The sequence below is a fragment of the Mangrovibacter yixingensis genome (genome assembly GCF_020523985.1).
Classification (GTDB): domain Bacteria; phylum Pseudomonadota; class Gammaproteobacteria; order Enterobacterales; family Enterobacteriaceae; genus Mangrovibacter; species Mangrovibacter yixingensis.
In genome coordinates, this window is the sequence record NZ_JAIVKM010000007.1 from 173,015 (window position 1) to 230,685 (window position 57,671).

At 50.9% G+C, this 57,671-nt stretch carries 55 protein-coding genes and 1 riboswitch (2 of these 56 running past the window's edge); of the genes, 19 read left to right on the forward strand and 36 right to left on the reverse strand.

The window, feature by feature from the left end:
* Together fucI and fucP are read right to left on the reverse strand one after the other, a co-directional pair.
* Positions 1–478: the 5' end (the start) of an L-fucose isomerase gene (gene fucI / locus LC084_RS19125; protein ID WP_226572926.1), read on the reverse strand. 1,298 nt of this gene lie to the left of the window's left edge; 478 of the gene's 1,776 nt are visible here — the first part of the coding sequence; its start codon is at positions 476–478; its stop codon lies off the left edge, out of view.
* Between the two features lie 35 nt (positions 479–513).
* Positions 514–1,830 (reverse strand): L-fucose:H+ symporter permease, encoded by a 1,317-nt coding sequence (gene fucP, locus LC084_RS19130; protein WP_226572928.1) that lies wholly within the window; start codon positions 1,828–1,830, stop codon positions 514–516.
* 541 nt (positions 1,831–2,371) lie between these two features.
* Here fucP and fucA point away from each other — a divergent pair.
* Both fucA and fucO read left to right on the forward strand, forming a co-directional pair.
* Entirely contained in the window at positions 2,372–3,019 is a 648-nt protein-coding gene (gene fucA, locus LC084_RS19135; RefSeq protein ID WP_226572929.1) for an L-fuculose-phosphate aldolase, read from the forward strand.
* Between the two features lie 27 nt (positions 3,020–3,046).
* Positions 3,047–4,195, forward strand: coding sequence for a lactaldehyde reductase (gene fucO / locus LC084_RS19140; protein WP_226572931.1), 1,149 nt, complete (start codon positions 3,047–3,049; stop codon positions 4,193–4,195).
* 129 nt (positions 4,196–4,324) lie between these two features.
* Here fucO and araD read toward each other — a convergent pair whose 3' ends face one another.
* The 8 genes from araD to yiaK all read right to left on the reverse strand — a co-directional run bounded on the left by araD (position 4,325) and on the right by yiaK (position 11,968).
* Positions 4,325–5,020: an L-ribulose-5-phosphate 4-epimerase gene (araD, locus tag LC084_RS19145; RefSeq protein WP_226572934.1), complete on the reverse strand. Its 696-nt coding sequence runs from the start codon at positions 5,018–5,020 to the stop codon at positions 4,325–4,327.
* A complete protein-coding gene (locus tag LC084_RS19150) occupies positions 5,014–5,874 on the reverse strand; it encodes an L-ribulose-5-phosphate 3-epimerase (RefSeq protein WP_226572936.1) in 861 nt (286 codons plus the stop codon). The genes araD and LC084_RS19150 overlap by 7 nt, the downstream gene beginning before the upstream one ends.
* Positions 5,874–6,527, reverse strand: coding sequence for a 3-keto-L-gulonate-6-phosphate decarboxylase UlaD (gene ulaD, locus LC084_RS19155; protein WP_036116643.1), 654 nt, complete (start codon positions 6,525–6,527; stop codon positions 5,874–5,876). The genes LC084_RS19150 and ulaD overlap by 1 nt, the downstream gene beginning before the upstream one ends.
* Positions 6,524–8,050, reverse strand: a complete 1,527-nt coding sequence (locus LC084_RS19160) for an FGGY-family carbohydrate kinase (protein ID WP_226573043.1) — start codon at positions 8,048–8,050, stop codon at positions 6,524–6,526. Before LC084_RS19160 ends, ulaD begins: the two co-directional genes overlap by 4 nt.
* Before the next feature lie 40 nt (positions 8,051–8,090).
* The gene (locus LC084_RS19165; protein ID WP_226572938.1) at positions 8,091–9,413 is read right to left on the reverse strand and encodes an MFS transporter; all 1,323 of its coding nucleotides are present in this window, start codon (positions 9,411–9,413) and stop codon (positions 8,091–8,093) included.
* Positions 9,414–9,491: 78 nt separating this feature from the next.
* Positions 9,492–10,442 (reverse strand): DUF4862 family protein, encoded by a 951-nt coding sequence (locus LC084_RS19170; protein ID WP_226572940.1) that lies wholly within the window; start codon positions 10,440–10,442, stop codon positions 9,492–9,494.
* A 49-nt stretch (positions 10,443–10,491) separates the two neighbouring features.
* Positions 10,492–10,959, reverse strand: a complete 468-nt coding sequence (locus LC084_RS19175) for a YhcH/YjgK/YiaL family protein (RefSeq protein WP_036116649.1) — start codon at positions 10,957–10,959, stop codon at positions 10,492–10,494.
* Positions 10,960–10,969: 10 nt separating this feature from the next.
* Positions 10,970–11,968 carry a 3-dehydro-L-gulonate 2-dehydrogenase gene (gene yiaK, locus LC084_RS19180; protein WP_036116652.1) on the reverse strand — a complete coding sequence of 333 codons (999 nt, stop codon included), beginning with the start codon at positions 11,966–11,968 and terminating at the stop codon, positions 10,970–10,972.
* 226 nt (positions 11,969–12,194) lie between these two features.
* Here yiaK and LC084_RS19185 point away from each other — a divergent pair, with 226 nt between their 5' ends.
* The 6 genes from LC084_RS19185 to LC084_RS19210 all read left to right on the forward strand — a co-directional run bounded on the left by LC084_RS19185 (position 12,195) and on the right by LC084_RS19210 (position 18,807).
* Complete coding sequence (locus LC084_RS19185; RefSeq protein ID WP_226572941.1) at positions 12,195–13,010, forward strand: IclR family transcriptional regulator; 816 nt, start codon at positions 12,195–12,197, stop codon at positions 13,008–13,010.
* A 345-nt stretch (positions 13,011–13,355) separates the two neighbouring features.
* Positions 13,356–14,897, forward strand: a complete 1,542-nt coding sequence (locus LC084_RS19190; protein WP_226572943.1) for a sugar ABC transporter ATP-binding protein — start codon at positions 13,356–13,358, stop codon at positions 14,895–14,897.
* Positions 14,887–15,996: an ABC transporter permease gene (locus tag LC084_RS19195; RefSeq protein ID WP_226572945.1), complete on the forward strand. Its 1,110-nt coding sequence runs from the start codon at positions 14,887–14,889 to the stop codon at positions 15,994–15,996. The genes LC084_RS19190 and LC084_RS19195 overlap by 11 nt, the downstream gene beginning before the upstream one ends.
* Before the next feature lie 14 nt (positions 15,997–16,010).
* Positions 16,011–17,111, forward strand: coding sequence for an ABC transporter substrate-binding protein (locus LC084_RS19200; RefSeq protein WP_226572947.1), 1,101 nt, complete (start codon positions 16,011–16,013; stop codon positions 17,109–17,111).
* A gap of 11 nt (positions 17,112–17,122) precedes the next feature.
* Complete coding sequence (locus tag LC084_RS19205) at positions 17,123–17,977, forward strand: SMP-30/gluconolactonase/LRE family protein (RefSeq protein ID WP_226572950.1); 855 nt, start codon at positions 17,123–17,125, stop codon at positions 17,975–17,977.
* 425 nt (positions 17,978–18,402) lie between these two features.
* Complete coding sequence (locus LC084_RS19210; RefSeq protein WP_226572952.1) at positions 18,403–18,807, forward strand: hypothetical protein; 405 nt, start codon at positions 18,403–18,405, stop codon at positions 18,805–18,807.
* A gap of 15 nt (positions 18,808–18,822) precedes the next feature.
* Here LC084_RS19210 and oxyR read toward each other — a convergent pair whose 3' ends face one another.
* The 9 genes from oxyR to LC084_RS19255 form a co-directional block, all read right to left on the reverse strand.
* Complete coding sequence (oxyR, locus tag LC084_RS19215; protein WP_226572954.1) at positions 18,823–19,734, reverse strand: DNA-binding transcriptional regulator OxyR; 912 nt, start codon at positions 19,732–19,734, stop codon at positions 18,823–18,825.
* A 741-nt stretch (positions 19,735–20,475) separates the two neighbouring features.
* The gene (locus LC084_RS19220) at positions 20,476–21,486 is read right to left on the reverse strand and encodes a glycosyl hydrolase family 8 (protein WP_226572955.1); all 1,011 of its coding nucleotides are present in this window, start codon (positions 21,484–21,486) and stop codon (positions 20,476–20,478) included.
* Between the two features lie 109 nt (positions 21,487–21,595).
* Entirely contained in the window at positions 21,596–22,525 is a 930-nt protein-coding gene (galU, locus tag LC084_RS19225; RefSeq protein ID WP_226572956.1) for a UTP--glucose-1-phosphate uridylyltransferase GalU, read from the reverse strand.
* 124 nt (positions 22,526–22,649) lie between these two features.
* Positions 22,650–23,603, reverse strand: a complete 954-nt coding sequence (locus LC084_RS19230) for a sensor domain-containing diguanylate cyclase (protein ID WP_226572957.1) — start codon at positions 23,601–23,603, stop codon at positions 22,650–22,652.
* A 100-nt stretch (positions 23,604–23,703) separates the two neighbouring features.
* Positions 23,704–24,162 (reverse strand): cellulose biosynthesis protein BcsD, encoded by a 459-nt coding sequence (gene bcsD, locus LC084_RS19235; protein ID WP_036116673.1) that lies wholly within the window; start codon positions 24,160–24,162, stop codon positions 23,704–23,706.
* Between the two features lie 16 nt (positions 24,163–24,178).
* Complete coding sequence (locus tag LC084_RS19240; RefSeq protein ID WP_226572958.1) at positions 24,179–27,943, reverse strand: cellulose biosynthesis protein BcsC; 3,765 nt, start codon at positions 27,941–27,943, stop codon at positions 24,179–24,181.
* The gene (locus tag LC084_RS19245) at positions 27,936–30,269 is read right to left on the reverse strand and encodes a cellulose biosynthesis cyclic di-GMP-binding regulatory protein BcsB (RefSeq protein ID WP_226572959.1); all 2,334 of its coding nucleotides are present in this window, start codon (positions 30,267–30,269) and stop codon (positions 27,936–27,938) included. The genes LC084_RS19240 and LC084_RS19245 overlap by 8 nt, the downstream gene beginning before the upstream one ends.
* Positions 30,259–32,376, reverse strand: a complete 2,118-nt coding sequence (gene bcsA, locus LC084_RS19250) for a UDP-forming cellulose synthase catalytic subunit (RefSeq protein ID WP_226572960.1) — start codon at positions 32,374–32,376, stop codon at positions 30,259–30,261. Before bcsA ends, LC084_RS19245 begins: the two co-directional genes overlap by 11 nt.
* Positions 32,377–32,574: 198 nt before the next feature.
* The gene (locus tag LC084_RS19255; RefSeq protein WP_226572961.1) at positions 32,575–32,928 is read right to left on the reverse strand and encodes a hypothetical protein; all 354 of its coding nucleotides are present in this window, start codon (positions 32,926–32,928) and stop codon (positions 32,575–32,577) included.
* A 595-nt stretch (positions 32,929–33,523) separates the two neighbouring features.
* Here LC084_RS19255 and LC084_RS19260 point away from each other — a divergent pair.
* Positions 33,524–35,176, forward strand: a complete 1,653-nt coding sequence (locus LC084_RS19260) for a putative bifunctional diguanylate cyclase/phosphodiesterase (RefSeq protein ID WP_226572962.1) — start codon at positions 33,524–33,526, stop codon at positions 35,174–35,176.
* Positions 35,177–35,453: 277 nt separating this feature from the next.
* Here LC084_RS19260 and LC084_RS19265 read toward each other — a convergent pair whose 3' ends face one another.
* Entirely contained in the window at positions 35,454–35,762 is a 309-nt protein-coding gene (locus tag LC084_RS19265) for a fimbrial protein (RefSeq protein ID WP_152552567.1), read from the reverse strand.
* Positions 35,763–36,606: 844 nt separating this feature from the next.
* Here LC084_RS19265 and LC084_RS19270 point away from each other — a divergent pair.
* Positions 36,607–37,059, forward strand: coding sequence for a YaiI/YqxD family protein (locus LC084_RS19270; RefSeq protein WP_226572963.1), 453 nt, complete (start codon positions 36,607–36,609; stop codon positions 37,057–37,059).
* Between the two features lie 95 nt (positions 37,060–37,154).
* Here the strand turns inward: LC084_RS19270 and LC084_RS19275 are convergent, their stop codons facing one another.
* A complete protein-coding gene (locus LC084_RS19275) occupies positions 37,155–37,364 on the reverse strand; it encodes a YdgH/BhsA/McbA-like domain containing protein (protein ID WP_226572965.1) in 210 nt (69 codons plus the stop codon).
* A 211-nt stretch (positions 37,365–37,575) separates the two neighbouring features.
* Between LC084_RS19275 and dsbG the strand changes: the two genes are divergently transcribed.
* Positions 37,576–38,337 (forward strand): thiol:disulfide interchange protein DsbG, encoded by a 762-nt coding sequence (gene dsbG, locus LC084_RS19280; RefSeq protein WP_226572967.1) that lies wholly within the window; start codon positions 37,576–37,578, stop codon positions 38,335–38,337.
* A gap of 51 nt (positions 38,338–38,388) precedes the next feature.
* Here the strand turns inward: dsbG and eno are convergent, their stop codons facing one another.
* The 3 genes from eno to LC084_RS19295 are packed head-to-tail and all read right to left on the reverse strand — an operon-like array spanning position 38,389 to position 41,040.
* A complete protein-coding gene (gene eno / locus LC084_RS19285) occupies positions 38,389–39,681 on the reverse strand; it encodes a phosphopyruvate hydratase (protein ID WP_226572968.1) in 1,293 nt (430 codons plus the stop codon).
* Between the two features lie 25 nt (positions 39,682–39,706).
* On the reverse strand, positions 39,707–40,135 hold the full coding sequence (locus LC084_RS19290; RefSeq protein ID WP_226572969.1) for a universal stress protein: 429 nt from the start codon (positions 40,133–40,135) through the stop codon (positions 39,707–39,709).
* The gene (locus tag LC084_RS19295) at positions 40,132–41,040 is read right to left on the reverse strand and encodes a manganese-dependent inorganic pyrophosphatase (RefSeq protein WP_226572970.1); all 909 of its coding nucleotides are present in this window, start codon (positions 41,038–41,040) and stop codon (positions 40,132–40,134) included. The genes LC084_RS19290 and LC084_RS19295 overlap by 4 nt, the downstream gene beginning before the upstream one ends.
* Positions 41,041–41,125: 85 nt before the next feature.
* Positions 41,126–41,196: riboswitch (Fluoride riboswitch) on the reverse strand.
* Between the two features lie 349 nt (positions 41,197–41,545).
* On the opposite strand from LC084_RS19295, the gene LC084_RS19300 reads away from it, so the two are divergent.
* The 7 genes from LC084_RS19300 to LC084_RS19330 all read left to right on the forward strand — a co-directional run bounded on the left by LC084_RS19300 (position 41,546) and on the right by LC084_RS19330 (position 47,180).
* Positions 41,546–42,292, forward strand: coding sequence for a GntR family transcriptional regulator (locus tag LC084_RS19300; protein ID WP_226572971.1), 747 nt, complete (start codon positions 41,546–41,548; stop codon positions 42,290–42,292).
* Positions 42,293–42,307: 15 nt separating this feature from the next.
* Positions 42,308–42,781: a PTS sugar transporter subunit IIA gene (locus tag LC084_RS19305; protein WP_226572973.1), complete on the forward strand. Its 474-nt coding sequence runs from the start codon at positions 42,308–42,310 to the stop codon at positions 42,779–42,781.
* Positions 42,778–43,065 carry a PTS sugar transporter subunit IIB gene (locus LC084_RS19310; protein ID WP_226572974.1) on the forward strand — a complete coding sequence of 96 codons (288 nt, stop codon included), beginning with the start codon at positions 42,778–42,780 and terminating at the stop codon, positions 43,063–43,065. The genes LC084_RS19305 and LC084_RS19310 overlap by 4 nt, the downstream gene beginning before the upstream one ends.
* 78 nt (positions 43,066–43,143) lie before the next feature.
* A complete protein-coding gene (locus tag LC084_RS19315; protein ID WP_226572978.1) occupies positions 43,144–44,502 on the forward strand; it encodes a PTS galactitol transporter subunit IIC in 1,359 nt (452 codons plus the stop codon).
* Positions 44,495–45,976: an FGGY-family carbohydrate kinase gene (locus LC084_RS19320; protein WP_226572979.1), complete on the forward strand. Its 1,482-nt coding sequence runs from the start codon at positions 44,495–44,497 to the stop codon at positions 45,974–45,976. Before LC084_RS19315 ends, LC084_RS19320 begins: the two co-directional genes overlap by 8 nt.
* A gap of 65 nt (positions 45,977–46,041) precedes the next feature.
* The gene (locus tag LC084_RS19325; RefSeq protein WP_226572980.1) at positions 46,042–46,902 is read left to right on the forward strand and encodes a class II aldolase; all 861 of its coding nucleotides are present in this window, start codon (positions 46,042–46,044) and stop codon (positions 46,900–46,902) included.
* An 11-nt stretch (positions 46,903–46,913) separates the two neighbouring features.
* The gene (locus tag LC084_RS19330) at positions 46,914–47,180 is read left to right on the forward strand and encodes an HPr family phosphocarrier protein (protein ID WP_226572981.1); all 267 of its coding nucleotides are present in this window, start codon (positions 46,914–46,916) and stop codon (positions 47,178–47,180) included.
* Positions 47,181–47,284: 104 nt separating this feature from the next.
* Here the strand turns inward: LC084_RS19330 and LC084_RS19335 are convergent, their stop codons facing one another.
* The 11 genes from LC084_RS19335 to LC084_RS19385 all read right to left on the reverse strand — a co-directional run bounded on the left by LC084_RS19335 (position 47,285) and on the right by LC084_RS19385 (position 55,967).
* Complete coding sequence (locus LC084_RS19335) at positions 47,285–48,244, reverse strand: YbgA family protein (protein WP_226572982.1); 960 nt, start codon at positions 48,242–48,244, stop codon at positions 47,285–47,287.
* Positions 48,245–48,259: 15 nt separating this feature from the next.
* Complete coding sequence (locus LC084_RS19340) at positions 48,260–48,790, reverse strand: DUF3833 domain-containing protein (protein WP_226572984.1); 531 nt, start codon at positions 48,788–48,790, stop codon at positions 48,260–48,262.
* Positions 48,787–49,308, reverse strand: coding sequence for a hypothetical protein (locus tag LC084_RS19345; protein ID WP_404808765.1), 522 nt, complete (start codon positions 49,306–49,308; stop codon positions 48,787–48,789). The genes LC084_RS19340 and LC084_RS19345 overlap by 4 nt, the downstream gene beginning before the upstream one ends.
* Positions 49,309–49,343: 35 nt before the next feature.
* Positions 49,344–49,832 carry a DUF2878 domain-containing protein gene (locus tag LC084_RS19350; RefSeq protein ID WP_226572985.1) on the reverse strand — a complete coding sequence of 163 codons (489 nt, stop codon included), beginning with the start codon at positions 49,830–49,832 and terminating at the stop codon, positions 49,344–49,346.
* Positions 49,829–51,049, reverse strand: coding sequence for an SAM-dependent methyltransferase (locus tag LC084_RS19355; RefSeq protein WP_226572987.1), 1,221 nt, complete (start codon positions 51,047–51,049; stop codon positions 49,829–49,831). The genes LC084_RS19350 and LC084_RS19355 overlap by 4 nt, the downstream gene beginning before the upstream one ends.
* Positions 51,046–51,768, reverse strand: coding sequence for a DUF1365 domain-containing protein (locus tag LC084_RS19360; protein WP_226572989.1), 723 nt, complete (start codon positions 51,766–51,768; stop codon positions 51,046–51,048). The genes LC084_RS19355 and LC084_RS19360 overlap by 4 nt, the downstream gene beginning before the upstream one ends.
* Positions 51,761–53,032, reverse strand: a complete 1,272-nt coding sequence (locus tag LC084_RS19365; RefSeq protein WP_226572992.1) for an NAD(P)/FAD-dependent oxidoreductase — start codon at positions 53,030–53,032, stop codon at positions 51,761–51,763. The genes LC084_RS19360 and LC084_RS19365 overlap by 8 nt, the downstream gene beginning before the upstream one ends.
* A complete protein-coding gene (locus LC084_RS19370) occupies positions 53,029–53,748 on the reverse strand; it encodes an SDR family NAD(P)-dependent oxidoreductase (RefSeq protein WP_226572995.1) in 720 nt (239 codons plus the stop codon). The genes LC084_RS19365 and LC084_RS19370 overlap by 4 nt, the downstream gene beginning before the upstream one ends.
* Positions 53,745–54,179 (reverse strand): nuclear transport factor 2 family protein, encoded by a 435-nt coding sequence (locus LC084_RS19375; RefSeq protein WP_226572998.1) that lies wholly within the window; start codon positions 54,177–54,179, stop codon positions 53,745–53,747. Before LC084_RS19375 ends, LC084_RS19370 begins: the two co-directional genes overlap by 4 nt.
* Positions 54,180–54,448: 269 nt before the next feature.
* Entirely contained in the window at positions 54,449–55,177 is a 729-nt protein-coding gene (locus tag LC084_RS19380) for a MerR family transcriptional regulator (RefSeq protein ID WP_226573001.1), read from the reverse strand.
* An 85-nt stretch (positions 55,178–55,262) separates the two neighbouring features.
* The gene (locus tag LC084_RS19385) at positions 55,263–55,967 is read right to left on the reverse strand and encodes an SDR family NAD(P)-dependent oxidoreductase (protein WP_226573004.1); all 705 of its coding nucleotides are present in this window, start codon (positions 55,965–55,967) and stop codon (positions 55,263–55,265) included.
* Positions 55,968–56,096: 129 nt separating this feature from the next.
* Between LC084_RS19385 and LC084_RS19390 the strand changes: the two genes are divergently transcribed.
* Positions 56,097–57,062, forward strand: coding sequence for a LysR family transcriptional regulator (locus LC084_RS19390; RefSeq protein WP_226573007.1), 966 nt, complete (start codon positions 56,097–56,099; stop codon positions 57,060–57,062).
* On the opposite strand, the gene LC084_RS19395 is transcribed toward LC084_RS19390, so the two are convergent.
* Positions 57,046–57,671 carry the 3' portion of a S66 family peptidase gene (locus tag LC084_RS19395; protein ID WP_226573009.1) on the reverse strand. It continues 412 nt past the right edge of the window, so the window shows 626 of its 1,038 coding nt (coding positions 413–1,038); its start codon lies beyond the right edge, outside the window — the gene reads right to left on this strand; it ends in the stop codon at positions 57,046–57,048. The genes LC084_RS19390 and LC084_RS19395 overlap by 17 nt on opposite strands.

Sequence of the window (57,671 nt, forward strand, 5' to 3'; positions counted from 1 at the left end):
GGAGTTTAGCCTCTACATCTGCAGGGATTGTGGTGTCATCCGCATCCTGTACGTCATGGCCGTAAATAGAAAACGCCGGGATCCCTTTTTGGCTGTGTGCGGCGAGTGCGGCAGCTAAATAAACGGCACCAGGGCGTTCGGTTCCGTTAAATCCCCAAATTGCTTTCGGCCGGGTGGGGTCCATGTCGATAGTTTCACTGCCATAGCACCAGCAAGGCGTAACGGTAATGGTCAGCCCAACATTGAGTTGGCTGAATTTTTCTTCGCAGGCGGCGGATTCTGCCATACCGGCGATGCAGGTATCGGCAATAACACACTCCACATTCGCACCGCAGGCGTGGCGTAAATGCTCACTTAACAGCGCCGCGGTGGATTTCGCCATATTCATGGTTTGTTCTTCCAGTGATTCACGCACACCCATGCGGCGTCCATCAATCACCGGGCGGATACCAATTTTAGGTAAGTTATTCTTTTTCATTACAAACTCCTTTAGGTAATCGGGAATGTAGCGTATTAGTTTGTTTGTTCCCCGGAACGGAAACGGGCGAAAATAAAGATCACAGCGAAGCAAAGCGCAGGCACTAATTCAGCACTGGGGATATTCCCGGCAGCATCGCTTACGAAGCCCATAATGGGTGTCACAATGCCGCCACCAATGATGGTCATCACAATGAAAGAGGAACCGTATTTGGTGTCGGAACCCAACTGGCGGATACCCAGTGAGAAAATGGTGGGGTACTGAATGGACATAAAGGCGCTGCACAGTGTGAGTGCCAGTAACCCAACATGCCCACCAGTAAAGGCGGAAACCAGGCACAGTGCCATGGCAATGAAGGCATAGGTTGCCAGCACTTTTCCGGGCGCGAAGCGGCGAATTAACCAGGTGCCAGAGAAACGCCCAATGAAGAAACACACCATAGTGCCGGTCAGGTAATTGGCGGCGAAGCCTGGTGTCATGCCAGGGATTTCTTCAATGGCGTAGCGAATCAGGTAACTCCAACAGGCTGTTTGAGCACCGACATAACAGAACTGTGCCAGCACCGCCCACCGCCAGTGGCGAATATGCACCAAACGCCGTAATGATGAGAGGAATGAGCTTTGGGTGGCGTTATCGCAGTCTTGCTGTTCGCTTTGAATTGCCGGAAAACGGGTCAGCATAATGAACAAGGCGACCAGTAACACAATGGCGACAATAATCATGTACGGTGTCTGTACCGCTAAAACCAGACTGTGCTTATAAGTCGCCAGTTGCTCAGTGGACATTCCATCCAGTACCGATTGTGGCTGGTGAGGTACATGCGAAAGAATTAGGCTCTGCCCAAAAACAACCGCAATAATGGCACCAAAAGAATTAAAGGTTTGTGCAAGATTGAGCCTGAAATGCCCGCCTTCTTCTGGCCCTAATACGGTTACAAACGGATTAGCGGCAGTTTCAAGGCACCCCAACCCTGCAGCAATAATAAATAACCCAAGCAAGAACAATGTGTAATTCATCGCTTCAGCAGCAGGCCAGAATAAAGCAGCACCAATAGCATACAGAAATAAACCTGTAATAATGCCTGCTTTATAACTGAGTTTTTTCATCAAAATCCCAGCCGGAATGGGAATCACAAAGTAGCCAAAATAAAATGAAGACTGAATCAGGCCTGCCTGAAAATTATTGAGGGTAAATGCCTGCTGAAATTGTGGTAAAAGAATATCATTAAGATTATTTGCTACTGCCCAGAGAAAAAATAATGAACATAACAGTGCAAACGGAATGATATAGCTTTTACTCTTTTCTCCGGCGGCTACCCGGTAGCTTTGAGATTGCAGAGAAATATTGCCCATAGCGTCCTCGTTAGTTCTGGTCGTTTAACAACTAAGACGAGCGCTGCCTGGTGGCCTGCCAGGTAGCACAAGAGTAAGTCCGGCTCGCCCTTTAAAGGGAATGTCTGACTTCATGTGGCGGCTGAACTCTGGAGACCATTCTCGAATAAAAAAACATGCTGAATATGAAGCTGGTCACAAATAAGGTCTTTTCCATTATATTGTGTGAGATGCATCACTATTAATGATGGTTTTTCTTCTGCGATTAAATTAATCCAGAAAATTTCTGGTGACCGATTTTTAGATATTTTTATTCAAACGGTCATTTATGAATGAAAGTGACCGTTTGAATAAAAAATAATTTAAACCAACATTTTTTCTGTGCTTTTTTTTATGTGGCTTTTTTTAATTGGTGATAAGGCTTGATGAAGGTCACAAAATAAAACCGAAGCATTTTATAAAAAAATAATGAATCTGAATATAGATGAAGGTTTTTCAAAAAATCACGAGCAAACGAGGGATTCATTATTTCTCAGCATCAGAAAATTAAGAGAGGTTGATAATGGAAAGAACAGTGTTGTCCAGGCAAATTATTGATACCTGCCTGGAAATGACCCGTCTCGGTCTCAACCAGGGAACTGCAGGCAACGTCAGTGTCCGCTTTCAGAACGGTATGTTGATAACCCCAACCGGCATTCCTTATGAGAAGCTAACCACAGACCAGATTGTCTACATTGATGAGCAAGGGCACCACGAGGAAGGGAAATTACCTTCCAGTGAGTGGCGCTTCCACCTGTCTGCCTACCATACGCGGCCAGATGTTAACGCTGTCGTGCATAACCATGCGGTACATTGCACGGCGGTCTCTATTCTGAACCGGCCTATTCCTGCGATTCATTACATGATTGCCGCCGCTGGCGGGAATACTATTCCTTGTGCGCCCTACGCGACTTTTGGCACCAAAGCATTATCAGAGTTTGTTTGTGTCGCACTGAAAAACCGCAAAGCTTGTTTGCTTCAGCACCACGGTTTAATTGCCTGCGAGGTGAACCTGGAAAAGGCGCTGTGGCTGGCCCATGAAGTGGAAGTGCTGGCCCAGTTATACCTGGCCACGCTGGCGATTCAGGATCCTGTCCCGGTACTCAGTGACGAGGAAATCGCCATTGTGCTGGAAAAATTCAAAACCTACGGCCTGAGAATAGAAGAGTAGTGCCCCGTTTATGTGGAGGTATATATCATGGCAAACCGAATGATACTGAATGAAACCGCCTGGTTTGGGCGTGGGGCTGTCGCTTCGCTGGCGGGGGAAGTAAAACGCCGGGGCTTCACCCGGGCGTTGATAGTGACAGATAACCCGCTTATCCAGTGTGGCGTTGTGGGTAAAATTACAAATCAGCTGGACCAGGCTCATTTGCCCTGGGCACTCTACGCCGACGTTGTGCCAAACCCGACGATTGAGGTAGTTCAGGCGGGTGTTGAAGCATTTATTCAGAGTGGCGCTGATTACCTGATAGCCATCGGCGGTGGTTCGCCGCAAGACACAGCGAAAGCAATTGGCATTATTATCAATAACCCTGAACACCAGGATGTGCGCAGCCTGGAAGGGTTATCCCCCACTCAGCGCCCCAGCGTACCCGTAATTGCCATACCCACCACGGCAGGAACGGCGGCGGAAGTAACCATTAACTATGTGATAACAGACCGTGAACGCCAGCGGAAATTTGTTTGTGTAGACCCCCATGATATTCCCGCTGTTGCGCTGGTGGATGCCGATTTAATGGACGGCATGCCTGCGGCATTAAAAGCCTCAACCGGTGTGGATGCGCTGACCCATGCCATTGAAGGCTATATCACCAAAGGCGCCTGGGCATTAACGGATGCCCTGCATATTAAAGCCATTGAAATGATTGCTGGCGCTTTACGTGGTTCGGTTGCGGGTGAACCAGCAGCCGGTGAAGAAATGGCGTTAGGCCAGTATGTGGCAGGGATGGGTTTTTCCAATGTCGGTCTGGGGCTGGTGCATGGTATGGCACACCCATTAGGCGCGTTTTATAACACACCACATGGTGTCGCTAATGCCATTCTGCTGCCCCATATCATGCAATACAACGCCGATTACACCGGTGAAAAATACCGCGATATCGCCAGAGCTATGGGCGAAACGGTTGAAGGGTGCACACTGGCAGAGGTGCGTCAGAAGGCGATACAGGCTGTTTTATCGCTGAACCATGATGTGGGTATTCCTGAACACCTACGCGATGTTGGCGTGAAAAAAGAAGACATTGACCACCTGGCTCAGGCAGCACTGGATGATGTGTGCACCGGGGGAAATCCACGGGAAGCCACTCTGAATGAGATTCGCGAGTTGTATCACCAGGCCTGGTGATGGTTTTTGCGCGGTGTTTACCGCGTTTATGAGCACCAGAAGTAGCGAAAAAGGGAAAATTTTTTTCCCTTTTTGCTTTAAGCTTCAGAAACCTGGTTGGTGCCGGCAATGTTATTTACCCGGCGGCGATTATTGCCCGTAGTAGGCATTTTTCCCGTGTTTGCGTAAATAGTGTTTATCCAGCAGGGTTTGCTGCATATCTGGTAATTGTGGGGCGAGCTGGCGCGAGAACAACCCCATATATGCGCACTCTTCCAGTACCACTGCGTTATGAACAGCATCTGCGGCATCTTTTCCCCAAGCGAATGGGCCATGGGAATGCACCAGCACAGCCGGAACCTGCAGGGGATCAAGGTCGCGCTGTTCAAACGTTTCGATAATCACATTTCCGGTTTGCAGTTCGTAATCTTTTGCGATTTCAGCATCATGCATCAGCCGGGTACAGGGTACTGCGCCGTAGAAATAGTCTGCCTGTGTGGTGCCCCAGGCGGGTAAATCCAGGCCTGCCTGTGACCAGATTGTCGCATGGCGGGAATGGGTATGCACAATGCCGCCAATGCCTGGGAAACGGCGGTACAACGCCAGGTGGGTGGCAGTATCAGAAGACGGTTTCTTTTTCCCTTCCACCACTGCGCCAGTTTCCAGGTCAACCACCACCATGTCATCGGCTGTCATCACGTCATACTCTACGCCTGAAGGTTTGATAATCACCACTCCCTGCTCGCGGCAGACAGCGCTGACATTTCCCCAGGTAAATGTGACAAGCTGGTGCTCAGGAAGTGCCAGGTTGGCGGCCAGCACTTCATTTTTTAACTGTTCTAACATGGAAATCCTCCTTCCTGCATACGTTGTTCAATCCACTGGCGAGCCTGAATAATTTCCAGCACTGGCTCCGGGGCTTTCTCTGTCCACATCTCAATTAAAAAGGCACCGCGATAATTCAGCTCTGCAAGGGTTTTGAAGATGCCGACAAAATCGACACAGCCCCGGCCAAATGGCACATCACGAAATTGCCCTGGACTTTCAGCGGTGACAGCCAGCGTGTCTTTCAGGTGAATGGCGGCAATGCGGTTAATCCCCAGGCGGAGTTCACTGGCAACGTCATTCCCCCATGCACTGAGGTTGCCGACATCCGGGTAAACACTGAACCAGGGGGATGCAAGTAAGTCGTCCCACTTTTTCCATTTGGTAATAGAGTTCATGAACTCGGTGTCCATGATTTCCACAGCCAGCATCACCTGTGCCGCCGCTGCCTGCTCAACAGCCCAGGCCATCCCTTCAGTGAAATAACGCAGCGTGGTTTCATCGTGAGTTTCGTAATAAACGTCATACCCGGCTAACTGGATGGTGCGGATCCCCAGGTCGCGTGCCAGCCTGATAGCCTGGGTCATAATGGTTCTGGCGCGCTGGCGAATGGCTTCATCTTTGCTGCCAAAAGGGAAACGGCGGTGTGCGGACAGGCACATCGACGGTATAGATACACCGGTTTCCAGCATGGACTCCACCAGAGAGGCTCGCTGGCTGGCAGACCACTCCAGGCGGGATAAGCGCTCATCGGTTTCATCGACTGACATCTCGACAAAATCAAAGCCACAGCTTTTTGCCAGCACTAATCTTTCCGGCCAGGTGAGGTTTTTGGGTAAGGCTTTTTCATAAATACCGAGTGGATGCTGGCGCATTATTTGCTCCCCCAGATGGCCTGAATTTGTTGGTGGAAGGCACTGGCAACGGCGGGTGGGTTAGGGTTATCAACCAGCGCACGCCCGGCAATAAATGCGCGCACCGCGATATCACGGAACAGGTGCAGGTCGTCAGGTGTGATGCCGCCGGTAATCGACAGCTCCAGGCCAATATCCGAGAGTGCTTTCATGCGGTTAAGGTCGGCCTCACTCCAGGTTTGCCCGCTGGCCTGAGCATCCCGGCCCCGGTGGTAAATCGCCTGGCGAATACCGGCTTTATACCAAGCGCGGGCATCATCGAAAGTCCAGTTGCCAAATAGCTCAATCTGGATATCGCCCTGATGCTGTTTGGCAACGGATAATGCTTTTTCCACCGTTGCCAGGGGGGCGGCACAAATCACGGTCATCCAGTTGGCACCCGCCGTCATTGCCTGTTGTGCCAGCGTTTCTCCGGCATCGGCCACTTTCCAGTCGGCTACTACGATTTTTTCCGGGCAACGAGCACGTAATTCACGTACTGCATGCAACCCTTCTGACAGGCATAAAATAGTGCCAGCCTCAATAATGTCCACATGGTGATGCAGCTTTTCCACATCCTGGAGTGCAGATGCCAGGCTGGTATGGTCCAGGGCCAGTTGTAACAAGGGTTTCATGCGATAGATTCCTTAACACGTTGAGATGCGGCGCAGCGAGCGTGAAACTGCTGTATGGCATCAATCAGATATTGGTAATGCTGGTATTTATGTTGATAGCGCGCGTGAGCTTCCTGGTCGGGGGTCAGGCGGTGAATAGGGTGATTCAAGTGCTGGCAGGCAACCTGAAATGAGGGGTACACGCCACTACCCACCAGGGCGGCGAGTGCGGCGCCAAGGCAGCCGGTTTCTTCCACCTGAGGTAACTCCACGGTTAATCCACTGATGTCGGCAAACATCTGCATCCAGACGGCAGAATGTGCCGGTCCACCGGTTATGCGTAAGGTGCGGGCCTCGGTAAAACGGGTTTGCATACGGTTCAGGTGAGTCATATGGCTGAAAACTACACCTTCATAGACGGCCTGCAGCAGGTGGGCCCGCTGGTGAATTGCCTGTAACCCATAGAACCCAGCGGTCATTTCCAGCCCGGCATTGCTGCCATACAGAAATGGCAGAAAGTAGACATCTGAACCGGCCTTCGGCAGGCTGGTGACTGCGTTATTAATCTCGTCAAAAGAGAGTGAGCCCCACTGGCTTGTGAGCCATTCGAGATTGCCGGATGATGTGGGGCTGGCTTCATGGACAATATAGAGTCCCGGGTCAGCGTAACGGCCATAGACATAACGGTGAGCTTCGTGGGGATGAATCCCGGATGTCACACCGCTGGTGACGGCCCAGGTACCCATAACAGCATTGAGCGTGTGTTCATCCTGTAATCCGGCACAGAGTGCGGTGGAAACCACATCAAACAGCCCCCCCACTACAGGCGTACCTGCAGCGAGACCGGTCAGGGAGGCGGCATGAGCGGTGATTTCCCCGCATATTTCTGCTGGGCCAACAATTGGCGGTAGAGCGGGCATGATTTCCTCAATACCCAGCATTTGCGCCAGTTTGGGGTCATATTCACCCCGCGCCATGTGGTACAGGTTCGATTCGGAGATATTGGTTTCTTCTGCGCTTTTTACGCCTGTCAGGCACCAGCGCAGATAATCGTGGCCCATCATCACGCAGCCAATGTTCTGGTAGCGTTGCGGCTCATGGTCCTTAATCCAGCGCAGTAATGATGCCGGGTGGCCGGTCCATAACGTCTGGCGAGTTTCAGGATAGAGCCGTTCCGGCATACCTTCCTGTTGCCACTGGCGTACTTGCGCCATAGCCCGACGGTCTGAGGAGAGAATGGCATTGCCGAGAGGCTTATTCTGTTTATCGAGCAGAAATAGCCCTTTACCCTGAGCAGAAATACCAATCGCCTGAATTCGGGAGCCATTTACCTCTGCCCGGGTCAGTAACTGACGAATGGTACTGGCGCACTGCTCCCATAACGCGTGCATATCGCGCTCAGCGTATCCCGGTTGTGGGTTGAGGGTGGTCAGTACGCCACGCTGGATATAGTGCTCTTTGCCAGCACGGTCGTATAACCCGGCCTTCAGATAGGTGCCACCGCAATCAATACCCAGCCATAAAGGCTCGCTGTGTTCTCTCATCATCGGTACTCGTTTATGCGCGCCGAAGCGCGCAGGTGTCTCAAATAGTGGATTTATTAGCCACACCCTGGTGTGTCGGGTGAACTTCATCGTTGTCGCATCTGGCTGGCAGGATCAGCGCCAGAATGGCAGACAGCAGTAGTGATGCGGCCAGGCAATACACCCCGGCATCTTTGCTGTAGAGGGTTATCAACACGCCAACTGCATAAGGGCCACAGAAGCCGCCGAGGTTCCCCAGGGCATTAATTACGCCACGCGCCCCGCCGGCCATTTCGGCGTTGAACAGGCGGGCCGGAATGGTCCAGAACACACCCGCGGCGGATTGCAGGAAGAAGCCGCAACCAATCAATGCCAGGTACGACAGCCAGACATGCTGTTGCAACGTGACGGACAGAAACATGCACAGGGCAAAACCGAGCAGTGGCAGGAAGACGAATAACTTGCGTTTGCCTGTGCGGTCAGACAAAGAGGAGAACAGGAACATACCCGCCATGGCGGCAACAAAAGGCAGAACTGCCAGTAAACCTACTTCACCCATGCTACTGTGAGTCAGGCCTTTGAGAATGCTGGGTAACCACAGTGTGTAACCGTAGATCCCGGTCTGGTAGAAGAAGTTAAGGGCAATTAACTGCCAGATAGTTTTGTCTGCCAGTACCAGTTTCAGTGAGGCATTGCGCACCTGTTTGCCAGCAATTGCTGCCTGTTCCTCTTTCAGTGTCCGGATTAACCACTGCTTTTCGGCCTCGGATATCCAGCGGGCTTCTTCAGGCCGGTCACTTACGGTGAGGGACCACAGAGTAAGCACGGCAACAGAGAACAAACCTTCAATAATGAACAGCCAGCGCCAGTCCAGGACAGTAATGAGCCAGCCTGAAAGCGGGGCGGTGATGATGCCAGCAATAGGAACGAACATGATGACGATAGCGTTAGCACGCCCGCGCTCTGCGTCCGGGAACCAGTTACTGACCATTGTCAGCACTACCGGCAGCATCCCGCCTTCAGCAACCCCCAGCAGGAATCGCAAGGCAAGTAACTGGTACTGATTGGTAATCAACCCGGTAAGAATGGATAAAATAGCCCAGGCAACCAGAGACCAGCTAATAAAACGCTTGCCGCTACCATGCACCGCTATTTTTCCACCAGGCACTTGCAGAAATAAATAACCGATAAAGAAAATACCACCGGCAAGGCCTGCCATACTGGCCGAAATACCTAATTCGCTGTCCATTCCGCCGGGCATGGCAAAGGCAATATTTACCCGGTCCATATAAGAAATAATACAGGCAATTAATATGGGGGGAATAATCCTCAGCCAACGTTGGCGGGGAATATGTTGAGATTGTAGGGTACGGGCTGAAGTCATAATATTATTCTCTTAGTCGTCGTGAGATAACACGCTACGGCCTGATCTTATTCAGGCCGATGAGGAATTCTGTTGTTATTATGTTTTTGCCAGATTTAAGGCACGGATCCCGTCGTGTAATATTGCGACACGGTGTGAAACATCCGCGCTGGCATTTATTTCTAAGAGTTTGATACCTAAAAAAGACAGGCTGTTGTCTGGCACGGCGTGTAACCATTTGCGCGCCTGATCTACGGTCATCAGGCTTTCACGACAACCGGCTTCACTACCAGGGAAAGGAGCGAAAGGCGCATGCAGGTCTCCCCATTCGCCATATGGGCCGGATTCAGAGGTGCCCGAAAACATCAGCCCGGCCAGTTTGTGCTGGCTCAGTACTTGCTGCAGGTGGCGTAACGGCTCTTCAGTATCACGGCGCTCAATCACAGAACGCGCCCAGTTCAGCGCAACACGGATATTGCGCCCGCGTACTGTATCCAGCACATTTTCCAGTGGTAAAAATCCCTTACCGGGGTGGACACCATTCATGGCATCACAATGTTCCAGCACCAGGTCACAGGACCAGTCCCAGCGAGTCAGTTCATCCAGTGAGGCGTTAAAGGCGGCGGTGGAGTGCTCAACAGAAGCTGTAGCCAGAGGTGCAGCGTGGATTTCCAGGGCAATAACCCGTTTTTTTGCTGCGCTGTCGTTAATACGGTTAATCTTCTGATACAGGTGGTGATACCAGCTCAGGCAAGCCTGGCGCTGGGTTTCATCGGCAGATGCCAGCCCAAACCCCGGCTGGCTGGCGCGCTGTTGCATGGTACCCATAATAGCGGTAACGACAATTTCCCAGTCGCCAGGAATATGGTTCAGCAGCCAGTTATCGCCAAAGGGATGTAATTCCTCAAGGCATGGCTGTTCCAGACCACGAATATCCGTGCTGTCTGCCAGTTTGCGCCAAAAGCTGGCTTCGTCATTTTCATTTTTATAGTGAAACGAAGGTGCGCAAGGGTACGCACCGATAATATAACCCGTGTGTTGGTTATTCATTGTAGTGGTTCCTTATTATTTGCTGTTTTTCAGCAAATAAATAACAAGGCTAGTTTATTGTGGAAATATCCACCTTCACGACAACTTTTCTGATATTGCAAACGTCCTGGTTAATACAGGCCGGGCGATGCACATCCTGAGGGAAAAAGATGGCGTAATTACCCGGAGTCATATGAATAAAAGATTCATTCTCTGCCGACTGGTAAAAAATAATATCCCGCTCGGCAAGTAAAGACTGGCTTACCGGATTGTTACCCGTTTCGGGCGCGATACCGATTTGTTCATCGCCACTGACCAAAAACTGAATATCAATATACCGGCGATGTACCTCTGGCAGGTTCTCCATGACAGGTTTCGTCGTGAGATCCAGAATCTGCATGTACAGTTTTTTGCCGTCCACTTCCACTACACCGGTATCCATACGGGAAAAGTCAGTTTCCCGCAGCAGTGCCAGTGCCTGTTCCAGTGGCGGCGGCAGCGGGCAAGGGTTCGGGTTGTTGATATGGCCGAAAATCATAGTATTTCCCCTACAGAGCCTGAATTTTTTCCCATACGCTGTCGTCAACAGTGATACCGTTGCGGCGATTTTCTTCGAGCAGGCGAGTAAATTCATGGCCTGGCAAACGAATGGCTACATTCGGGTCCGCACGTTCAGCCGTGGTGACGTAATCCATAATACGTTGCAGTTTTTCATCACGGGTTTTGCCGTCGATAAGCCTGTCTACTTCAATGGCGATAAAAATCTGCGACACGCCATATTCATCACTGTTTTCTTCCGTGACCTGAGCGACAGAACCACCGTTAGAAAGCAGAGTGGCAATCATATCCAGCACAATAGACAAGCCTGAACCTTTCCAGTAACCCATTGGCAGAATGCGGCGATTTTTTTCCACGGTACCCGGGTCTTTCGTGAGATTACCGTCGTCATCAAACCCGCCATCTACCGGTAACTGGCGGCCAGCCAGGCGGTTCACTTCCAGCATGCCGTAAGAGAACATCGACATGGACATATCCACCATCGTAATTGGGTTGCCCGGTATGGCCACAATCAATGGGTTGGTGCCAATCCGGCACTCTTTAGCACCCCAGGGCGGCATGACGGCGATGGAGTTCGTCCAGCAAATACCAATGTAGCCTTTTTCTGCTGCCTGCCAGCCATAGCTGCCACCACGCATCCAGTGGTTGGCATTACGCAATGCAACCAGCCCAATACCGTGGTCTGAAGCCAGTTCAGTGGCGCGGTCCATCATTTTTTGTGCCGTCAGGTTGCCAATGGCGCGGTGTGCGTCCCACTGCTCTATGGCACCCAGTGAAAGTACGCGCTCAGGTACTGCATCCGGAATGATGTCGCCAGCATCGAGTTGCTGAATAAAACGAGGAAAGCGGTTTACGCCGTGGGAGTACACCCCTGATTCAGTTGTGCGGGCGAACATTTCTGCACAGGCATCCGCTGTTTGTGGATTGATCCCCCGGTTCACCAGCACCCGGTTAAATGCAGCTTTTAACTGCTCAAACGTCACTTTCATTCCTGATCTCCTTCGATTTGTGGGAATGGCGTGAATGAATTTTTAGCTATAAATTTCATATTGTGGAATCTGATTTCAAATATAACGATCAAAAAATGAGATGTCAAAGCATGAATGAAAACTAAAAATGAAGTAAATTCAGTGCGTTAATAATTTATTGTCCAGATCGTGAACTGAAACACACTTTGCGCTACGATCAAGAAACGATAAAAGCAGGATGAGAGACATGAGTGAAAAAAGAGCGAATGCGGCCCTGGATAAAGAGCGGCCCGCAGGCAGCCAGAGTTTGTTTCGTGGCTTGCAATTAATTGAAATTTTGAGCAATTACCCAAATGGTTGCCCACTGGCCCACCTCTCGGAATTGGCACAACTGAACAAGAGCACAGTGCACCGCCTGCTACAGGGGTTACAGTCTTGCGGCTATGTGACGGCTGCGCCCGCTGCCGGGAGCTACCGGCTGACCACTAAATTTATTTCTGTGGGGCAAAAAGCGCTGTCATCACTGAACATTATTCATGTTGCCGCCCCCCACCTGGAAACGCTTAACCTGGAAACCGGTGAGACCGTGAACTTCTCAACACGGGAAGATGACCACTCGATTTTGATTTATAAGCTGGAACCCACTACCGGTATGTTGCGTACCAGGGCGTATATTGGTCAGCAGCAACCGCTGTATTGCTCGGCAATGGGGAAAATTTACCTCGCCTTTGGGCAGGAAGATTACGTGCAAAAATATTGGGAAATACACCAGCCACAAATTCAGTCGCTGACTCGCAATACGATTACCCGCCTGGGGGATATGTACCAGGAGCTGGCGTCCATTCGCGATAAAAACATGGCAATGGATCGCGAAGAAAACGAACTGGGTGTGTCTTGTATTGCTGTCCCTGTTTTTGATATTCACCAGCGGGTGCCATACGCGATTTCTATTTCGTTATCCACCTCAAGGTTAAAACAAATTGGTGAGAAGAACTTGTTGAAACCACTGCAAAAAACAGCACTGGCTATTTCCCAGGAACTGGGGTTTAACGTCCAGATATAGTGGCTTTGCAAGGCGGTCTCTTTTCCTGCACTAACACACTGGCGCAGTATGTCTTTTTGCATACTGCGCTTGCCCGGCTATTGCTGATATTTTGGTACTGATTACTACCTGAATAACCTTCTTTTTCGCACTATTTAATAAGTGCGCCCCTCGTCACATTTTAGATAAATAAAAATAAACAATTGATAATATTGATTATTTATTTATTCACCTTACGTGATATTTCATGTTTACTTTTTATCGTGAATTTGAAATTAGATTTCGCATATTGAAACACTGGTGCATTTTTTTCGATGCAGACGTGAAAAAACTTTGTTAGCGGGTCACCCACGAAGAGGCATCGCTATGAATCAAATACGGGCCCAGCAACCTACGCTGGAAATGCAGCATATTGTGAAACGCTTTGGCGGCAACCCTGCAGTCAATGATGTCAGCCTTCATGTTATGCCTGGTGAGGTCCTTGCTCTGCTTGGTGAAAATGGGGCAGGGAAATCAACGTTAATTAAAGTGCTGGCGGGGGTGTATTCCCGTGACAGCGGCGACATTTTGTTTAAAGGCCAGCCTATCTCTTCGGCAGCAGCAATTAAGAGTGCCACACAGCAACCTATTGCATTTATCCACCAGGATCTCGGGCTGGTGGAATGGATGACGGTTGCTGAAAATATGGCGCTGGTCATGGGGTTCCCGCGCAAACTGGGGCTAATTCGCTGGCGTGAAATTGAACGCCGCGCTCGCCAGGCACTCCAGGATGTGGGGATTGATATTGACCCACAGGCGAGGGTCTTTGAGTTATCGCGTACTGAAAAATCCTTGCTGGCGATTGCGCGTGCTGTCGCTGTTAACGCGGAATTACTGGTGCTGGATGAGCCCACTGCGTCATTACCTGCCAATGATGTTCGCCACCTGTTTAGTGTTATTGCCCGTTTACGGGAAAAGAATGTTGGGATGATTTATGTCACACACCGCCTTGATGAAGTCATTGAGATTGCCGACCGGGTGTGTGTGATGCGCGATGGGTGCTATGTCGCCGGGGGGATGACGGCAGATTATACCGTGCGTGGCCTGGTGGAATTAATTGTGGGCGAGCAAACGGCACAAGAACAGCGTGAGCCCTTACCGGAAGGGCGTTCCCCGGTGCTGGCACTGAAAAATGTGCAGGTTGGGGATACCGGCCCGGTGAGTTTCTCATTACAGCCAGGAGAGATGCTGGCCCTGGCCGGGCTGCGCGGGGCAGGCCAGGAAGAAATTGGCCGGCTGTTGTTTGGGCTGCGCCAGCGAGAAGGCGGGGAAATCCATTTCTGTGAACAGCCTTATGCTGCCAGAAATCCGCGGGAGGCGATGGCGCGCGGTGTCTCTTTAGTGGCCGGAGACCGGACAGGCGAAAGCCTGGTGATGTCGATGTCAGTGCGAGAAAACCTGTTTATGAACCCCTGCGCCAGTGGGCATCGGGTGCTGTCCCGGTACGGCGGGCGTGAAGAAATCGGCGAAAGCTGGTGGAAAGTGCAGTTGTTCGATGTCCGCCCGAAGGACGTCAACATTGATATCAGTGCGTTATCTGGCGGTAACCAGCAGAAAGTGGTGATGGCGCGCTGGATGCATCTGGCGACGCCGTTGCTGATTCTGGAAGACCCAACGGCGGGCGTGGATGTAGGTGCCCGGGCGGAGATTTATCACCTGTTGAATAAATCGTTGGGTGAGGGCGTGGCGGTACTGGTTATCTCAAATGATTTCGAGGAAATAGCTCATATCTGCAACCGGGCGTTGGTGTTTAACCGCGGGCGTGTCGTGGGTGAACTGCGCAATCAGGATGTGACGTTTGCGAATTTATTGGCACTGGCTTCTGCCAGTTCTGAAGTCACTAAAGGGCAAGAAGATTATGTCGAATAAAACATCGGTAAAATCCACCGCGTTGGAGCAGCGCGTCAGTTTATCCCGTGACGGCGTCAGCCCCTGGATGATGCAGGTTGTTACGCGCTATGGCTTGTTATTATTGTGCGTGCTGCTGACTCTGGTGTTCTCTCTGACGACACCTTCTTTTGCGTCCATGCTGACGCTGCAGGCTATTCTTGCCAGCAAATCCAAAATTGCCTTACTGGCACTGGCTGCCACCATTCCGATGATTGTAGGCAAAATCGACTTGAATGTTGGGTTTGGCATTGTGTTGTGGCACATCCTCGCAATTACGTTGCAGGTGCAGTACGGGTTGTCCTGGGAAATGGCCATTGTGATCGTGCTGATTATCTCAGCATTGTATGGCCTGCTGAACGGCATCCTGGTGGCGCTGGCCGATATCGACAGCTTTGTCGCCACACTGGGTTCAGGCACGGTGCTGTATGCGGTCGCCCTGTGGCACTCCGGTGGGCGGCAAATAGTGGGCGATCTGCCGGATGCTTTTATTGCTATTGACCACGCTGAAATTTTTGGGATCCCGGTTGCGGCGTTTTATGTCCTGGTTGTGGCGGTGTGCCTGTGGTTGTTAACCGAACACACGCCAATGGGCCGTTGCATGTATGCGGTGGGCGGAAATCCGGCGGCGGCGAGGCTTAATGGCATCCCGGTGAATCTGTATGTGATGGGCTCGTTTATTGCTTCCAGTGTCCTGACCGGGTTTTGCGGAGTACTGATTGCCTCAGAACAAGGGGTCGGGCAGGCCAGCGTGGGTATGGATTACCTGCTACCAGCACTGGTGGGCGCATTTTTAGGTAGCACGACCATTCGCCCTGGCCGGGTGAATGTGTGGGGCACTGTGGTTGGGATTTGTATTCTGGCGATAGGTATTGCCGGGATCCAACAATTTGGCGGGGCATTCTGGGTTGAACCTCTGTTCAACGGTGCCACGTTGTTGCTCTCCATTACGCTTGCCGGTTACGCACAGCGTCGCCGTATGGCGAATCAAAAAGCCGTTCAACGGCGACAAACGACAGGTAGTGCGCAGCCGGCGCAACTGTCCACACCTTCCGACGCTAATCATGTCGTTAAATCATAACAGGGGTATTTTTCATGAAATATCGTTTGCTTGCATTGGGTTTGAGCCTTGCTTTATTCAGCCAGGCACCAGCTTTTGCGGATGATTTTATGTCTCAGGTGAAAGCGGCAGTTGCCAGCGCAACCGCACCCGTGACGCAGTGGGACGGGCCAACAACCGGGCCGGCATTGCAAAAAGATAAGAAGATTATTTTTATTGCCTCTGATATGAAAAATGGCGGTGTGCAGGGGGTACAGCAGGGGCTGAGCGAAGCAGCGAAAGCGGCAGGTTGGCATCTGGAAACACTGGATGGTGCCGGGTCGGTAAAGGACCAGTTATCTGCGCTTAACCAGGCTATCGCCCAGAAACCCGATGGCATAGTGATTGGGGGCTGGAACCCTAATGTCGCGAAAATCCCTCTCGACCGGGCGGCGAAACTGGGCATTGTGTTAATGGGCTGGCATGCCATTCCACAACCAGGCCCGGTGGAGAAATACCACCTGTTTTATAACGTGACCTCGGACTCAAATGCCGTCGCCCGGATTGCCGCCGATTATGCAATTGCGCGTTCTGATGGCAAAGCACAGGTGATTATCCTGACTGACTCGCTGTACCAAATCGCGCTGGATAAAGCCAATGTAATGAAAGAGGAAATGGGTAAATGCGCTTCCTGCAAAGTACTGGAATTTATTGATACACCACTGTCTGACACCTCCAGCCGTATGCCTTCAATGACATTCAGCTTGTTGCAAAAATATGGTGACAATTACCAGTACACCCTGGCAATTAACGACCTCTATTTTGATTTTATGGCACCCGCGTTGAGAACGGCGAATAAAGGTGGGAAAAACGCGCCATTTAACATTTCCGCCGGTGATGGCTCCATTACGGCGTATCAGCGCATCCGTACCAGTAATAGCCAGCTTGCCACGGTGCCTGAGCCGTTGAAACTGCATGGCTGGCAAGTGCTGGATGAGTTTAACCGTGCTTTTGCCGGGCAGAAACCCTCTGGTTATGTCACTCCGGCACACCTTGTGACGAAAGAGAACATTGATAAAGATGGCGGGCAAAACAATATGTATGACCCACAGAATGACTACCAGGGCCATTACAAAGCCATTTGGGGAGTCAAATAAGCGAGGCGGGTATGCAGGTAACATGTCTTGGTGATCTGGAACGGTTATGCTCGACCGCACAGTGGGCTGAAGGGCCTGTCTGGCTTGAACAAGAGCAGGCTGTGATATTCAGTGATGTAAAAGGCAACCGTATGTTTCGTTGGTCTGCCGGGCAGGGGGTGACGCTCTGGCGGGCATCTGCGAATTATGCCAATGGCAACGCGGTAGATACGGAAGGCCGGGTGGTGACTTGTGAGCATGGTCGTCGTGGCATCAGCCGCACGGAACGAAACGGCGATGTGACACTGCTGGTGGACAAACTGGAAGGAAAGCGCCTGAATTCCCCCAATGATGTCGCCGTGCGCTCCGATGGTACGATTTGGTTTACCGACCCACCCTATGGCATCGTCGGTGACGATGAAGGCTATAAGTCGGAAAGCCAGGTAATCGGGTGTTATGTCTACTGTTTCGACCCGCGTGATAACAGCCTGACTATTGCAACCAGTGATACCCAACGCCCTAATGGCATTGCGTTCTCACCCGACGAGAGCCTGCTTTATATCGCCGATATGTCGGTCGTGGATTTCCCTGAGCAGGGCCGCCGGGAACTCCGGGTATATGAGGTTGCGGGCAATACGCTGGAAAATGGGCGCCACCTTGCTGAAGTGGCGCCTGGTTTCCCGGATGGTTTTTGTGTGGACCGCTATGGGCATATTTTCTGTAGTTGTGCCGATGGCGTGATTATTTTTTCAGCGCAGGGTGAAAAAATAGGTAAAATTCAGGTGCCTGAGCGGGTGTCCAACTGCGTATTGGGTGGTCCAGATCAGGACGTGTTGTTTATTACGGCCACAACATCGCTTTATAGTTTGCAGTTGCAGTATTTATAACTGTTTGTTGTAGACCACATACTCTTCCGGCAGTACGGGGCAATCCTGCTCCGTGCTGCTGTTACAACATGGTTTATTAGCAGAAACCCTGTTAAGTACCTGGTCTTTTCTCTTACAAACTGCAATCAGCCCACGATTCGTTTATTAGCAAAACCAATGAAACGGCAATCACTGATCGTTCTCGTCAATAAGTGATCAATATTCACTCTGATCGCGCAACTGAATGTTTATAACTTGTGAATAAACAAGGCTTTTTTTGCCAATTTAAGAAAAACCGTATGGATAAAACAGGATTTATTATCTATGTTGAATAGATAAACACTTAAGAAAATAAAATATCAGCCGATAACCTTTTAATCTACTTGGGTGGCTGATGGCATGGATTAGCAGGAACACCCTGTTCCAGTCATGAAGGATACTGAAAAGTGAAATTTGACCGTTTGTCACAACGTTCCCAACAGGGATTACCTGCTGTTCCCGTACCACCGGTGGTGGATGCTATTGCTGCGCGCCTTGCCTGGGTTACGCGTGGTGATGAACACCAGGTTGCCGGGTTATTGGCGCAACCTTATTTGCATGGGCAGGTGATTCAAAGCGATCAAGCGCAACTTCTGGCGCAATTTCCGTTTTTTTCTGCTGTTCGCACTGCCATGACGACCGATGACTACACCCTGGAATTGGTGAATCTGTGGTTAGCTATTGAAGCGCAATACACCATGGGAAATGTGCTGCCGGAAGATGTGCTTGCCGGGCTAAAGGAAGCAATGACAATCACGCGCCAACGTGATTGTCAGAGAAAATACAGCGATATTTCTGTTTCAATGGAGTAGCAAGTTCTTGCCTGGTTAGGCGGGAATACTGTCGGCCTGCAAATATTTCTCCATATGTTTTGCAATAGTATTGCGCAACATCTCATACTTCTTACGCATTGGGTCACTGCGGTGAAACACCAGCACCATTTTGCGGGTCGGCTCTGGTGCCACGCAGCGTAAGTATTTCACTTCATCGCGGGTCTCTTCCTGGGTAGAAAGCAATGGGAAGAACGCAATTCCTTTGTTAAACGCCACACTGCGACGCAGCGTTTCCAGGTGCATGGCGATAAAACGATTATCTGGCTCCAGCTCAAACTGATAGCAATAGCGCAAGATTTGGCTGTGCAGGCAGTTGCCGTCATCCAGCATCAGTATTTTGTTATTTTTGAGATGGTCCATGTTGATTTCATCGAGCTGGGCATAAGGGTGTTTGTGGCTGACACCCAGCACCAGGGGTTCTTCAAACAACGGTAATTCAACATACTTACTGGTTTCTTTGCTGGCCATGACAATCGCACATTCAATGGCATCCGATTCCAGCATCGCCAGCAGATGATGGGTTTGCGCTTCATGAATCTCCATCTCTACTTCCGGAAAATTTTCCCGGCATAAGGTATTCATATGGGAAAAAATATACGGCGCAAGGGTTGGAATGATACCGATATCCAGCGTTTGTGACAGGCTGTGCTGGCTGCTGCTTGCCATGTTTTTCAGCGCTTCAATTTCCCGCAGAATCACCTGAGTTTGTTCAACAAGGCGCAATCCGGTCTGAGTGAAACGGATTTTACGGGTAGTACGCTCCAACAACTGTAACCCCAGTTCATTTTCCAGTTTACGTAACTGGGCACTGAGTGTTGGTTGACTCACGTTACAGGCTTCGGCGGCTCGCTGAAAATGGCGGTATTTAGCCAGTGCAACAAGGTACTCTAAATTACGAATGTTCATTTTTTTTCCCGGGTTGCAAATGCTGCCGTTGTACGGGCAGATTTATATAATTTGTTTGGTTGTGATGCCTTGTTATTATTCTTAACACGGTCATTTCTCCCCCATGAATTGCATGAGAACTAATACTTTTTTATTATTTTCCTGCTAAATCCTGTCATTTTCTTATGAACAAAAAGTGCTGATTAATTTTTGTCCACAATAATGGCGGGTGCTGTTGTTAATTTCATAAAAAATTCACCACGGTACTTTTTGTGTAATAACGTGTGTGTTCAGGTCTGTTAAACCATGCATCAGACCAATCTTAAGTGAGCAACTGAACAAACAAGCCAGTGCGCACTTCAGGCTCTCATTTTTCATTCCCGGAAGTAGTAACACATTCTTTTATAATATCTTTTTCCATTACATGGCCTCATGGCATGGGAGTTTGCGGTCTTTGAATCCTGCCAAACTCCCCTGTGCTGAAACTCTGAAACGGTGGTAACCGGTCAGTCCTTCCTTACAGCCGGTAACGTATTTGTTATAAAGAGCATCCTGCCAGCATTCGGTAACCCATAATGAGGGTTGTGGCCTGGACGTACATACTTTACACCCAGGCGAAAACTATCGTATTGGCAAAATAATGTGACCAGGAACAATATTTAGCGCAGCGGTTAATAACAGTACTGCGTTTATTTTGACCTTAATCAAATTCACATTTTATGAAAGTGAGTGGTTCACAAAAATTTTGAACATGACTATTTATCATCCTTTTAAAGATGCTGCAAATAAAGAGAGCATATGAAGTGCAGATAAATAGTAACCTTCGCCCGGGCGCAGTGATTTATCCATTTGGTGATAATCACCCATGGTTAAGTCTCGTACTGCTAATATTCCACCTGACATATCGTAATTTGCCTGGCTGTTGCCAGAAACATCTATCCAGGCAGGAGTTGCATTCCGGGTATAGCTGGACCAAAAGTGGCGGAAATTTTCTGTCGCGCCAGATTTAACATCACCCAGGCTCAGGTACAACGGGATGCGGATAGCATCATAGCTAAAACGGGCAGGCCAGTTTTTGGCAGGTGACACATCACCGTTGTCTTTAACAAACACCCAGTCGCTGGGGAGTTGGGTTTTCCCAAAACGGGCTTTATCCAGTAATGCAAGGCTGGATTGCTTCAGTTTCAGCCACACCGGGTTATGGCTGGCTTTCCAGAAGCTTTCCCATGCCGGGAAAATAAAGTAAGACGGGTTAACAACGTAGCCGTCGTCACGTACAAAACCTTCCAGCCCCGGCAACAGCAATGTCTGGTTATCTTCATCAATAATCAGGCAGTTGATAAGTGCCTCCTGAATATGCGATGAGGCGTCTGTCCAGCTCTTCTCATGCCATTTTTCGCCCGCGAGCAGCAGTGCCCAGGCTATTAGTGTATCGCCATCGCTGGCGTTGTTGGTATCGGTCACTTTGTTCACGGTCGGGTCATAGCGCCAGGAGAATAACCACAATGACGGGCGTAATAATGTGTGTTCAGTCCAGCCCCAAATGCTCTCAAAAGCAGGGCGATCGTTATTCATTACGGCCAGTAGCATGCCGTACCCCTGGCCTTCAGAGTGGCTAATGTTGCCATTTTCACGGTCAACAATGCGCCCGTCCTGATTCAGGTAATTGTGTTTAAACACCGCCCAGTTGTTTTCCTGAGCGGGCGCGGCGAAAGAGCTCATGGTCAGCGAGAGCAGTAATAGCCATGGCGAGAACCAGGTCGCTTTTAACATGATAGAGAATGTTCCTTTAGAAAACGCACAGTATTTTATGGAACGCCGCCCCGCAAAGGGCAACGTATTCAGCGTACAGGGACACAACAAACTGTTTCGCCGCCTGGGGTTACAGAGCGGCTTCAGCCAGTTCCTCGGTAGCAGATTTACGTGCCAGGCTGACATCGTTTTGCAGCCACTGACGGAAAGCCTCACCCGTTGCCTGATGGCGCAGGCCATATTCAACAAAGGCTTTCATATAGCCAATTTTGTCGCCGCAATCGTGAGATTTACCCACCAGGCTGTAAGCTTCGACGGTGGATTCTTTCAGTAACATATCAATGGCATCGGTAAGCTGGATTTCGCCACCCGCGCCAACCGGTGTTTTGTGCAATAACGGCCAAATCGCTTTAGACAGAACATAACGGCCAACGACCGCCATATCGGACGGCGCTTCTTCTGTGGCCGGTTTTTCCACCATGCCCTGAATACGGCCAAAATCGCCTGCACTCAGGTTTTTCCCACCACAATCGACCACGCCATAACGAGAAACATCCTCGTGTCTCACGCGCTCAATCATTAACTGGCTGGCACCGGTTGACACGAATCGTTGAAGCATCGCGGCAAGGTTGTCCTGCGCCAGGTTGCAGTGGCTGTCATCAATCAGGACATCTGGCAGCACAACAACAAAATCGTCATCACCCACCAGTGGCTGAGCACAGAGTACGGCATGGCCCAGACCTTTTGCCTGGCCCTGGCGTACATGCATGATGTTCATGCCAGCCGGGCAAATGGTACGGACTTCTTCCAGTAACTGGTTTTTAACGCGCTGTACCAACAGTGATTCGAGCTCAAAAGAGGTATCAAAGTGGTTTTCAATCGCGTTTTTGGATGAGTGAGTGACCAGGATGATTTCCCGGATGCCACTGGCATAACACTCCTGCACGATGTACTGGATAAGGGGCTTATCCACAATGGGCAGCATTTCTTTAGGGATGGCTTTGGTTGCAGGCAGCATACGCGTACCAAGACCTGCAACAGGAATCACAGCCTTTAACATTCTCGTTTCCTCTGTGTGAGCGCAGCAATACACGTCGTAATTCAGATTGGTGACAACTTGAATTACGGGTGTACACAATTTAACTAATTATTTTTATTAACTATTTCGTTGTTAACGATTGACATCAGACCGAGCCGACAATGCTATGCGGATCCGCCGTTGAGACAATTTGGTAATTAATAAAGTCGTCCCCACCCTGTGCTTTTACTTTATACAGGGCGGTATCAGCGGCCTTTAATACGGAAGCAAAGTTGGTTCCGTGTCTGGGCCAGGTGGCGACGCCAATGCTTACTGACAGCTCCACCTGATGGCGAATAGTCTGTAAGTACATCGGCAGACGGGTCTGCTCGATAATACGTTGCAGCAATAACCCGGCATCGTGTTCATCAATTCCGTCAATAAAGGTCAGTGCGAACTCATCACCACCCAGGCGGCCAAGCAGTGTGGTGTCGCTGATGCACTGTTTCACCCGGCTGATAAAGTGGCGTAAAACTTCATCGCCTGCGGCATGGCCCAGCTCATCGTTGATGGTTTTAAAATTATCTAAATCGAGAATGGCGACTACGGTTTCGGCGCCGCTGGCCTGAGCTGCACGAAATTTTTTCCGGCTGCGGATGTAATACCCCTGGCGATTCAACGTCTTGGTTAATGCATCGTTGTGCGCCCGGTAATGCAACCGTTCACGAATGGTTACATGGTGCGTGATATCAAAACACACCAGGATAAAAGCAAAGACCTCGCCACGTTCATCGCAACGTGGTAGTAACGTGACATCAAGCCAGAGTGGCTCGTTATTTTTCTTGCGCAGGAAGACTTCGCCCTGCCATTTTTCACCGGTTAGCCGGGAGACTTTCAGGCCAACCAGCAACGAAGATGTATAGTGTTCTTCGCCTGGCTGGAAAAGTGGCGCGTCTACCACGTCATCACTGTCATATCCGGTCAGTGCGTAATAGCCTGGGTTGGCATAGCTCACTTTCCCCTGGGCATCGAGCACCAGGGAGATAAAGGCATCCTCTTCCATATAACTGACACTACCGAGTTCAAGTTTCCTTCCTGAAACAATCAGTTCATTCAACATTATGGTCACCTGAAAATTGATATATGGCGGAATGCCTTTTCCCCACGAACAGTAACGGGCCGGTTGCAACCTGCCCGTTGATATTGTGGGGAGAGAGCATTTATTCCGTCATTGCGTAGCGAAAAATTAAAACATCTTCAGTGGTGTTTTCTTTCCAGCGCACCGGCACGCTATTGCCAGCACCCTGGGAAACCAGCCACTGCGAGTAGGCACCTTCCAGTACATAAGCACTGGCCCGGCGCCATTGCGCTTCATCGCGGGATTCCGGAGCATGCGGCCAGGCACAATGAATCAAAATCAGTTCGCGTTGTGCTGGTGCCATTTTTACAAAGCCCCAGTTGAACAGTTCCAACACATGGTTAATGTGTTGTTCCAGTTCATTCACCGTGTTTGACGGGTCAATGGGATACCATTGCGCCAGCATGCCGCCAATACGGCGCAGCGTGTCCGGGTCTTTATCCTGCTGGCTGTTGGTAAATTCGTTAAAGAACAGATACACCAGGTCGTGCCAGCCAGCCTGATAGTTACGTTGTAAATAGGTATCCTGATTGCTAAACATGTTTATATCCCACCGATTAATTGTCTTGATCGACATAATATTTGAAGTAAATCAGGGCCTTGCCTTCGTTATAACTGCCGAAGGTGTCATACCCCAGGTTTGCGCCCAGCGCGATGTTGTCATTCAGGCGATAACGGGCGTCCACACCAAGGGTGTAGCCGATACCGTTTTTCGCGGTTGCTTTGTAAACGCTGTCCACATCGTCATCTGAACTGGCATAGCTATCGAGCGTTGACTGCAGGCTGCTGTGGCCTGGGTAGTAATCACTCTGATCCTGTTTATAAGACTGGTAGCCGACAGAGCCACTCAGTGTCATGTCCCAGTCACCCCAGTGGCGGCTGAAGGTCACAGGTAATGTCAGCGACATATAATCCTGCGGGCTGAAATAACCGCCCTGGCCGGTGGTGTAGTAACTGAGGTTGCGCTGGAAATCCATGTAGTTAACGTTTACGCCCATACGCAATTCGCTTTCTGGCGTTTGATACAGGCGAATGTAGCTACCTGCCATCGCGTTAACGGAATGGTTGGTGGGAACATTGGTGCCCAGGTAAGTATCAAAGCCCAGTTTGGTGTACAGACCGACCAAATCGTTATCCCAGGCATACTGAGCAGAGACACCGTTACGGGTAATGGCACCCCATTTTTCGCCAGTGGTTTTGTCTTTGGCACCCACGTAAGACAGCAGGCTGTCTGTAACTGCGCGGCGTTCGGCTTTCAGATCCAGTGAACTGTTTTCAGTCAGTTGCGGCTTCCACTCCACCCCGCCGACCAGGCGCGTCATCTGGCCGCCAGTTGGTGTGCTGCCCACATCCAGTTTGTAGCTGTCACCGCTCAGGGCTAAGTGGGTTTCCACCCCGTTAGCCTGTTGGCTGCCCTGGCTGTCTGCGTTGGTAGACGCGGTGCTGGTTGATGTGGCTGCCGCCAGTTTTTCCGCATGGCTGATAGCACCAGAACCAAAGCGGTTAGCCGATTCCCCTGACATCTCCCCGGCATTCAGGGTGACCGGTGCGACATCCAGGCTCAGGCGGGCATTGCTGTCGCCCAGCGTGCCGGAAACGGTCATTGGGGCTTTAACTTCGGTTAGCTCGCCCAGCCCGGCTTCACCGTTACGGGAGCGAATAGATACGGCACCACCAGCCCAGGTTGCGGTTTTCTCTTGCAAGTTCCGCATCATGCTATTGATGTCGTTCAGTGCAGTGAGTTGGGTTTGCTCAGTAGGCGACGGTATCGACAGCACGCTGTTGATGGCATTGTCGTTACTGTCGACATCTGTAGACTGAATACGCCAGCGAGCAGTACGTAACAAGGACATCGCCTGTTGGTTCTCACCCTGTGCAGCCGCAACATGAGCGGCAAGCAACAGATAATCGGTGTTCTGGTTCGGTTCCAGTTGGGAGAAGTATTGCTTCGCTTTATCGCTGTCGTTGCGTGCCAGTGACAACCAAACTTCGCCAGTCAGCGCCTGCCTGTCCTGCGGGGATTTACGCAGCACATACTGGTAGATTTCATCGGCTTTATCAGTCATGTGGTCTGCCTGATAAATCCGTGCAACTGTCAGCAGCAAGTCAGTGTTGGTTGGGTTATTGCGCAGGGCTGGCATCACCAGATCCCAGGCGGCGCGGATTTTATTGTGCGCCCGCAGGGTATCTGCCTGAGTTATCAGGTTGGCCAGGCGGATACGGTCTATCTCTTCCTGGCTGGAGGCGTTCTGCAATGCCGGGGCGTTAAGCACACTTTCGGCTTCGGCGAACAACCCAGCCTGGTTGAGGACGCGAATCTGGCTGGCGTAATCAGCCAGTGAACCGTGTAACCCCTGTGCCTGGCTGTTGCGAACCAGTGCCAGAGCGTCCGCGTTGTCGCCAGCCTGCATTAATAATTCGGCGAGGCGGCCCGCATCCACCGGTGTTTGTGGCGGCGTTCTGGAGAGCATACGCAGGCTGTTAAGTGCCGCAGCGCGGTTGCCCTGTTTAATATAGTTCTGGGCAATATCCAGTTGGCGGTTCAGCAGAATGCGGCTGTTGAGCGCCCGCATATCATCACTGAAGTTGGTACTGGGTACCCGTGACATCAGGCTTTGGGCTTTGGACCAGTTGTCATCTTCAACAAAATAGACCGCCGACGCATACAGTGCATCGTTATGCTGGGTTGCTGTCAGGCCGCTTTGTTGTGGCAGGGCAGACATAATTACTGCCGCACGTTGCTTTTCACCACTTTGGCGTAACAGGCGGGCGTAATCGAGCTTAAGCCAGGCATTTTGTGGGTATTTCGCCACCGCAGCCTGCAAAATTTGCATTGCTTTGGAGGTATTTCCCCCTTTTATTGCTGCTTCGGCGGCTTTACGCTGTTCGTCGCCGTTATCACCCCAACTGGCATAACGGGTACGCAAGCTGGCGGGCAGGGTACGCAGAATTTGCGCGGCTTCAGTTTCTTTATGCTCTTGTTTGAGGATCCAGAACAGGCTGGTGCGCGCGGTGGTGTTCTGTGGGCGTTCAGCCAGTAACTGGCGATAAACCTGCTCAGAATCAGACAGTTTTCCCTGGCGGCGGTAAATATCCGCACGCTGCATGTCGGCGGCCTGGCGCTGGTCAGCTGATGTGCCCTGGGCATTGTCCAGTTGGCTTAATGCTTCGGCATACTGCCCTTTTTGTGTCATTGAACGGGCCGAGTTCAGCGCGCCATAAAAATGGGCGTTGTCTGCGTCTTTGGTCCACTGAGCACCATTGGTGTTACCTGTATCTTGTGCTGAAGCCTGGCGCAGTAATGTTTCTGCCTGGGTAAAATTCCCATGGCGTAACGCGACATAACCCAGCCCTGCCAGCGCATTGCTGTCTTTGGGCTGTGTTTTGAGCACTTCATCGAATTTTGTTTTTGCTGTGCTCAGGTCGCCGCCGTTCAGCGCATCAAATGCTGCTTTGGTTGCCCCGCCATCCACACTTTTACGGTAGTGGTCCATAGGGGCGGTGTCATCCGGATGGCGGCTGGCATAAGCGGTGTATACAGGCAAATCCGTTGCTTTTGGGTTTAGCCAGAGCAATGCCTGTTGCAAGGCTTTATCGGCAATCTTGTTATCCGGTGCCAGCGTAGATAGCATGGCAATGCCTTCGCGGCGCCCGCTTTCTTGCCAGGTTAATGCGGAACCCAGAGCCAGCTGCGTGGCAGCGTCTCCTGGCAGCATATGTGCCCGGCGGCGCAGGCCATCAACACCCTGTTGCCAGGTGTCACTGTCGCCTGCCAGCGTCTGGTAATACTCCAGCGCCAGTTCATCAGGCGGTGGGTTGCCGTGTAACAGAGTGCGGTATGTGGCAATCGCTTCTTTGATATGCCCGCTGCGCGCCAGATCCCGGGCGGTATTCAACTGCCCGCGGGAGATGGTTTGCATGGAGTTGGCACCATCCAGTGACGCCAGATGCGGGTCATCCGGGGAGATGTCACTGATTTTTTTGCGCCAGATAGCGGCCTGTTGCGTATTGCCGCTTTGCATCTGGTACAGCGCCATCAGGTACATGGCATCAATATTGTGGTTATCCACCGCCAGCACTTTCTGCAGTGCTTCCATTGCCATGTCATCATGGGCTTTGCTGTGCCAGTAACTGGCCTGAGTCAGAAGCTTTTTCACCGCATCATCGTTGGCTGAACCGGGTTTGTCATCCGCAGCATTGCCTGACGCCGTATTATCTGACGCGGTATTACCAGGTTGTGTATTGCTGGCCGCACCCGCAGGGTAACTGGCACCGACCAGACACAACAGAGCAAAGGCGTGTGTCAGTTGTTTCTTATTCATGTTTCGATGTTCCGTGCAGGCGTTGGTGAGCGTGTCGTTTCAGCCACTGGTACAGCAAGGTGCTGGACAGTAGCGCAATCAGGCAGACAATCAGGGCCAGGTAGAAAATATGCTGGCTGGCGTACCACAGCACGCGCATCCACACAGGCAAATCGCCAGTGATGAACTGCTTGCCAACACGCCAGGTTTTGACATCGCCTGCACCTGTCACGGCGGTGAAATCACCAGATGCTACGGACTGGAATCCTTGCCGGGTCATATCCACAGGAAGTTGTTGCAACCCTTGCGGGCTGGTCGCTGTTGCCAGCACGACCACGCGTTTTGCGTTCCAGGGTGAACGCAAGCTGATAAACCCACGCCAGGCACTGTTGTCAGCCAGAAAACTGGCAGCATCGGTATAGCTTCTTCCCCAGTCACCGGTAAGCAGTGAAATCAGGCGGCTGGCGGCATTGGGCGTATCGACTTCCAGCGTGTTTTCGTTCAGAGAGAACAAGCTGCCCTGTAACAATGGGTTGATTAAATCGCCATTTTTCAGGCTACTGATTGCCAGAATGTCGCTATCAGCCAGGCGCTGCTGGCCACCATCCTGCTGAGGAATGCCGGTGTAGATCTGCACAAAATTGGCAGCAACACCGGTATCTCGGCCAGATTGCGCCATCAAATCCATTAGCAGAGTTGCATCTTCTGAACTGGGGTGAGCCGGCAGTAAAACCGCAGTCTGCGCCAGGTCAGCATGGCGAGTGAACGGGAACATCGAGCTGGTGAACCAGGCAAGGTTAGGTAGCTGCCCAAAGTGCCAGGCATGGGTGAAATCGAGTGTAGAGTCACCACTCACCTTGCTTTGAATACTGCTATCCGCCATAGCGCTGCAGGGCGCATTTTTCCGCACGGCAGTACCAAACCAGAACCCCAGTTGGTTATTCCCAAATATGGTTTTCGGGTCGATATTGACGGTGGCATTTTGTTGGCGGTTGGATAAACCCAGCATATCCATCACGGGGGTAAAAATACCGCCACGGCTGGCTGGTAAACGTTTAAGAAACTCACCATTGATACTGACATTCAGGAACGAATGCTGGTCATCAATCCATGTTTTCTGCGCGAAGCTGTAATTCATATGCAGAGGTATGGAAGTGCCATCCCACATAAACAAGTCTGGAGCGGTGCGGAATGAAAGTTGGTTTGTACCATGCCAAACCCCATGAGCCACCAACTCACCGCCGTTTGCTTCCAGGGCGCTGAGTTTCACTGGGTGTTGGGTGTTTACCCAACGCGGCGCATCGTAAGCCTGGCGCTGGGTAAGCGTAATGGCTGGCACTTGCAGGTTGTCGCTGTCGGGCAACCCTGGTTGGGTTAAGCGCCACGCCGCCTGGCGTAGTTCGGCTGCATTACGGCCGCTGACCACCAACAGTTTATATGCCGGGTTTAGTGGGTTATCAATAACCTGTAGTTCTGAGCCACCGTTGTCAGCAATAACGACCGGGCCAATATGGTCGCCAGGTTTGCCAAACAGAATTCCGTTGCCTGGGGGCAGTTCATTGTATTTGGCCGCAAACTGGGTGCCTTTTTCGCTGTTCATCACGCCAAACTGCGAAGCGACAATCGCTGATGCGGTCAACAGTGAGGCATCCGGATTTTCCGGAAATGCCACGTTTAACGAGGCACTCTGCATCTGCTTAACATCAAGGAAGGGGCGCGGGAAGGTGCTCAGGTTTTTACGCACATCCAGCCACAAGCCCTGGTAGTTCAGCGCGGAAGACGGCATCAGGGTAACCCGGTAATTCGCTGGCAGTTCGCGCTGGCAGCTCCAGGTGTCGTTAATAATATCGTCCCCGGTTTTCAACTGAAAACTGAGGTTGTTATGGGAGGCAATCATGGATGACGGAATATCCAGGTTCCAGAAGCCCTTACTTTGCTGGAGCTGATCCAGTGGTATGGCACCCAGAGGCTGGCCATTCAGCATTAATTGCAGGTTTTCGCCCGGTACATTAACCGCGCTCAGTTGCAGGTTAAGGTTGAGGTGCGCATCAGTAATCACCAAATCACCCGGCAGGGTAAACGATAACCCGTTCTGCAACTGTTGGCCGGAAATCATCAGGCCAGTGGTTGCTCCCATATCTTTAAAGCTGATGGTATTAGTAACATTCTGGTTGCTGTTGTTTGCCGCAGTGATACTGGCAACGTCAGTCGTTGGTTTATTACCCTGCACACTAACTGGCAGGGGCAAATCCGGTAGTGCATCTGTTTCATTCTGCAGTGCAGCGAAACTGGCCTGGCTTACGGCGCATAACAGGCAGGTTGCCAGAAGCGGGCGTTTAAATCGCATCGTTAACCTCTGCCTGTTTTTTAGGAACTTCCGCCATCCGGGTATTAAACCCGGCACTGCGTTTTTTACGGCCAAAGAACAATTCCCATACACATCGCAAAATGCTCAGGAAAGAGGCGAGCGGGCGGTCTGGCGCATGAGGTGGTTTAAACCAGGCGTCAGCGCGGGATAACACAACACGCACCAGTTTGCGGCGTTCATTGAGGGGGAAGTTATCGAACTCCATGCGCAATTCGCCCACACCTGTGCCAGTTGTACGCAGTGGAATATGCGCCACTTCGCCACCCAGGCCGAGTTCCAGCATGACTGCGCTTTTGTGGGCAAGGTCGTGGCCTTTAACCAGAGCCACACGTGCACCACCCATGGAAACATCGAGCGTGTGTGTATCCATGGTTGAACCATCGGAAAAACGTACTCGAGTGGGGAGTTTTGCCGAAATTCGAATGGTTTTACGTACCTGTTTGGTCTCTTTGGCTACAGCAATAGAAGCCAGCAGAGTGATGGTACTGAAGGTGCCCCAAATAATGTTGAACAGGATAACCCAGGCATCGATGCCCGCGTAGAAACCCATGTAGTAGCGCACGCCTACCCAAATCATGCTGCCAACCATCAACAACGCGGTGATGATAAGCGGGCGTACAGTGGTGGCATCGAAATAGTCTTTATCCAGCAGGTCGCCTTTGTCGGTAACGTTAAATTTCCCCAGTTTGGGTGCAATCATGGTTACCAGTGTGGGCAGTATCAGGTGGAACGCCATCACGGTTTCATAGATTTCCCCCCAGAATGCGTAACGATAGCGACCGGTGATTTTAGAGTTCACATAAGTGGATAAAATCAGGTGCGGCAACGCATAGGAGAAGATCAGCGTGGCGGAAGACGAAATAATATTCAGGTTAAACAGCATGAACACCAGTGGCGCGGTCAGGAAGATGACTCGCGGCAGGCCGTACTGAAAGTGCAGCATTGCGTTCAGGTAGCACAGGCGTTGAGTGAACTTCAGCCCACGGCCCAGCATTGGGTTATCTACCCGGAAGATCTGGGTCATGCCGCGGGCCCAACGGATACGCTGGTTAACATGCAATGCCAGGCGTTCAGTGGCCAGACCGGCGGCCAGCGGAATATCCAGGAACGCAGTGTTCCAGCCACGGCGCTGAAGCTTCAGTGCGGTGTGGGCATCTTCTGTGACGGTTTCTACCGCAAACCCACCCACTTCATTTAACGCATCACGGCGAATTACCGCACAGGAACCACAAAAGAAGGTGGCGTTCCAGTTGTCGTTGCCTTGTTGTACCGGGCCATAAAACAGTGCGCCTTCATGGGGAACATTTTTGGCTGGAGTCAGGTTACGTTCAAAAGGATCCGGCGAGTAGAAATAGTGCGGCGTTTGAATCAGCGCCAGTTTCTCATCCTGGAAGAAGGCACCAACGGTGGCTTGCAGGAAGACACGGGTTGCCACGTGGTCGCAGTCAAATACGCAAATCAGTTCACCACGGGTGAGTGTCATCGCATGGTTAAGGTTGCCTGCTTTGGCATGGCTGTGCTCGCTACGAATAATGTAACCGACGCCTGCCTCTGCGGCGAAATCGCGGAATTCGTCACGTTGGCCATCATCCAGAATATAGACGCTGACTTTATCTTTCGGGTATTCAATGCATTGTGCTGCCAGAACGGTATCACGCACCACATCCAGGCTTTCATTATAGGTGGGGACGTAAATATCGACGGTAGGCCAGGTGCTTTTGTCGGCTGGCATTGGCGCAATAGGGCGCTTTAGGGGCCAGGACATCTGAATATAGCCCAGCACTAAAATTGTCCATGAATAAATTTCTGCTAAAAATAATAATGAACCCAACACCATTTCAATGTTGGAGTCAAAATGTAGCGTTGTTGTTGCACGCCACCAAATATAGCGAGTTGACATTAATAAAGAAAACACCAGCATGGTTAAAACGGCTTTTTTGTTTTTAAATCGGCCGATAATAAATACTGCCACAATGACAGCCATGCCAAAGATGTACTGCTTATTACTGTTCATTGGTGTAAATACAACCAATAGCGATAGTGCCAGTAACAATAATGTAAGAATAAATCTCAGTATTTTTCGCATATTTCTTATCTTGAACAGGAAAATGAGCAGGATTTTCCAGCCAGTGCCTGTAAACCGGCGACCCCAAAAAATATTACCTGCCAGTTAAATTCTGGCGATGAAATCAGACAAGCATGCAAATCAATAGCCGGTATAAATGATACTGGCCTGGTTATATTCTGGCTGTTAAGCCGATATTGCTAAATATGATATGTTCTGTTATTTGCCTATGACGGCGAATAAGATATCCAGACGTACCGGGTTTTCTTCGCGTGCGCTGGTTGCTGGTCGGGTCATTTGGGCAACGCTATCCATAATACCGGAAGCCAGGGAGTTGCCCCGGCTGCTGTGCACGGGTGTTACCGGTGCAGCCTGGAGTTCGGCCAGTTTATGTTTTGCTTTGCTGACAGGCGCTGCGTTATTCAAATTAGTACTCTCCAGACGGTTGATAGATTTAACATTATCAGGCGCTGTGCTATGAGTGACCGGAGTGGATTCATGAGTTACGGTTACATCTTCTTCTGTGTCATCGGTCTGGACATCATCCATTTGCTGGAAGGCAACGCCGGACATTTGCAGCTTTGCTGTCAAAGAACTGAGATCGTCATACATAATCGTGTCTGGCCCTAATATAAAGAACGTTGTGTGGTTTTCGTCTTCTTTCTTACCCGCCTGTGTACTGCGAGCGGTAGCATTACCTTTTCATTATTTATTCAATAAAAAAGTAATGAAATTTGTTCATATCCGACGAATTGAGAATTTCCTTATATACTGTGTGTGAGGCAGGTACAGGTCAAGTGAGTGTATCGATAAATCAAAAATGATTTATTTGATCTGTCTATGAATAATTAAAACTTTCTCTATGAATACTGGGAGGAGTTGCCCGCCAGGCCTCATGTGGCACTGGCAAAGACAAAAAAGTTATTACGAGGAAGACTATAAATAAGAGTAGTTGATAGATAATAAATAACAAAAAAATTCATACTTCGTTCACAATCCATAGAGAGTTATCGGCAGGCATGAGTATCTCTTTATCAATAAATAAAAATGGATATATTGATACAATCTATAAGTAATGATCTTTACCAATATAATGTTGTTGGGATATTGAACAACCGATCGCTTTCTATTAGCATGAAGCCGATCTTTTCATCTAAGAAAAATAAATATGCATTCTGATAATGAGGTTTTCGGCTCTCAGAATATGCTTGCTGCGTTAGAGCATGTTCATGATGCTGTTGTGCTATTAGACAGTTCGCAAACAGTTATTTTCTTCAATCGTGCAGCAGAGAAGCTTTGGGGCTACCCTGGCGTTACCGTATTTGGCCGCCGGGCGGCAGAGATCCCGTTATTTTATACACCAGAACAAACAACGGAATCTCAGCAGACAACACAGTTGACGGTGATTACTGCAACGGGTGAGGAAAATGCGTTAAGTGCAACGATAAGTTATGCAGGTGGGTCAGGGAATGAAGCGCCGTGCATGATAGTTGTGCATGTCGACCAGGAAAAAATCACTCAGCTTTCTAATTTCGATCATCTGACCGGTCTGCCAAAACGCCGCGCACTGCATCAGTATATTGATACCCTGATTGCCGGAGATGAACACGCGCGTGCAGCGCTGTTTTTCCTCGATTTGGATCATTTTAAGGATGTAAATGACGCGCTTGGCTATGCGGCTGGCGACCAGGTGCTGGCTGAAATTGCCCGCCGCCTGAGTACTGAGTTTTCACGCCAGGCATTTGTCAGCCACGCCGACAGCGACTCCTTTGTGATGGTTATGCCGGATTGCGATGTTGCCAGAGCAACTGCGGTTGCGCAGAAAATCCAGGCATTGTTCCGCATTCCATTTAATGTGGCCGATATGGCTCTTAACGTTACCGTCAGTACCGGTGTGAGCCTGTACCCTGAACATGGCGTCGAGCGGGATATGCTGCTCAAACAGGCTAACCATGCATCTCACCAGGCTAAAGCGGCGGCTTCCGGCGGCTATATGTTCTTCCACAGTGAAATGAACCAGGTGGACCAGGAGCGGCTGAAACTGGCTGCGGCACTGAAACTGGCGATTGCCGGTAATCATCTGCACCTGCATTACCAGCCACAAGTGTGGCTGAAAAATGGTGAGCTTTATGGCGTGGAAGCGCTGGCCCGCTGGACCGACCCTGTGTTGGGCGATATTCCCCCAGGAAAATTTATCGCGCTGGCAGAAGAGACGGGCGAAATTGAAGCGATTGGCCGCTGGACACTCCATGAAGCTTGCCGCCAGATGGCGGAGTGGCGTAATAACAAAATCATGGTGCCTGTGGTGTCTGTGAATTTGTCGCCAATTAACTTTTATAACAGCAGCCTGCCGCAATACATTGGCTACCTGTTGCGCCAGTTCCGTATTCCACCAGATTGCCTGACCATTGAAATCACCGAGGGGGTGATGATGGACAAGCGCCCGGAAACCATGGAAGTGATTTGCGCGGTTCGCGAGCTGGGTGTGGGCCTGTCGATGGACGACTTTGGTACCGGCTTCTCTTGCCTGTCTCGCCTGGCGCACTTGCCAATGACGGAACTGAAAATCGACCAAAGTTTTATGCGTGATTTAAATGATGGCAGCAAAATGAAAGCCATTGCCACGACAGTAGTTAAAATCGGCCAGAGCCTGCAACAAACGGTGGTAGCGGAAGGGGTGGAAACTGAGCAGCAGCGCAGCCAGTTGTGTGAGCTGCAATGCGATATCGCTCAGGGGTATTTATATTCCCGCCCACTTAATGCATCTGCCCTTGCTGTCTGGTTGATGAGCAGCCAGCCGCGGATTGAAGTGGTGGTGTAACTGGAATAAGTTTTTTAGCGGTCACATTTAACAGGGGGCGTGATGCTCCCTGTGGTGCAGAATAACGGGCCTTCAGCCCGTTTGAGTCTGTTGACAAACCTCATGTCCGCACAAAATGAGAGGATGTCACCCAATAAAAAACCAGGAAAATCAATTCATTGATTTTCGGCTGCTCACCAAAAAGAAGGAAAAACCACGCTTTTCCCTTCTTTTTCATCAATCTGAACGGGCTTTCAGCCCGCTTATTAATATGCCCTTCTCTGGATGGAAACAGGATTTAGTTATACTCCACTGTCACTAAATACACATTTTCTGCGGCCTGCTGGTAAGAAATCGCCTTCACCAGTGGCGACAGCGTGGGCCGCCATGTTTGATCATGCATGGAAAAAGTTTGCTGAACTTTGTGGGTGTTATCTGCACAACGCAGGTTTACGGATCTTTCTACAGATGAGTTTTCGAGATTGCATGACGGGTTCACGATACTTCCGCGAAACGTGATGGTTCCGCCCTGGGGTTGTGAGGCAAGTAAACAAGGGGAAAACAGAAGTGCTGAGCTCAGCACCACAGGTATTATGCGTTTCATCATGGATACCTCGGTTAGCGACGCATGGCGTCAGTCACTTTGAGTGTATGCAGTGGGTGAAAAGCTGTTGCGAAGAATAAAGGTTTTTTTGTGGGCTATTTCTGCATTTTTGGCTGTGCAGTATTAACAAAAAGACCACGCCAGCGGTGGGGCCAGCGTGTGGGAAAAATTAGCTAATTAGCTTTAACCCCAGTGCAATAAGTAAAAAAACAACCATAGCCCAAAGCATATGCTTGCCTGAGCGGTAAACCGGATTATTATCGGTCGTTTTTTCCTGCGTGTTGTTTATGCTCATATTTATTATCGACAGTAGTGGTAATCTTTCGCCAGTCAATAAAAACGGCGAAGCTATGTGCACAGAACCAACCGTGTATATCCCAGTGTAAAAAAATAAAATGTAGTCAAACGAAGGAATAACCTCGTTTTATTCGCATCCTTTGCGTGTAACCCACGATTTCTGTGGCCGTGAGAGCCTTGTTTTCCTGGGTTACAGGTATAAACAAGCCTACTCTAAACAAGCTGCATGACGAACGAGTGACAAAATAATGACGACTCAGAAATACTGAGTATTAAATTCATTGCGAATGCAAAATTAATATACATGAAAAAAATGAAAATAAAATGTCTATAAAAGAAGATGTTGAATAAATAGTGGCTATCTATAACTGGTATTTGCTTAAGAGAAACTATCAATAAATATCGGCGTAATTTATTTATTATTAATATGCGTTTCAGTATGGCTAATGACTGGCATGGTCATTCAGTGAATGAAAGCCCTGGTTCATAGGAGGATGCACTAAAGCACGTTATGATGGGGTGATTACCGGAATCCGCCAGAGGAAACAAAATGTCGGCTATATGGGTGGATGCAGATGCGTGTCCCAATGTGATTAAAGAAGTGCTGTTTCGTGCCGCAGAGCGAGCGCAGGTTCCCTTAACTCTGGTGGCAAACCAGATGTTGCGGGTTCCCCCTTCACGGTTTATTCGCACCATGCGGGTCGCCAGTGGTTTTGATGTGGCAGATAACGAGATTGTGCGCCTGGTCGAGGATGGTGACCTGGTGATTACCAGCGATATTCCCCTGGCCGCAGAGGTTTTGGCGAAAAACGCCTGGGTGGTAACTCCGCGCGGCGAACGTTACACCGAAGAGACGATTCGTGAACGCCTTACAATACGTGATTTTATGGATACATTGCGTGCCAGCGGTATTCAAACAGGTGGCCCGGCGGCACTGAACCAGAAAGACCGGCAGCAGTTTGCCAGTGAACTTGAACGCTGGTTGCGGGAAAGAGCACGTTGATGGGTGGGGAAAGACGGTAAGCGTAGAGCTAACCAAAAGCGACTGGCGGGAAACAGGGCGGGCAGCAGGGTGGCCCCTGCCGCGCCCGGAATAACTTATTTGCTCAGTTCTGCAGTCATATGAACCTGGTTACCGGCATAGGCTTCGGTGATGTGGTAATCAGCACCAGCCTGTTTTGCCTGAGCGGCGATTTGTGCTTCTGCGCCATCTAAAGTGGATGCTGTTGCACTTACGGTTTGTGCGAAAGCACCGAAAGACATAACAGAAAGAGCGGCAACTGCAACGAAAGTTTTGATAGATTTCATGGTCGTATTCCTTAATGATTTGTTTGTTAGTAAGGCGTGTTGCCTTGATGTGATAAATCATAGACCCGTCATGCATTGATAAAAAGCTGAACAATTTGTTCATCTCTTTCTAATATTTTGAATGATAATGTGGCGGCGCTAAAAATAAGCACACTGCTATGCTGTGTGTGCCGGGAACAGTACCCTTGTGCCCTTTCCCTGAGAGGTTTTCATGAAAAAAATAACAGGCATCGCTGCCTGCCTGGTGTTATTCAGTGCAATGCAGGCGCAGGCCGATGAACCCTTACCCCCGGCGGTGGCGCATATTGCCAGCCAGGGCATTACGATTATCAAGAAAATCAAAGGGCCTGGCGGTATGCAAGGCTGGCTGGGGCAATATCAGGGCGTGGGCGTCACCATTTATCTGACACCTGACGGCAAGCATGCAATTTCCGGGTATCTGTATGACGAAAATGGCAAAAACCTGAGTGAGGAATTATTTAAGCAGGAACTGTATATTCCCCAGGGCCGCGCACTGTGGAAGAAAATGGTACAAGGCCCGGTTATTAAATCTGGCCGGGATGATGCGCCACGCAAACTGGTGGTGTTCGCCGACCCATTCTGCCCTTATTGCATGCGCTTTCATGCCGCAGCACAACCCTGGGTGGATGCCGGGAAAGTACAGATTTATACCCGCCTGGTGGCGGTACTTAACCCGCAAAGTGGGCGCTATGCCGCGGCTATTCTTAATGCATCTGACCCGGCAAAAGCCTGGGATAGCTGGGAACAATCCGGTGGGAAAAAACCGCCTGCACTGGTAGAAAAGACGCCGCACAGTACCGTACAGGAATTGCAGCTTAACCAGCAATTGATGGATGAAGCAGGCGCGAACGCAACACCCGCTATTTATTACCTCAACCAGGATAACGTATTACAACAAGTGGTGGGGATGCCGGATGACCAACAAATGGCGGCAATGTTTGGACCGAAGTAACCAGGCTGGCAAGCTACACCCAGGAGTGGGGTAGCTTGCCGGTTATGCTAATCAGGCACCGTGGCGCACAAAGGCTTTCGGCCCGGCAAACTGTGCAGCCTCACCCAGCATTTGCTCAATACGCATCAACTGGTTGTATTTTTCCACACGTTCACCACGGCACGGAGCACCTGTTTTCAGGTGGCCGGCACGCAGCGCCACAGTCATATCAGCAATAAAGCTGTCGGCAGTTTCCCCGCTACGGTGGGAGATGAATGTCCCCCAACCATGTTGCTGGCAAAGTGCAACAGCATCAAAGGTTTCACTGAGCGAACCAATTTGGTTGAGCTTAATCAGTGCGGCATTCGCCACATTTTCTTCTATACCGCGCTGAATGTATTTCACGTTGGTGACGAACAGGTCATCGCCCACCAGTTCTATCTGTTTGCCAAGGCGGGCGTTCAGGTGTTGCCAGCCGCTCCAGTCATCTTCAGCCAGGCCATCTTCCAGTAATACAATGGGGAACTGCCCCAGCAATTCAGCGTAGTAATCTGTCATTTCTGCGGCGGTAAGCGCACTGTGTTCAGTACGCAGGTGATATTTCCCATCGGCATAAAATTCGCTGGATGCCGGATCCATACAAATACTGATATCTTCACCGGGGCGATAGCCCGCTTTTTCGATTGCCTGCACAATCAGTTCCAGTGGCTGACGGTTCGAAGAAACGGCTGGTGCAAACCCACCTTCATCACCCACCGCGGCAGACAGGTTGTTATCCAGCAATATTTGGCGCAGAGCCTGGTAAACTTCGCTCCCCTGGCGCACGGCCTCGGTAAGACTTGGTGCGCCAAGAGGCGCAATCATAAACTCCTGGAAATCTGCCCCCTGGTTACGGGCATGCACCCCGCCATTAATGATATTCATGCAAGGCACTGGCAACAGATTGGCACGGGCACCCCCCAGGTAGCGGAACAATGGCTGGCGGGTGGAAAGTGCGCCCAGGCGGGCAACGGCCAGGGAAACCCCTAAAATCGCATTCGCACCCAGTTTGCTTTTATTGTCGCTGCCATCCAGTGCCAGCAAGGTGTTATCCACCAGGCGTTGATCGCAAACCTGCAGGCCAGCCAGGGCTGCATTGATTTCGTTATTCACGGAAGCCACGGCACCCAACACGCCTTTGCCGTTGTAACGGGTTTTATCGCCATCGCGGCGTTCAATGGCTTCCCTGGAGCCGGTGCTGGCTCCGGAAGGTACGGAAGCGCGTGCCATCAGGCCTTCGCTGCTGAATGCCTCAACTTCCACTGTTGGGTTACCCCGTGAGTCGAGAATTTCACGTGCGATAACTTTCTCAATTGTTGTACTCATAATCTTTCCTCGTAGTCAGTTTGACTTACAGATGCCGGATAAGAACGTCGACATTTAGTTGGTTGATATAGGTCATTGAGTGGGATGTCAGCAGCCCTAAAAAACGATTACGGTGCCCGGCAATAACCAGGTCCGCACCCTGCCGGGAGAGGCAAGCCTGCAAATCTTTTATGCCCAGCGTCACCAGTTCACAGGTGTCTATATCTACTGCCGCTGTGTTATCGAGTTCACTGAATATTTCGCTGAACATGGCTTTCGCGCCGATAACCTCCTGTGAAACTGTGTCGTCCATCATGCTGTCGGAGACAAAATTCAGCTCACGGTAGTCATCGCTCAGGTGAGCAACCGTCACTTTTAGTTGCCATTCACTGGCCAGTACCAGTGCATGGTTCAGCAGCGGTATTCCATCTTCTTTGCCATGGATCAGTACCACTACGTGGTTATATCCAGTCATAGTTTTCCTCCAGATAGCGTGAGTTGATTTTCCAGCCAGGGAAGCAGTTGTTTTTTCCTGCTAAGCATGCCTGGAATGGTGCAAGGTTTCGCGCCAGGTAAGGCGGAGCCTACAAAGTGGAGGCAGGATGCTGGCTGGCTGATATCGGTAAGCATCAGTACCACCAGGTCGGCATGCTGGCTTGATTGCAGACGGGCCATTTCGGCCCGAAGAGCGGGTAGCAACGGGGTAGCCTGGTCGATATCCGCCAGCTCCAGTTGGGCAACCCAGACTTGGGTGCTTGAGAAGTCAAAGCGCTTAAGGTCTTTGCGTAACAGTGTTTCTGCGTCCAGCCCCGCAATATCGGTTTTGGCCCGCAGCAATTCTTTGGCAAATTGCTGTGTGTCCACACCGGCGCGCAGGTTAAGCACCTCTGCCGCATTGCGGTCATCCTGGGTGGTGGTTGGCGAGCGTAACGCCACGGTATCGCTGAAAATCGCACCCAACAAGAGTGTGCATTCTGCGGAGGTTAACGCCTGGCGCTGCTCAGGCAACATTATCTGCCACAACACAGTAGCAGTGCTGCCTACGGGTTTAATCCACACTTCCGGGGGAAGCGATGTCACCAGCCCACCCAGGCGGTGGTGGTCAACAATTCCGATGATATTGCTGCCGCTCAACGTTTCTGGGCCTTGTGCCAACTCTGTGAAATCCACCAACCAGACAGCCTGATTTTCCAGTGAAATATCAAGCAATGGCGGCGGCTCCAGCCCAGCCCGGTCGAAAATAAACTGTGTTTCGCGGTTCAGTGCCCCGGCGCGCCAGGCCTGGGCTTTACGCCCTTGCCGTGCCAGCCATTTGGCGGTCACCCACGCGCTGCATATGGCATCGCTATCGGGATTAAGGTGGCCAACAACCTGTATCATAATGAGTTCCTGAAATCAGGAAGTATGCCGGGCGGGGAAAGCAGGAAATAAAGACCAGCCTGACATACCTCTTGTGGAAATAAGAGTTACGCCAGGCGTCATCAGCCCCCAAAATAGGGCGGTTGGATAAGGTGGAACGCCATCACCTTGTATTTTGCAGTGTGGGTCTCATGCCGAATTTTTGCAACCCCGTAACCAGGGGGAATCTGTTACGGGGTGTTAAAAGGAAAAATAAGTGTATTCCCTTGGGTACCAGGGCAAATCTGACAGCAACAAAACCAAGTTTTGTTCAGGATTTTATCAACTCACTGTATTTTATTAAATTAATCTAATAGGCCTTATAAATAGCAATGATTTAATGTGAGATAAATCACAAAAATATGATCCGAAATAGCGCCCTGAAAATGTGACCCCTTCGAAGTTGCCCTCCTGATTATTTTCATATGATAAAGCTCAAGTTGTACATGATTGTCCATAGACAACTCTGAATGTTCAGGTGCGCGCCATGAAAACGTTAAGTAAGAGTTCACAAATCCCGCTTTATCAGCAAGTGATCGAGTGGATCAGGGAAAGTATCTATAGCGGAGAGTTAGTTGAGGATGACCGCATTCCTTCTGAATTCCAGATAATGGATATGCTGGAAGTTAGCCGGGGAACGGTAAAAAAAGCGGTTGAGCAGCTGGTAAAAGAAGGCGTGTTGGTGCAGGTGCAGGGGAAAGGCACTTTTGTGAAGAAAGAGAATGTGGCTTACCCCCTTGGTGAAGGATTATTGTCATTCGCTGAAGCGCTGGAAAGCCAGAAAATCAAATTCACCACCAGTGTTATTACTGCCCGGCTTGAGCCTGCCAACCGCCATGTGGCAGAAAAACTGAAAATTAAACCAGGGCAGGATGTGCTCTTTCTTGAACGCCTGCGGTCAATCGGCGATGAAAAAGTAATGCTGATTGAGAACAGAATTAATATTGAGCTGTGTCCGGGGATAACAGATATTGATTTTACCAAAGAGAATCTGTTCCCAACTATCGAAAGGTTATCTGGTAATAAGATTAAATTTTCTGAAAGTCGCTATGCAGCCAGATTAATTGGTAACGAGCGTGGGAACTATCTGGATATTAGTGAAGATGCTCCGGTATTACATTTGGAACAATTGGTTTTCTTTTCCAGAGGGCTACCAGTTGAGTTTGGTAATGTATGGCTGAAGGGTAATAAATATTATCTTGGGACTATTTTGCAACGCCGTGATGGTAAATAACGCAACGAGGGGATTATGCAGGATATTAATTTTCGCCGTCATTATGTTCGACATATTCAGAAGGGCTTAAGCCAGGAAGATATTATTAAAAAACTGGCCAGCCCGCTGATTAATGATGGCATGGTCGTCACCGATTTTGCTGACCATGTACTGGCTCGTGAGAATAATTTCCCCACAGGGCTACCGGTTGAACCTGTTGGTGTGGCAATCCCCCATACTGACCACAAGCATGTGCGCCACAATGCTATTAGTGTTGGCATATTACCAGAGCCTGTGATGTTTGAAGATATGGGGGGCGAACCAGAGCCCGTGCCAGTAAGAGTGATTTTTATGCTGGCACTGGGTGAAAGTAACAAACAGCTTAATGTATTGGGCTGGATTATGGATGTTATCCAGGATAGTGAATTCATGCAGAAGTTGCTGGTCATGAATGATGATGAAATTTATCAATCTATTCACAACAAAATGACTGAAAGAGGTGAGTTATGAGCCAGATGATATTATTTGTTTGTGCCACGGGTATCGCGACATCAACCGCGGTAACTGAAAAAGTCATGGAGTATTGTAAAGAGCATGGCTTTAACCCCAGTTATTCGCAAACGAACGTTGCGTCACTACCTAATAATACGGAAGGTGTGACCGTTGTGGTGTCTACGACTAAAGTGCCTTATGAACTGGATATTCCTGTAGTGAATGGATTACCAATTATTACCGGTGTAGGTGAGGAGAAGGTACTCGAGAGAATTATATCCATTCTTAAAGAACAGGCTTGATCATCATAAATATAATTTTCAGTTAATATTCCCAGGCGCTAAGGCGAGGTCTGGCTGTGTCTGAAAGAGAGAGCTGATATGAATGAATTAGCACATACTCTGTATACTGTAGTGCAATATATACTGGGGTTTGGGCCAACAGTATTATTGCCACTCGTTCTGTTTATTCTGGCGCTGTGTTTTAAAGTAAAACCAGGAAAAGCACTGCGTTCATCATTAATTGTCGGTATTGGTTTTGTGGGTATTTATGCCATTTTCGACATTCTTACCAGCAATGTTGGCCCGGCCGCTCAGGCGATGGTTGAAAGAACGGGTATCAGCCTGCCTGTTGTTGACCTTGGCTGGCCACCACTGGCGGCGATCACTTGGGGGTCTCCTGTTGCTCCCTTTGTTATTCCGTTAACCATTCTGATTAATGTTGCGATGCTGGCGTTGAATAAAACCCGGACAGTCGATGTTGATATGTGGAACTACTGGCATTTCGCGCTGGCCGGTACTCTGGTTTACTACAGCACAGGTAGTTTTGTGCTGGGGCTGATTGCCGCAGCGGTGGCAGCCATTGTGGTTCTGAAACTGGCTGACTGGTCAGCACCACTGGTAGCTAAATATTTTGGTCTGGAAGGTATTTCACTGCCAACATTATCTTCTGTGGTGTTTTTTCCCATTGGTTTGTTGTTTGACAAGATCATTGAGAATATCCCAGGCCTGAACCGTATCCACATTGATCCGGAGAGTGTGCAGAAAAAACTCGGGATCTGCGGCGAACCGATGATGGTAGGGACGATCCTGGGATTACTGTTGGGTGTTATTGCCGGGTATGATTTTAAACATATTCTGCTACTGGGTATCAGCATTGGCGGCGTGATGTTTATTCTCCCGCGCATGGTGCGTATTCTGATGGAAGGGTTACTGCCTTTATCTGAAGCCATCAAAAAATACCTGAACACGAAATATCCTGATCGTGATGATTTGTATATCGGGCTGGACATTGCTGTCGCAGTAGGTAACCCGGCGATTATTTCTACAGCATTAATTTTGACCCCTATTTCTGTCTTTATTGCCTTTATTCTGCCGGGTAACAAAGTTCTACCCTTGGGTGACCTGGCGAACCTTGCAGTTATGGCTTCCATGATTGTACTGGCCTGCCGTGGAAATATATTCCGTGCAGTAATTACCGCTATACCGGTCATAGTGGCAGATTTATGGATTGCCTCAAAAATTGCCCCTTTTATTACCGGGATGGCAAAAGACGTTAACTTTAAATTCGCAGAAGGCTCCAGCGGGCAGGTTTCCAGTTTCCTCGATGGCGGCAACCCTTTCCGCTTCTGGCTACTGGAAATATTCAACGGCAATATCATTGCCATTGGCCTGATTCCAGTTGTGGCTCTGGTGATTTATGGCGTGTTTCGCCTGACAAAAGGAACGGTCTATGCCTGATTATAACGCAGCGCTTGTCATCGATATTGGTACAACCAACTGTAAAGTCAGCTGTTATTCTTGTCATGACGCCTCAGTTCTGGATGTTCGCAAGTTTCCGACACCCAAGTTTGTGTCTGAAAGGGGCGAGGTTGATTTCGATTTTGAAGCGCTGTGGCAGGCATTACTGTGTGTGATGGCGGAATTGGCTGCCACATCGCCTTACCCGGTGACAAATATCAGTATTGCAAGCTTTGGTGAATCGGGGGTGTTTATTGATGATGCTGGCAACATTTTAACGCCAATGCTCGCCTGGTATGACCGTCGTGGCGAAGCGTATCTGGGCACGCTAAGCCCGGCAGAAAACCGGCGGCTTTATGAAATAACTGGCCTGCCGCCCCACAGTAATTATTCAGCCTTCAAAATTCGTTGGTTGTTAGACAACTACCCATTACGGGGCCGGAAAGATATCTGTTGGCTGCATATGCCGGAAGTGCTGCTCTGGCGCCTGACCGGGCAAAGAAAGACTGATATTACGCTTGCCAGCCGCACGTTGTGCCTGGATGTTTCGTCCAAAAATTGGTCCAGGGAGGCCGCCAGTATTCTGGGGGTGCCTTTTGAAGCCTTTGCCCCACTTATCCGGGCAGGTGAACCTGGTGGGCAAGTGACATCTGCAATCTGTAGCCAGTTGGGCATTGAGGGAGACATCTCTGTCACTCTGGCCGGGCATGACCATATGGTTGGTGCACGAGCTTTGCAGATGAAACCCGGTGAAGTGCTCAATTCAACAGGCACGACTGAGGGGATTTTGGTGCTCAGGGCGCAACCGGCGCTGGGTGAACTCGCAGAGCGAGATGACCTGGCGAATGGTTGTTATTCAGATGGTGAGTTGTATACGTTATTTGCGTCGTTACCGGTTGGCGGGTATGCACTGGAATGGTTAAGAAAAACATTTCGCTTAACAGAGGAAGAAATTGATACAGCGCTAAAACAGGCCTGGGAACGCTATCAGCAATCCTCATGGTCAGCGGATTCAGTACCGGTATTTATTCCACACTTGCGTGGTTCTGGTTCGCCCAATAAAAATCGCCACACGCGCGGGTTACTTTTTGGGCTCACAGATTCATTGCCAGTGATAACGTTAGTTGAGAGCGTCTTTATAGGCCTGGTGATGGAGCTTGCTCAGTGTTATGAGTGCTTTTGTGTACCCACCAACAGTACAGTCAAAGTCATTGGCCCGGCGGTGAATAACCCTTTCTGGTTGCAGTTAAAAGCAGATACGTTGCAGTGTACCGTCGAGGCTATTGCTTTTGATGAATCGGTATCTGTTGGCGCGTTATTAATTGCCCGTCCCGAACTATATTTACCCACTGTACCTGTTGCAGCCAGGTATATGCCAGATGCAACTCGTGTGAGCCAATTGAAAATATATCGCCAGCAGTGGAATGAATTTTGTCGGTTTAAATTATTACAGGAGGGTATTTCGCCTGATTGATAAATATCAGGACATAGTGAACGCCATTATTATCCATTTATATTGCCAAAATATCAGGAGTCAATATGCCTTTAGTTAATGGTAAGATTTTGCTCGACCGTATTCAGGAAAAACATGTGCTGGCGGGGGCATTTAACACAACTAATCTGGAAACGACAATCTCTATTTTGAATGCAATAGAGCGTTCCGGACTACCGAATTTCATCCAGATTGCGCCAACTAATGCGCAATTGTCGGGGTATAGTTATATTTATGAAATTGTGAAGCGCCATGCCGATAAAATGGATGTACCAGTCAGCCTGCATTTGGATCACGGGAAAACACTGGATGATGTCAAACAAGCAGTCAGAGCGGGATTCACTTCAGTGATGATTGATGGCGCAGCGCTGCCCTTTGAAGACAATATTGCATTTACTCAGGAAGCAGTGGATTTTTGTAAATCCTTCGGTGTACCCGTTGAAGCTGAACTGGGTGCGATTTTGGGTAAAGAGGATGACCATGTCAGTGAGGCTGACTGCAAAACGGAGCCAGAAAAGGTCAGACGTTTTGTGGAAGAAACAGGTTGCGATATGTTGGCGGTTTCTATTGGTAATGTGCACGGGCTGGATGATATACCTCGTATAGATATTCCGTTATTACAGCGTATTGCTGCAGTATCTCCTGTGCCGTTAGTTATCCATGGCGGCTCTGGTATTGATGCCGATATTCTACGCAGCTTTGTTAATTACAATGTCGTTAAAGTGAATATCGCCAGTGATTTGCGTAAAGCTTTTATTACCACGGTCGGCAAAGCTTGGGTGGAAAATAATAATGAGGCTAATCTTGCTCGGGTTATGTCTCATGCCAAACAAGCCGTAGAAGACGATGTTTACGCAAAAATTTTAATGATGAATAAATTGCATCCGGCATTACGCAAAGCATCGTAAGGAGGTTTAACGTGATTAAACAATCTGTCCGCGTAATAAATAGTACAGGGTTGCACGCCAGGCCCGCAGCAACTCTTGCTAAAATCGTCAAAAAATATCAGGCATCACTCGTTTTAGTAAATAATGGGCGGGAAATTCCGGTTAAAGGGATGATGAGTATTCTGGGGGCTGGGGTGAAAGGAAATACAATGATTGACCTGATTTGCGATGGGCAGGATGAGCAGGCATTTATGAGCGAACTCACTCGGGCATTTGGCGAAGGGTTTGGCGAGCATTAATCGTACCGAATGAATATCAGGCAATGACCTTAGCAGCAAAGAAGATAACCAAGGTATTCTTTGCTGCCGGTTTTGTGCTGCGCCCTGCCTTGCGGTTCTGGTGTTTACGATTCAGGCAACCGCAGGCGCAGTGGTGCAGGGTACGGGGCGAAATACTTCTGGGTAGATAAATAGTCGTCCGGGTATTCGGCCAGGTAATGCTGCAACAAAGTCAGTGGCGCAAGAATCGGCAGTTGCCCGCTGCGGTATTCAATAATCACGTTTCTCAGCTCTGCCCTCTGGCGGGCATTGAGCTGTTTGCGGAAATAGCCCTGAATATGCATCAGCACATTGGTGTGGTTGCGCCGTGTGGCCGGGTGGCTCAATAACGCCATTAATTTCTCACGGTAGGCAGTAAAAAAGGCCCCGAGATCGTCCCATTCGTGCAAATGGGCAACAAAACGCCCCAGCTCGCGATACCCAGGCTGGTGGTGCGCCAGTAACAGCAGTTTATAGCGGCTGTGGAATTCAAGCAGGCTCTGGCGAGTCAGGCCAGTGGCGTACACCTGGTTGAGTTCATGCAGGGCATAAATACGCAGCACGAAATTCTCTCGGAGCATAGGGTCGTGCAGGCGGCCATCTTCTTCAACTGGCAGCCAGGGGTAACGGGCCATCAGTGTGGCGGTGAAGATACCGGTGCCCGCTTTTTTGCCGCGCTGGTTTGCTTCGTCGTACAGGCGTACCCGTTCCATACCGCAACTGGGGGATTTGGCGCAGACAATAAAACCACTTAACGTGCCGATATTGTTCACGTAGTTATCGGAAAATGCCTGCATTTTGTCAGTAATGTCTTCATGTGGTTCATTGCTGAAGCGCAGGCGGATACCGTTGTCAGTCGTGTTCACCAGGCGAAGCGCCGGGCGGGGCGAAGGAAGGCCAACGGCCATTTCCGGGCAAACCGGGCGGAATGTTACCCAGTTTGCCAGTTCATCCATCACGAAGGGCATCCGTTTATGGCCGCCATCAAAGCGCACGGTGTCACCGGTGAGGCAGGCACTGATACCAATTACAGGTTTGCTGTTCATCGTATATTCCTTGTTTTATGGCGCTTTTTTAGTAAAAAACAGCGTGACTGTTGCGGCGGTGAAGCCGAACTTGGTCAGAGTCGTTTTGTTAAACAAATGCCGGTCATCCTGCAGGTACATCCAGTCGTCGAAGCTGAGTAACCAGGTTTTCCCTTTCGACGTAACATTCATTTTATAGTGCCAGTTAAAGGCATTTCCCACCGCCTGCCCAACGGCAACACCTTCAATGTCGTTTGCCGTGCCGGTGTACTGGTTTGTGCCGGTACGGCGAATGTGCCAGATACGTTGTTGCTTCTCGCCGTCGTCATACACAAAGTGTTCATTAAGAGTGAGCGTCTCGCCAGTCACCTGGCCGGTGATTTCTACATGGAAACGGCGCAGTTGTTTACCGCTGCGGTCCTGTACCATTCCCCAGGCTTCGGTTTGCCCACTGAAATAGCTGAAAATATCCAGTGGGGGCTGTGTGCCCTGGTAATCATTCAGGGTGGTACTGCAACCGGTCAGCAGAGCAAATAATGCCAGCGCGGCACGTTTAAGGAGTGTCATGGTTTTTCTCCCATTAATTGCTGTCTTAAGTTGGGGTAAGCGGTGCGTGGGTCCAGCCAGATTGCCAGAAAGCGTTCGCTGAACAGGGAAGATTGCTGTGGCCCCAGCGGTGAAAAAGGGGAGGCTGAACCAGGGCGATACCAGAATTGCCCCTGGTGTTGTGTGGTAACAAACGCCAACTGGCTGCCGGGGGTGACATCAGGCCACAGTTGTTCCAGTGCCTGGAGCCACATTGTGCTTTGGGGTGTTTCCTGGAGAATGCCTAAGTCTTGCCACTGGTCGCGGGTGGCATCCACCAGATCGGTATGGTTAATTGCACGCTGGTAAGTGATAACCAGTGCCAGGTCGCTGCTCAGGCCGTTATAGCGGCCATCCGGTGACAGTAACCGGGCGTGGTACAGCGTAAACGGCCCCCAGGTGAACGTAGCCGCGCCAACGTTGCGCCAGCGCAGCCAGTCTGCGGCCTGGGTGACCACGGGCATCAGCAGGCTTGCCAGCAATGCCATAACACAGGCCAGCGTATTCAGCCGGTTGTGTCTCTTGCACTGGCTGTTCATGCCCGGCCCCTGTGCAGTAACCCGCACGATAACAGCGCCAGGCAGGCCCAGCCGGTGGACAGCCAGGCTAAGGCCTGCCAGACAGGAACATGGATAGTCATTGCCCCCAGGTAAGCACCCAACAAGTAAGCCAGCGGCCCGCCTGTTGCCGCGAGCAGAACCAACAACAAAAGTGGTACCGACCGGCTACGTGCCAGCACAGACCAAACACAAGAAAACATCACCCATAAAGCCACCATCCATAACGGCACCAGCCCATTGCCCTGGAAGGTAATACGCCCGGCGAGCACGTGGAATGTATCCAACCCACAACCCACCAGAGCAATAATCAACGCATGGCGCCGGGCCCCGGCTGGCAACATAAAACACACCACGAGCGCCAGCCCCAGCCACAACGTAATACCGCGTTCACGAAACAGCACAACCAGCGTCCAGTAGATATCGAACGCGATTGCCGCCAGCCCGGCACGCAGCAGGCTGTTCACACCCGTTCCGCCGTGATTTGTACCGTGCTTATGGTGCGCGCATTAAAGCCCGCTTCACAGTAACCGAGGTAATACAGCCACATGCGGCGAAAACGCTCATCGAACCCCATGGTTTCTATTTGCGGCCAGGCTTGTAAAAAACGTTGGCGCCAGTGAACCAGTGTACGGGCGTAATCTGGGCCTATATCACGCACATTACGCATAACAAAATCGGTATGGCGGGTCATCAACTGGCTCATGGCGGTGAGGCTTGGCAGGAAGCCACCAGGGAAGATATAGCGCTGAATAAAGTCCACGCTGTTGCTGTAATCCTGGTAGCGTTGGTCCTGAATCGTAATAGCCTGTAGCACCATTTTTCCGCCCGGGCGCAAGCGCTGCTGGCAGTTGGTGAAAAAGTGCGGCAGCCAGGCTTTGCCTACGGCCTCTATCATTTCAACCGAAACAATTTTGTCGAACTGCCCGGCAAGATCTCGGTAGTCGCTCAGTAATACGGTGACGTGTTCCTGCAACCCGGCAGCATCGATACGGGCTTGCGCATAATCGTATTGCTCGCGGGATAACGTGGTGGTGGTTACCCGGCAACCGTAGTGGCGGGCGGCATATTCTGCCAGTGCTCCCCAGCCGGTGCCGATTTCCAACAGGTGGTCATCGGCCGTCAGTGCCAGTTGTTCACACAGGCGCTGCATTTTGGCGACCTGGGCGCTTTCCAAATCCTGGTCAGGGGACTGGAACAGAGCACTGGAGTACAGCAGGTTGTGGTCAAGAAATGCACTGTAAAATGCATTGCCCAAATCGTAGTGCGCGGCAATATTCTTGCGCGCCTGGCGGCGATGGTTACGACGCAGCCAGTGGCGCAGGCGCTCCGCGGGAAGGCTGAGCCAGCGAAAACCGGTTTCCAGTTTGCTGAGCAATGTGCTGTTCAGTGCCACCACTTGCAGCACCTGTGTCAGGTTGGGGGAGTCCCACTCGCCATCCATCCAGGCTTCGGCTGCCGCCATGCTGCCCCCGGTTAATATCCGCCAGTAAAGACGAGGTGACTGAACGTACACTTCCGCCTGAAGTGGTGCATGGGCATCGCCGAACCGGCGTTGATATGATCCTTCGTGTACCACCAGCCCGCCGTGCTTTAACTCATCCAATAACCGGAACAATGCTTTGCGGGCCAGCCTGCTGTTATGGGGCAGACTGGGTTCAAGGGCGTATACAGGGTCAGTCATGAACGGGGCCTCCGGTTTGCCGGGTGCGAATGAACCGGCACACGTTTTAACAACAGCAAGAGTGCCTGCCAGTAAATTGCGGCGACAGTTTTCACCGTCATCAGCGGAATTTTGATAAGCAGGCGGCGAAGGTTTTTGCGGGTAAGCGGGCAGCGGGCCAGCGTTAATGTGGCATCGAAAACCTTCGTTTGCTGGTGGTTTTCAATGTGCATATGCAGCGCTTTGCCTGGCGTGTTAAAGCGCCAGTGGTACACCATCTCCATGGGGTTGAAAGGCGACACATGAAAGGCTTTATCAACGGGTTGGGTGTTGATGGCATCAATTGCGTAGTAATGGCGCTCGTTCCACGGCGTGTTGCGCACTTCAGCAAGTATCCAGCTCAGTTCGCCTTGTGCATTGTGGCAGTAGTAGAAATTGACCGGGTTAAAATGGAAACCGAAATAGCGCAACTGGGTTAACAGCATCACTTTGCCATTCAGCCGTTCGCCCGTCAGTGTGGCGAGCCGGTCCAGCACGTTTTGCCGCAAAGGTGCGCCCAGTGGGTAATCGCGAGTATAAAACGAGGCCGCTCCCCAACGGTTAAGCCGGATGCCTGCATCGGGTAGTTGCGCCAGTTCATCAAGGTCAATCCAGGCCATAAACACCTGGTAGCTGAAATGGTGCTGGCGTGGTTGCCAACGGCGGTGGCGTAATACCCCGTGGTACAGGCAGCTATTCATGCTTCCCCCTTACGGTTGCAATTCCTGCCACCACGTCCAGTGCGCTACGCACGCCATCTTCATGAAAACCGTTGTACCAATAAGCACCGCAAAACCAGCTGTGTTGCTGGCCATTGATTTCACCCCGGCGGGCTTGTGCCTGCCAGCTTTGCGGGTTAAATACCGGGTGTTCATAGCGAAAACGCCGCCACACCAAACCATCATCGATGGGGGATGATGGGTTGAGTGTGACGCAGAACAGTGGGCTGCCAGCGGGCAACCCTTGCAGAATATTCATGTTGTAAGTCACGCAGGCACGTGTGTGCTCAAGGTTGGTGTCACTCAGGCGGTAATTCCAGCTGGCCCAGGCCCGTTCGCGGTCCGGTAACCAGCGGCGGTCGCGGTGCAAAATCACGTCGTTCTGCTGCCAGCCAATCGCACCCAGTACCTCTTGCTCTGCCGGGGTTGGGTTACCCAGCATTGCCAGAGCCTGGTTTGCATGGCAGGCGAAAATAACCTGGTCGAAATGCGCCAGTGTGCCGTTAAACGCAATCTCCACGCCGCCCGGATGGCGTGTAACCTGCTCGACTGGCGTGTTGCAGCGGGTTTCCAGGAGGCCAGCAAGGCGAGTGGTGATAGCACGAATATATTCACGCGAGCCGCCAGGCACGACATACCACTGTGGGCGCTGGGTAATATCCAGCAGGCCGTGGTTGTTAAAGAACTGCAAAAACAGCGCCAGGGGGAAACGGCGCATTTCCTGTAGTGAGGACGACCAGATTGCCGCGCCCATGGGCAGAATGTAATGCCGGGCAAAAAAGGCGTTAAACCGGTGGCATTCCAGAAAAGTTTGCAAGGTGTCGTTATCGCCGGTTGGCTGGTGCAGGGCGGATTTTGCCAGGCGATTAAAACGCATGATTTCTGCCAGCAAATGCCAGAAGCGAGGGTTGACCAGGTTGGTGCGCTGAGCAAACAGAGAAGCCAGTGTGTGCCCGTTATATTCCAGCCCGGAAATAGGGTTGTGCACAGAGAAACTCATTTCTGTTTTCTGGCCCTGAATCCCCAGTTCACTTAAAAGTCCCATAAAACGCGGGTAAGTGCGGTCGTTGTAAACAATAAAACCGGTATCAATCGCCCAGGTACCCTGATGCGTGTCCACATCCACTGTGGCGGTATGCCCACCCAGCGTAGGGCTGGCTTCAAATAGCGTCACCTGGTGGTGCCCGGCCAGCCGCCAGGCGCAGGTTAACCCTGCAATGCCGCTACCAATAATGGCGATATTCATGGCCGCACCATCCTGCGTAATAAAACGTGTTGTACGCAGGCGGGGAGTAACCCCAGTGCGCGTAAAAAGAAGCTGAACCCGCCGGGGAAGGCGATATGGTTGTGGTTTTTTGCCAGCCCATGGCGAATGGCTTTCACGGCCTGGCCAACACTCACCTGGCCTGGCATCGCGAAATCGTTGCGGCGGGTGAGTGGTGTATCGACAAAACCGGGGGAAACCAGGGTTACTGAAATACCTTTGGGTTCCCAATCCAGCCGCAGGCTGTTGGCAAACCAGGTGAGTGCAGCTTTTGAAGCGCCATAAGCTTCTGCGCGGGGAAAAGGCAGCCAGTGAGCCATCGAACTCACCAGCACCACACGGCTGCCGGGTTGCAGTTGGGTTTGCAGCGCCGCCAGGCAATTTACCGGGCCGAGAAAGTTGGTACGCAACACCCGCTCCACCAGGCTGGCATCAACCATGCCATGATCAAGGTATTCACAAGTCCCGGCGCACAGAACGGCGACATCTACCTGGCAATTGACGAGTGCCTGCTGGCAGGCGCTGGCATCGGTAATATCAAACTGGCGGGTGGTGATATTGGGGCTGTAACTTGCCAGTGCATCCAGCCGGGCCTGGTCACGCCCACAGGCGATAACTTGTGCGCCATCATCCGCCCAGGCTTTGGCAAGACCTTCACCAATACCCGAGCTGGCACCGGTTACCAGTACCCGTTTCATGATGCCACCCGCTGTTTTACATGCCGCACCGCGTAACCCAGCAGCGGGATGTGCTCGTAGACCATACTGCCTGCATCGTAGTAGTCCTGCTGCCAGGCAATACGCCCCTCGCGTATTAACAAAATGGAGCAACCGGATAATGCCAGTGGTTCACCGCCCCGTAGTTTGGGGTGTGCCCAGTGCATCACCCAACTGAGGGCAGCACGGTCGCCTTCACACAGCGGCTGGTCTACATCGAACCAGCAACGGGTCACGTTGCTGAGCAGGTGGTCAAAGTAGTGTTCTATAGCAGGAAGGCCCTGGTGTTGGCCAAAAGGGTCGATAAGCCGGGCGTCATCGTGGTACAGCTCACGCAGTTTGCTGAGCGACTGGTGGTCCAGCGCTTTGTAGAACGCGATGCAGTTTTCAATGACGGATCGGGTATCGCACATAGTGTTACCTTGTTGAGTTCTGCGCCCGTAATCAGGTACGTACTAACAATACTTGTACAAAATTAATTTTTTGTACAAGTTTTTGTGAATATATTTTTAATTATTGTTATTTTTCAATTAGATAGGTTTTTGATTTTTTACGTGAAAAACAGGCGTGTTTTTCATTTGGCTTATGGAAAGCGAAGAACCTGGGGGCAATATGGGCAGGGCAATTTAACAATTGGGGGAATTCAACGTTGCCGTAGATACACCACTACGGCGGGGGATTTTTACAACAGAATGATTTCCAGGGAAGCGACCTGCTCACGCCATTTTTCCAGGTCTTTTTGCCGGGCCTGGGTGAGCTTGCCGGTTGTGACTAACACCCAGTGGCGTTGGGGAAACAGTGCCGGAGCCAGTATGCCAGGCGATGCGGGTAACACATCTGCCCGGTTGCCCTGGCCTGAGCGTTTCAGGGCTTCCAGCCACACTTCACAAGTGTCGGCCAGTTGCCAGCCTGCCAGAACATAGTTTTCGCCGGGGGCTTTGCGGTCGCCATCGAGGCAAAATGAGGTATACCCAATGATAATCCCGTCCAGCACTTCCCGCAGAGTCATCATGGATGCCGTGTTGGCCGCAAGGCGGCTACGCAGAGGGCGCAGGACATTGGCGACCAGTTCCGGCCTGGGGTAATCCCGCCCGGAATTAAAAATTAACTGGCGCAGCGATTCAATTTTGCCATCCTGCAGGCGTTGCAGCATGGTTTCCTGTAATGCCTGCCAGTTATTGGTCTGGCGTTTGGTTGGCCGCTCCAGTAAAGGCCTTACCTGGCTGACCGGCACGCCCTTTTTAATCCAGTCGAGAATTTTCAGTGCCTGGGTTACATCATCGTCGTTGTACTGGCGGTGGCCGCCTTCAGTACGCAGCGGTTTGAGCAGCCCATAGCGGCGCTGCCAGGCACGCAATGTAGTGGCGTTAATGCCACAAAGCTGGGCAAATTCACCGATGGAGTAGGACATGATGCATTTCCATTCTGAGTAGTACGACGATTTATATTATGGGTAAACATTGGTGGAATGGAAGTGGGTAGTCGTTACCAGTGATTTACCACGGTACTGTATTCCCTTTGAAATCAAGGTATTCAAGCCCCGGTCTGGCTTGTTTCTCCAGTAACACATTCACCAGGCTGGGAATCGTTTCTTCGAGGGGCCTGGGCGCTTGTGGCCCACCCAGCGCCGTACGGATCCAGCCCGGAGCCATACTCACCAGCGCCCGCTCTGTGCCTGCCTGGCGTGCAGCAAAGCTGCGCATAAACATATTCAATGCGGCTTTGCTGCCCCGGTAAAGTTCACGCTGGCCGTTAATATTGTTGGTAATACTACCCTGCCCGGAAGACATCACCCCCAGCAGTGCACGGGAATGTGTATGTTTTTCCAGCTTTTCCAGCACGCGCATGGGGGCCAGCGCATTGGTGGTCATCACCTGAATAAATTCCTCTGTGGTGATCTCGCCAATAGTTTGTGACGGGTTCCGGTTTGTGGTGCCAGCGTTCACAAACAGCATGTCGAACTGGCTGCCGTTAAGCCGTGCATCCAGAGCGGCCAGTTGCAAGTCGTCGCACATATCCAGTATTTCAATTTGCAGTTGCCCGGGCCAGGCACCTGCCAGTGCATGCAAGGGTGTGTGTTCACTGCGTACTGTGCCGGTGACATGCCAGCCTTTTGCCAGAAATTGTTCCGCCATGGCCAGACCGATACCACGAGATGCGCCAACCAGCAAAACAGAGGGTACAAACGAAGGAAGAGACATAACAGCTCCTTGAATAATATTGGGTGACGTTTCTTACTGTAGTGCGGTGTGATATAAGGCGGAAGACGCAGGTGATGCATTAATAACCTGCACCAAACGCCCTGTATCAGCATTCCGGCAGGAGGACAAATGGCAGAGGCCGACCTGAACTTACTGATTGCGCTTGATGTTTTGCTGGCGGAAAAAAGCGTGGCTGCGGCGGCACGCCGACTGGGGTTGAGTGAATCCGCTATGAGCCGCACTCTGGGAAGGTTACGCCAAACAACGGGAGACCCATTACTGGTGCGTGCGGGCCGCCATATGGTGTTAACGCCGCATGGCGAACAGTTGCTTGAAGCTGCTCCCCTGGCTGTGGCACAGGCACGTTCATTGCTCAAACCCGCAACCTCTACGCTGAGCCTTGCCACCCTGGACCGGGTGTTTACATTGCGTACAAACGACGGCTTTGCACAAGTGTTCGGCCCGGATTTGGTGGCGGCACTGGCGCAGTCAGCCCCACACGCAGGACTGCGTTTTGTTGCCAAACCTGACAAGGAAGATGGCCCGCTAAGAGAGGGGCTGGTGGACCTGGAAATTGGCGTACTGAAAAATATGGGCCCGGAAATTTACCTTCAGGCGCTGTTTCAGGACAGATTTATTGGTGTGGTGCGTGCAGGCCACCCGTTGGCACAGAGCACAATACTGACACCACAAGCTTATGCGGCATACGGGCATATTGTGGTTGCCCGCCATGGTAATGGCCGTGGGCCGGTAGATAACAAGCTGTCTTCCCTTGGGCTGGCACGCCATATAGCTGCTGTGGTGCCGGGGCTTGGGGCTGCATTGTCCATTGCCCGGCAGTCGGACCTGGTGGCGCTGGTGCCTGAGTCGTTTTTCCTGCATCAGGCGCAGAACAGTGGCACAGGTCGTGTTCCTGGGCTCGTTGGCTTTGAGCTACCTGTGCAAACAAGCGCGATAACTGTTTCGCAAATGTGGCACCCCCGCCTGCATAATGACCCGGCTCATCGCTGGCTGCGCGAGTGCCTGCGTGAGGTGTGCGGGTTGCACTACGCTGCGCTGAGTGGCCTGGTGGGGAAGGTTACAACGCCTGGGTGATTCTGCCGCTGTTTTCCTGAAAATACACTGCCGCCAGCGCGCCGTTCACCAGAGAAAGTTGCGGTGGAATATGGCCGATATCCAGGTCATACAGCACTGGCACCGGTAAGTCGCCTAATGCTGAATTTAGCGCATCCCTTTGTGACTGGTGTTCTGGTGTGCTGGCATCAGGTGCGGCGTGCCGGCCAACTAAAACCCCTGAAACCGCCTGGAACCAGCCATGCAGGCGCAGGCTGTACAATGCGCGGGTCAGCTCGCAGGGGTTCATTTCCACATTTTCGATGTACAGAATGACACCCTCTTGCTGGTGTTGTTCACAGAAGCGCGGCAGGTTACCAAACCGGGTTCCGGCCAGCCGCGCCAGCGTATCCAGGCAACCGCCTGCCAGCCGCCCGTGTATTTCCAGGTTGCCATGGAGCCCGTCCAGGCGCTTCCAGCAGGTGGGTTGTGTAAGGCGAAAACCTGTTTTCTCGTCGGGGCAACCCTGGCAAGGGCCGTCCTGGTGGTATTGTGAAGCATGTTGTTCCACTTGGGTGCCACGAGGCGCTTCGAGCACTGACCATATGCCTTGCGTGGTCTGGTCAACCTGTTGCGAGCCAAGTTCCATTA

Coding starts and splice junctions, on each gene's coding strand:
- LC084_RS19295 (WP_226572970.1), bottom strand. CDS start 41,040: ATGATACAGGTTGTTGGCCACCTTAATCCCGATAGCGATGCCATATGC.
- LC084_RS19205 (WP_226572950.1), top strand. CDS start 17,123: ATGCAGGTAACATGTCTTGGTGATCTGGAACGGTTATGCTCGACCGCA.
- LC084_RS19240 (WP_226572958.1), bottom strand. CDS start 27,943: ATGAATAAGAAACAACTGACACACGCCTTTGCTCTGTTGTGTCTGGTC.
- oxyR (WP_226572954.1), bottom strand. CDS start 19,734: ATGAACATTCGTAATTTAGAGTACCTTGTTGCACTGGCTAAATACCGC.
- LC084_RS19160 (WP_226573043.1), bottom strand. CDS start 8,050: ATGAGAGAACACAGCGAGCCTTTATGGCTGGGTATTGATTGCGGTGGC.
- LC084_RS19390 (WP_226573007.1), top strand. CDS start 56,097: ATGGCAGAGGCCGACCTGAACTTACTGATTGCGCTTGATGTTTTGCTG.
- LC084_RS19360 (WP_226572989.1), bottom strand. CDS start 51,768: ATGAATAGCTGCCTGTACCACGGGGTATTACGCCACCGCCGTTGGCAA.
- LC084_RS19310 (WP_226572974.1), top strand. CDS start 42,778: ATGAGCCAGATGATATTATTTGTTTGTGCCACGGGTATCGCGACATCA.
- LC084_RS19260 (WP_226572962.1), top strand. CDS start 33,524: ATGCATTCTGATAATGAGGTTTTCGGCTCTCAGAATATGCTTGCTGCG.
- LC084_RS19320 (WP_226572979.1), top strand. CDS start 44,495: ATGCCTGATTATAACGCAGCGCTTGTCATCGATATTGGTACAACCAAC.
- LC084_RS19385 (WP_226573004.1), bottom strand. CDS start 55,967: ATGTCTCTTCCTTCGTTTGTACCCTCTGTTTTGCTGGTTGGCGCATCT.
- eno (WP_226572968.1), bottom strand. CDS start 39,681: ATGAGTACAACAATTGAGAAAGTTATCGCACGTGAAATTCTCGACTCA.
- LC084_RS19230 (WP_226572957.1), bottom strand. CDS start 23,603: ATGTTGAATGAACTGATTGTTTCAGGAAGGAAACTTGAACTCGGTAGT.
- LC084_RS19220 (WP_226572955.1), bottom strand. CDS start 21,486: ATGTTAAAAGCGACCTGGTTCTCGCCATGGCTATTACTGCTCTCGCTG.
- LC084_RS19375 (WP_226572998.1), bottom strand. CDS start 54,179: ATGTGCGATACCCGATCCGTCATTGAAAACTGCATCGCGTTCTACAAA.
- LC084_RS19190 (WP_226572943.1), top strand. CDS start 13,356: ATGAATCAAATACGGGCCCAGCAACCTACGCTGGAAATGCAGCATATT.
- LC084_RS19265 (WP_152552567.1), bottom strand. CDS start 35,762: ATGATGAAACGCATAATACCTGTGGTGCTGAGCTCAGCACTTCTGTTT.
- LC084_RS19315 (WP_226572978.1), top strand. CDS start 43,144: ATGAATGAATTAGCACATACTCTGTATACTGTAGTGCAATATATACTG.
- LC084_RS19305 (WP_226572973.1), top strand. CDS start 42,308: ATGCAGGATATTAATTTTCGCCGTCATTATGTTCGACATATTCAGAAG.
- LC084_RS19170 (WP_226572940.1), bottom strand. CDS start 10,442: ATGAATAACCAACACACGGGTTATATTATCGGTGCGTACCCTTGCGCA.
- LC084_RS19185 (WP_226572941.1), top strand. CDS start 12,195: ATGAGTGAAAAAAGAGCGAATGCGGCCCTGGATAAAGAGCGGCCCGCA.
- LC084_RS19325 (WP_226572980.1), top strand. CDS start 46,042: ATGCCTTTAGTTAATGGTAAGATTTTGCTCGACCGTATTCAGGAAAAA.
- LC084_RS19270 (WP_226572963.1), top strand. CDS start 36,607: ATGTCGGCTATATGGGTGGATGCAGATGCGTGTCCCAATGTGATTAAA.
- LC084_RS19355 (WP_226572987.1), bottom strand. CDS start 51,049: ATGACTGACCCTGTATACGCCCTTGAACCCAGTCTGCCCCATAACAGC.
- bcsD (WP_036116673.1), bottom strand. CDS start 24,162: ATGTTTAGCAATCAGGATACCTATTTACAACGTAACTATCAGGCTGGC.
- bcsA (WP_226572960.1), bottom strand. CDS start 32,376: ATGCGAAAAATACTGAGATTTATTCTTACATTATTGTTACTGGCACTA.
- LC084_RS19365 (WP_226572992.1), bottom strand. CDS start 53,032: ATGAATATCGCCATTATTGGTAGCGGCATTGCAGGGTTAACCTGCGCC.
- fucO (WP_226572931.1), top strand. CDS start 3,047: ATGGCAAACCGAATGATACTGAATGAAACCGCCTGGTTTGGGCGTGGG.
- LC084_RS19370 (WP_226572995.1), bottom strand. CDS start 53,748: ATGAAACGGGTACTGGTAACCGGTGCCAGCTCGGGTATTGGTGAAGGT.
- yiaK (WP_036116652.1), bottom strand. CDS start 11,968: ATGAAAGTGACGTTTGAGCAGTTAAAAGCTGCATTTAACCGGGTGCTG.
- ulaD (WP_036116643.1), bottom strand. CDS start 6,527: ATGAAACCCTTGTTACAACTGGCCCTGGACCATACCAGCCTGGCATCT.
- LC084_RS19340 (WP_226572984.1), bottom strand. CDS start 48,790: ATGACACTCCTTAAACGTGCCGCGCTGGCATTATTTGCTCTGCTGACC.
- araD (WP_226572934.1), bottom strand. CDS start 5,020: ATGTTAGAACAGTTAAAAAATGAAGTGCTGGCCGCCAACCTGGCACTT.
- galU (WP_226572956.1), bottom strand. CDS start 22,525: ATGTTAAAGGCTGTGATTCCTGTTGCAGGTCTTGGTACGCGTATGCTG.
- LC084_RS19300 (WP_226572971.1), top strand. CDS start 41,546: ATGAAAACGTTAAGTAAGAGTTCACAAATCCCGCTTTATCAGCAAGTG.
- LC084_RS19245 (WP_226572959.1), bottom strand. CDS start 30,269: ATGCGATTTAAACGCCCGCTTCTGGCAACCTGCCTGTTATGCGCCGTA.
- LC084_RS19150 (WP_226572936.1), bottom strand. CDS start 5,874: ATGCGCCAGCATCCACTCGGTATTTATGAAAAAGCCTTACCCAAAAAC.
- dsbG (WP_226572967.1), top strand. CDS start 37,576: ATGAAAAAAATAACAGGCATCGCTGCCTGCCTGGTGTTATTCAGTGCA.
- LC084_RS19290 (WP_226572969.1), bottom strand. CDS start 40,135: ATGACTGGATATAACCACGTAGTGGTACTGATCCATGGCAAAGAAGAT.
- LC084_RS19195 (WP_226572945.1), top strand. CDS start 14,887: ATGTCGAATAAAACATCGGTAAAATCCACCGCGTTGGAGCAGCGCGTC.
- LC084_RS19380 (WP_226573001.1), bottom strand. CDS start 55,177: ATGTCCTACTCCATCGGTGAATTTGCCCAGCTTTGTGGCATTAACGCC.
- LC084_RS19165 (WP_226572938.1), bottom strand. CDS start 9,413: ATGACTTCAGCCCGTACCCTACAATCTCAACATATTCCCCGCCAACGT.
- LC084_RS19335 (WP_226572982.1), bottom strand. CDS start 48,244: ATGAACAGCAAACCTGTAATTGGTATCAGTGCCTGCCTCACCGGTGAC.
- LC084_RS19255 (WP_226572961.1), bottom strand. CDS start 32,928: ATGTCCGGCGTTGCCTTCCAGCAAATGGATGATGTCCAGACCGATGAC.
- fucP (WP_226572928.1), bottom strand. CDS start 1,830: ATGGGCAATATTTCTCTGCAATCTCAAAGCTACCGGGTAGCCGCCGGA.
- LC084_RS19175 (WP_036116649.1), bottom strand. CDS start 10,959: ATGATTTTCGGCCATATCAACAACCCGAACCCTTGCCCGCTGCCGCCG.
- LC084_RS19275 (WP_226572965.1), bottom strand. CDS start 37,364: ATGAAATCTATCAAAACTTTCGTTGCAGTTGCCGCTCTTTCTGTTATG.
- fucA (WP_226572929.1), top strand. CDS start 2,372: ATGGAAAGAACAGTGTTGTCCAGGCAAATTATTGATACCTGCCTGGAA.
- LC084_RS19200 (WP_226572947.1), top strand. CDS start 16,011: ATGAAATATCGTTTGCTTGCATTGGGTTTGAGCCTTGCTTTATTCAGC.